We start from the raw sequence: 56,074 nt of genomic DNA, 5'->3' as shown, positions 1-56,074 counted from the left end.
CAATCGTCGGTGGCCCGGTCTTGCACAATGAGGCGAGACTCCACCTCGTCCTGGCCCGCGAGTGCAAACAAGGCGGTGCGGTCCACAGGGGGTTTGACGCCCGGCATGGCCTGGCGGATCAGCAAGGGTTTTTTCTGCCAATGGCGGCGCATGAACTGCTGGGGCGACAGGCCGCCCAGCAAAGTCGTTGGCGCGTCCAGGGGGGCGTGGTTCAGGTCGTTGGTGGTCAATGTCATGTCCGCCATTGTGCGACCACTCCAAGCAGCTGGAATGGCGGCCATGAGATGATCGAGGGATGATGATTTCCTCCCCCTGCGTCGTCAGCCTGGTCTGGCGACTTGAAGATGCGCAAGGCCAACTGATCGACGAACTGCCCGAACCCATGGAGTTCTTCGTGGGTGGCGACGACCTGCTGGCCAAGGTCGAAGAAGCCTTGGTCGGGCAAGGCCCCGGCTTCTCGGCCGACCTGAACCTGGAGCCCGAAGAAGCTTTTGGCGACTACAAGGCCGAGCTGGTTTTCTTTGAAACCCGCGACATCTTTCCGGCCGAAGTGGACGTGGGCATGCAGTTCGAAGGCCCCCCCGAAGGATCCACCACACCCGACCTGCCACCGGACGTGCTCTACACCGTGACCGAGGTGTACGACACCCACGTGGTGCTGGATGGCAACCACCCCCTGGCGGGCGTGGCGTTGCGCTTGTCCATGAAGGTGGAGGGCGTGCGGGCGGCCACCCCTGAAGAGATCGAGCAAGGCTCGGTGGCCGAATCGGTGTTCACACTGGCGCCCAATCAGGCACCGCCAGGATCAGTGCTGCACTGAACCCAAAAAGCCTCAGCCGCGCCCGGTTGAACCGAAGCCGCCCTCGCCTCGCGCGGTGGCTTCGAATGACTCCACTCGCCTGAAGCTGGCCTGCACGATCGGCACGATGATCATCTGCGCAATGCGCTCCATGGGCTCGATGGTGAACGGGGTGCTGCCCCGGTTCCAGCAGCTGACCATGAGCGGCCCCTGGTAATCAGAGTCAATGAGCCCGACCAGGTTGCCCAGCACGATGCCGTGCTTGTGGCCCAGGCCCGAGCGCGGCAGGATCATGGCCGCCAGGCCCGGATCGGCCAGGTGCATGGACAGGCCGGTGGGGATCAGTTGGGCCTGCCCCGGCTCCAGCACCACGGCCTGCTCAAGGCAAGCGCGCAAATCCAGCCCGGCGCTGCCCGGCGTGGCGTAAGCGGGCAGGTGATCGGCCATGCGTGCATCCAGCACTTTGATGTCAACGGTCGTCATGCAAATACCAATTCAATTCGCGGGATGAAGATTCAGTCGGCGCGCCAGCTCCACCATGAGTTCGCGCGCCAGAACCAGCTTGTCGGCCCGGCCGCCGTCCTCGGGCAGTTGGCGCTGATCGGTGGCATCGACCACCAGCAAGGCGTTGTCGTCGTGGCCAAACGTGGCCGGGCCCAGGTTGCCGATGATCAAGGGAATGCGCTTGCGCAGCAATTTGGCGCGCGCGTGCTCCAGCAGGTTTTCGCTCTCGGCAGCAAAGCCCACGCAGTACGGCGCTTTTGGCAGGGCGGCCACGGCGGCCAGGATGTCGGGGTTCTCGGTCAGCTCGAAAGTGGGGGCCACTTTCTTGCCCTCCTTCTTGATCTTGTGCTGGCTGAGCGAGGCGGGCCGCCAATCAGCCACCGCCGCCGTCGCGATGAACACGTCGTGTTCGCTGGCCACTGGCAGCACAGCATCTTGCATCTGCAAAGCGGACATCACATCGATGCGCCGCACACCGCGCGGCGTGGGCAGATGCACGGGTCCGGCGACCAGCGTCACCTCGGCGCCAGCCTCAACCGCGGCGCGTGCCAGGGCAAAGCCCATCTTGCCGCTGGAATGGTTGGTGATGCCGCGCACCGGGTCAATGGATTCAAAAGTAGGGCCAGCGGTGATCAGCAGGCGCTGGCCTCGCAGGATCTTGGGCTGGAAGAAGGCGGTCAAATCAGCCACCAGGTCGGCGGGCTCGTTCATGCGGCCATCGCCGGTTTCACCGCAGGCCTGATCGCCGCTGTCAGGGCCGAGCAAGATGGTGCCGTCGGCGTGCAGGGTTTGCACATTGCGCTGTGTGGCGGGGTGCGACCACATCTCGCGGTTCATGGCCGGCGCGATCAGCAAGGGGCAACGCTCGCGGGGACGGGCCAGGCACGTCAGGCTGAGCAGTTCATCAGCCCGGCCCAGCACGAGCTTGGCCATGAAATCGGCACTGGCGGGCGCCACCAGAATCGCGTCTGCCTCGCGGCTGAGGTTGATGTGGGCCATGTTGTTGGGCTCGCGCGCGTCCCACTGGCTGGTGGCCACGGCCCGGCCAGACAGCGCCTGCATCGTCACCGGCGTGATGAAAGCCTGCGCCGCCTCGGTCATGACCACTTGAACAGTAGCGCCGGCCTTGACCAGAAGGCGCACCAGTTCGGCCGATTTGTAGCAGGCGATGCCGCCTGTCAGGCCCAGCACGATGTGCTTGCCCAGGAGATCTGAACGTTCTGACATGGGCCGGACTCTAGCAGGCTTGCCCAGCCCACCCGGTCAGGGCTGCCGCAAAACAGTCACGGATGACTGGAGAACCCGTGTGCGGTAGGTGCTGGGCGAAATGCCTGACCAACGCTTGAAAGCGTAGGTGAAGGCGCGCCGGTCGGAAAACCCCAGTTCGACACTGATGCTTTCCATGCTGATGGCCTTCTTGCTCAGCATCTGGCGCGCGCGGGCGTATTTGGCCTGGGCTTGCAAATCGGCGAACTTGAACCCCTCGGCCTGCAGCCGCCTCTGCAAGGTGCGCGCGTGGATGCCCAGGGATTCGGCCACCTCGTCCAAGCCGCCTTTGAGCAGCTCGGGCTGGCCCTCGAAAGCCTGGCGCACGGCTTCGGTGGAGGCAAAGTGCGGCTTGCTGGCCTCAAGCTCCCGAACAATGGCCTGGCGCGCTTGCCCATGGACGGAAGGAAGTGCGCCTTGCAACGCCATATCCAGCATGGCTTTGGGGAACACCAAGGCATTTCGAGGGGCCCCGAACTGCACATGGCAAAGGAAGAAATCCTGAAACATGGCCGCGTTGTCAGGACGCGGCCTTTGAAACTGCACGGCATGCTGCGGCTGCGGAAACAAGGACAGGGAGCGCCCGAGCATGGCCTTGGCAAATTTGCGGCAGGCGGCCAGCACAATCTCGATCACATAAGGCGCTTCGGCGCGACGAGCCAATTCAGGGTCAAGGGTAACGACAATCGCCGCTTCGCTGTCGGTTTCCTCCAGATTGACCCACAACCAAGGCAGTTGCATGGCCCGGATCCAGGGCAAGGCTTCGATGGCCTCGCGCATGGTGGGGCTGGTGGCCAGGAATGATTCCACCTGGGGGAAACGATCGAAGACATAGGCCTCGCCCAGGGCCAGCGGAAAGTAATGGGTGGTTGAAGACCGCACACACACGTTCAGAGCCCGCAGCAAAGCGTCGGCGGTCACCATGCCGCCGGAAGGCTTGTTCACGTCCAGCTCGATGCCTGCCTCCAGGAAAGCGGCCTCGACCGGGAAACCGCAACGCGCAGCAGCACGCACCCAGCTGGGCACGCCAAACATCGGGATGGTGGCAGACAGGCTCGAAGATTCCGAGCTCCAGGAAGCAATTTCCACCGTTGATTTGAACTGGACATTGGAGGTGAGCAAAATCATTTCCAATCAATATCTGAATACGCTTGTTTTCTAATAAATGGTGAAATTCAACGAATATCGAACGATCGTATGAATCGGGCAATCCAATCTATTTGGATTCGCACCTCACCACAAGCTTTTCAGGCACTAAACCAGGAACAAATTCCGACGCCATTCGCGCCCATGCCGATAAACATGACGAGTCAGGCCTGGGCACGATAGGGTGTTCCTCCGACACAGACTCAGGCGTCAGGTCAAGACTGAGAGCGGCATTCAGCAAGTGAATACCGCCGTTGTCTAGACAAGCTTAAGTCCGGCCTTGCTGATCCCGCCAGTTGCTGGGGGTGCAACCTTCCCAGCGTTTGAACGCCGCGGTGAAGGCACGGCGATCCGAGAAGCCCAGGCGCGCACTGATGTCATCGATGGACATGTCGTCCTTGCGAAGCCACTCACAAGCCAGCCGGTGGCGCATGCGGGCCTGCAGGTGCAGGTAGCCATCGCCCTCGTCCTTCAGGCGGCGCTGCAGGGTGCGGGGGTGCAAATTAAGGCGCTCGGCCATGTCTTCCACACCCAGGGCCAACAGACCAGGTTTGAGGGCGATGATCTCTTCGATCTCGGCGGCCACGCCTTGGCGTCGAGCCTCTTTGCCCAGGCGCTGCTCGGCCAGGAAATGCGCCTGTTCATGCAAGGCGGGGAACGCGCCTTCCAGTGGCAGATCCAGGATGCGGCTCTCAAACACCAGCGCGTCCATGGGCTGGTTGAAGTTGACCGGCACCTCAAAGAACTGCTGCAGTTGCTCGGCATACGGTGGTGGCGGTCGCTTGATGGACACCGACACAAAACCATCCGATGAGCCTTGCAGAGACCGGCCGAACTTGCGGATGCAGGCCAGCAGGGCCTCGGTCACGTAGTGCAGGGGCAGGCCGAGGTTTTCAACGTCGATCACCGGCAGCTCAAAGCTGATGGCCACGTAGGCCAGGTCGCCTTCTTCGCGGATGTCGAACTGGGCCCAGGGCAGCACCATGCGCTTGGCCATTTCGGCCACGTCCAGGGCTTGGCGCAGTGTGGGACTGGTGGTAAGCAGGGTTTCAAACTCGGGCAGGGATTCAAACGCGAAGGTGTCGCCCAGCACCACGGGGAAATGCTTGTTCGGCGACATGGCCACGCATTGCTCCAACACCGAGATCAACTGCAAAGGCGACACGCGGGCGTCTTCCAGGCGGATCAGATCGATGGTGATCCCGGCTTCTTTGAACAGCGGTTGCACGTTGAAGCCGCATTTGGCGGCCGCCTTGATCCAGCTGGACAGCATGAACAGCGGAATGGGCTTGATGCCCAAGGCTTTGAGAACGATCGATGGAATCTGCATAAATGAAAACGGCCCACTCAGCGTGAGTGTGCAGCAGTCTACCGAAGATCGGGGTTTCAACAACGGCGCAAAAAAAAGCCTCCGTCACCGGAGGCTTGATGAGGCCATCAGCGATGTCACATCGCGAGGGTTTGGCGCATTTGCTCGCTGGCCTTGACGGGGTCGCCGCCGCTGCCTTTGAAGGCGGCCAGCCATTCGGTGTAGCCGCGTTGCTCGGACTCTTGCCAAGGATGGAAACCCACCCTGTAGTAAGTCCAGTAGGCCTTGGCCATGGGGGCCAGCAAACCATTGGGCTTGATCAGCCACCAGATGCCGCCCGCCATCAGCTTCATCCGTTGGGCCAGGGTGAAGCCGTCCTGGATCAACATCTTGCGCTGGATGTAGAAAATCGTGGCGGGGAACAAAATGGTGGCATCGACCAGGGCCAGCACGCGCTTGAAGTAACCCACCTTGGCCACATCCACCATCACGTCGTAAGCGACACCCTTGTGCTCGACTTCCTCGATGGCGTGCCAGGCGTACATGGCGCGCACACGGGGGTCGGCTTCCTTGAGCAGGTCGCGCTGGTCGAACATGCTGTGGGCGATGATCGAGGTGAAGTGCTCCAGCGCGGCAGTGACGGCCACGGTGTAGCTGCGGCTGTACCACTTGCGGTAGCGGTTGGTCAGGAAATTCTCGACCCAGGCGCTCAAGGCTTCGGTGTCGATGCCCTGCTTGCGGATGCGTTCGTTGTCCTGGCGGTGAACGATGCCGTGCTGGGCTTCTTGCTTGTTGAAGTCCTTGATCTCTTGCAGCATCTTCGGGTCGGTGACTTGGTCGCGGAAATCGCGCACACAGGTCATGAAGAATTTTTCACCAGGCGGGAAGATGATGGACAGAGCGTCCCAGAAGCGCGACTTGAAAGGGTCGCCGCCAAACCAGTACTTGGGGATGTCGCCGTCCAGGCCGAAGTTCAGCTTCTCGCGGGGGACGATGGGATGTTGTGCAACGGGGGTGGTCATGGCATCACCTTTCTTGTGTTGAGTCGGTCCTCGGTGATTGAACTTTAGGGAATGATGGCCCTCGCCAACAGGATGCGGGATGACAAGATGGCATTGCGGCCGACATTCGCACAAGAAAAAAGGCTCCCGAAGGAGCCTTTGAGGATTAAATCACGACATCACAGTCGCTCATTCACCCAAGCCTGCACGCCGGCCAGCGCCTGAGCCAGCTTGGAAGGGTCCGTGCCGCCCGCCATGGCCATGTCGGGTTTCCCGCCGCCCTTGCCACCCACCTGCTGAGCCACGAAGTTGACCAGATCTCCGGCCTTGACCTTGCCGATGCTGTCAGCGGTGACACCTGCGGCGATCTGCACCTTGCCGCCTTCAACCGCGGCCAACACGATGGCAGCGGTCTTGAGCTTGTCCTTGAGCTTGTCCATGGTCTCGCGCAGGGCCTTGGCATCGGCGCCGTCAAGCACCGCGGCCAGCACTTTCAGGCCCTTGATGTCGACGGCCTGGCTCAGCAGTTCGTCGCCCTGGCTGGAGGCCAGCTTGCCCTTGATGGCGGCCAGTTCCTTCTCCAGTGCACGGATCTGATCTTGCGCTGCAGCAACGCGCGCGGGCACTTCGGCGGGCGCGGCCTTGAGCAGGCTGGCGAGGCCCTGCACCGTGCCTTCCAGCGACTGCAGGTAGCTCAGCGCGCCAATGCCGGTGACGGCCTCGACGCGGCGCACGCCAGCGGCCACGCCACTTTCGGCCACGATCTTGAACACGCCGATGTCACCGGTGCGCTTGACGTGCGTACCGCCACACAGCTCCTTCGATGAGCCGATGCTGAGCACGCGGACTTCGTCACCGTACTTCTCGCCGAACAGCATCATGGCGCCGCTCTTTTGCGCATCCTCCAGGTTCATCACCTTGGCATCGGTGGCCTCGTTGGCCAGGATCTCGGCGTTGACGAGTTCTTCGACCTGGCGGATCTCGTCGGCGCTCAAAGGGGCGTTGTGCGCGAAGTCGAAGCGGGTGCGGTCGGCCGTGACCTGCGAGCCCTTTTGCTGCACATGGCCGCCCAGCACCGTGCGCAAGGCCAGGTGCATCAGGTGGGTGGCGCTGTGGTTGCGGATGGTGCGGGCGCGGATGTCAGCATCGACGCGGGTATTGAGCGTGTCGCCCACCTTGATCTCGCCTTCGACCACGCGGCCGTGGTGGCCGAACACGTCGGCCTGGATCTTCTGTGTGTCTTCGACCACGAAGCGCGACGTGCCGTTGCGCAGGTCGCCGCTGTCGCCGGCCTGGCCGCCGGACTCGGCATAGAAAGGCGTGTCGTCCAGCACGATGACGGCGTCGTCACCGGCGCGGGCCGACTGGGCGGGCGAACCGTCGACGTAGACGGCAGTGACCTTCGAGCCCTCGTGGGTCAGTTGGTCGTAGCCGTGGAAGGTGGTGGGCGCGCCCGTGTATTCCAGGCCGGCGGCCATCTTGAACTTGCCGGCGGCGCGGGCTTGTTCGCGCTGGCGGTTCATGGCGGCGTCGAAGCCGGCGCTGTCCACGGTCACGTCGCGTTCGCGGCAGACGTCGGCGGTCAGGTCGACTGGGAAGCCGAAGGTGTCATGTAGCTTGAAGGCGGTTTCGCCATCAATCACCTTGGTGCCAGATTTTTCAACAGCGGCCAGTGCGGTTTCCAGGATCTCCATGCCGTTGGCGATGGTCTGGAAGAAGCGCTCTTCTTCGGTCTTGAGCACCTCGGTGATGCGCTTTTCGTTCTGGCGCAGTTCGGGGTATGCGTCGCCCATCTGTTCGACCAGGGCTCCGACCAGCTTGTGGAAGAACGGCGTGCGAGCGCCCAGCTTGTAGCCGTGGCGGATGGCGCGGCGCGTGATGCGGCGCAGCACGTAGCCGCGGCCTTCGTTCGATGGAATCACGCCATCGGCCACAGTGAAGGAACACGCGCGGATGTGGTCGGCGATGACCTTGAGGCTGGGGCTGGCGGCGTCGACATCGCCACCGCCCGCAGCATCGACCGCCATCTTGGCCGCAGCCAGCAAGGCCACGAACAAGTCGATCTCGTAATTGCCGTGAACGCCTTGCAGCACGGCGGCAATGCGCTCCAGACCCATGCCGGTGTCGACGCTGGGCTTGGGCAACTTGTGCATGACGCCCGCTTCGTCGCGGTTGAACTGCATGAACACGTTGTTCCAGATCTCGATGAAGCGGTCGCCGTCTTCATCGGGGCTGCCGGGGGGGCCGCCGGGGATGTGGTCGCCGTGGTCGTAGAAGATCTCGGTGCAGGGGCCGCAGGGACCGGTGTCGCCCATCATCCAGAAGTTGTCGGAAGCGTAGCGGGCACCCTTGTTGTCGCCGATGCGGATGATGCGCTCGGCCGGCACGCCAATTTCTTTGTTCCAGATATCGTAGGCTTCGTCGTCTTCGGCGTAGACCGTGACGGTGAGCTTGTCCTTGGGCAGCTTGAAGACCTCGGTCAGCAGCTCCCAGGCGAAGCTGATGGCATCGCGCTTGAAGTAGTCGCCGAAGCTGAAGTTGCCCAGCATCTCGAAGAAGGTGTGGTGGCGTGCGGTGTAACCCACGTTGTCGAGGTCGTTGTGCTTGCCGCCGGCGCGGATGCACTTTTGCGACGTGGTGGCGCGTGTGTAGGGGCGCTTGTCGAAGCCCAGGAACACGTCCTTGAACTGGTTCATGCCCGCGTTGGTGAACAAAAGCGTGGGGTCGTCACCGGGCACCACGGGGCTCGAGGCCACGATGGTGTGGCCCTTCGACTCGAAGAACTTCAGAAACTTGGAACGGATCTCGGCGGCTTTCATCTGGGGGCTTCCGGTTCAGAACGTGGGCGGCATCGACCCGGGCCTGCTGGCAGCCGGGTAAAGCCAAGCCAGGGATTATAGGTTTCAGGGGGTGGCCTATGATTCTGGCCCGTGCATGCTTTCCCGAGAACCGCCATGACCGCTTTCGCCTCCCCTCTGGCCGCCCTGAAAGACCCTTCGCTGCTCAAGACCCAGGCTCTGATCGACGGGCAATGGGTGGACGCCGCCGACCGTTTCGATGTGCGCGACCCGGCCACGGGACAATTGCTGGTACAGGTGCCGAATCTGGGTGCTGCCCAGACCGAGGCGGCCATCGCCGCCGCCAACCGCGCCTGGCCCGCCTGGAAGGGCCTGACGGCCAAGGCCCGCGCCACCATCATGATGAAGTGGTTCGCCCTGCTGATTGAGAACGCGGACGACCTGGCCCGCATCATGACCGCCGAGCAAGGCAAGCCCCTGGCCGAATCGAAGGGCGAAGTGGCCTACGGCGCCAGTTTCATCGAATGGTTCGCCGAAGAGTCGCGCCGCGTTTACGGTGAAACCGTGCCCAGCACCGACGCCAGCAAACGCTTCCTCGTGATCCGCCAGCCGATCGGCGTGTGCGCGGCCATCACGCCCTGGAATTTCCCCATCGCCATGATCACCCGCAAGGTGGCGCCGGCCCTGGCCGCTGGCTGCCCGGTGGTCATCAAACCGGCGGAAGCCACGCCGCTGTCAGCCCTGGCCGTGGCGGAACTGGCCCTGCGCGCGGGCATGCCGCCCGGCGTGCTGAACATCATCACGGCCGACGCCGAGCGCTCAATCGAAGTCGGCAAGGCGCTGTGCGCCAGCGACACGGTGCGCCACTTGTCTTTCACCGGATCGACCGAAGTCGGCCGCATTTTGATGAAGCAGTGCGCGCCCACCATCAAGAAACTGTCGCTGGAACTGGGCGGCAACGCGCCCTTCATTGTGTTCAACGATGCCGACATTGACGCCGCCGTGGAAGGCGCCTTGATCGCCAAATACCGCAATGCGGGGCAGACCTGCGTGTGCGCCAATCGCCTGTACGCGCAGGCCGACGTTTACGACCAGTTCGTCGCCAAGCTGTCCGAACGCGTGGCGCAGATGAAGGTGGGCAATGGATTCGAGGCTGGCGTGACTCAAGGCCCGCTGATCGACGATCAAGCCCTGGCCAAGGTTGAAGACTTGGTGGCCGATGCGCTGGTCAAGGGCGCCAAGGTCGTCACCGGGGGCAAGCGCGCGCCTGTGGACGGCGGCAACTTCTACACGCCCACGGTGTTGTCGAACGTGTCGGGCGACATGCGCCTGGCGAAGGAAGAAATCTTTGGCCCCGTGGCCCCGGTGTTCAAATTCGACACGGAGCTTGAAGCCATCGCCATGGCCAACGACACCGAGTTCGGCCTGGCCAGCTATTTCTACAGCCGCGACGTGGGCCGCATCTTCCGCGTGGGCGAGGCGCTGGAATACGGCATGGTCGGTGTCAACACCGGCCTGATTTCAACCTGTGAAGTGCCCTTTGGTGGCGTGAAGCAATCCGGCCTGGGCCGCGAGGGCGCGCGCCAGGGCATGGACGACTACCTGGAAGCCAAGTACCTTTGCCTTGGCGGATTGGACAAGTGAGCCGAGCATGAGTAGCTTTCTGAATGAATTGTGGCCTTTGGCGCCACGCCACTGGGTGCTGCTGGCCTTCATCGCCGCCGCCCTGCACTCGCACCTGCGCGGCAAGATGCGCTTCGGTCTGGTGCGCGCCCTGACCGACTTCACTGTGTTGATCGCGCCGCTGAATTCGCTGATGGTGCTGTTCTCGAAAGTGGGCTCGCAACCCTACCTGGATCCGAAGAAGTTCCCCGACCTGAAGCTGCTGCAGGACAACTGGCAGGTGATGCGCGAAGAAGCGTTGAACCTGGATGGGCGCGGCAACATCAAGGCCGCCGACACCTACAACGACATCGGCTTCAACTCCTTTTTCCGCACGGGCTGGAAGCGCTTCTACCTGAAGTGGTATGCCGATGAACTGCCCTCGGCGCAAGAGTTGTGCCCCAAGACGGTGGCCTTGCTCAAGCAGATCCCAAGCATCAAGGCGGCCATGTTTGCTTCACTGCCGCCCGGCGCCCGCCTGGTGCGCCACCGCGACCCGTACGCGGGCTCGCTGCGCTACCACCTGGGCCTGATCACGCCCAACGACCCCGGCTGCTACATCGATGTCGATGGCGAGAAGTACCACTGGAAAGACGGCGAAGTGGTGATGTTCGACGAGACCTACATCCACTACGCCGAGAACACCACCGACCACCCTCGCATCATCCTGTTCGCCGACATCGAGCGCCCGGTCTGGACGCCAATCATGCGGTGGATCAACCACCTGTTTGGCACCCTGGTGATGACGGCTGCTGCCACCCAGAACGTGGAGGGCGAACCCGTGGGCGGCTTGAACAAGTTCTTCTTCCACTTCTACCAATTGCGCGCCAAGGCCAAGGTCTTGAAAGCGCGCAACCGCACGGCTTACTACGTGGGCAAGTGGGCCATGATCGGTGGGCTACTCTGGGCGTTGTTTTACTGAGGCGATCCCGCACCATCTGGTATCGCCGCCTGATCAATGATTTAATGGCGATACAAAAAATTAGGGAAGGGGCTCACGCCATGGAAGCCGAGACCGTCGCATTGATGACCAGCGAATCGCCCGACGCCTTGGTCTTGCTGACGGCCAAGGGCCATGTCGTGCACTGGAGCAAGGGCGCACAATCCATATTTGGGTACAGCGCGGAAGAAGTCGATGGCCAACACTGGGAGACCCTCGGTGTGCCCACCGACCACGCGACCGAGCAGGGGATTCGCATCCAGGAAACTTTGGGGCTCGGCACGGTCACCTATGAAGCCGTGCGCCGCAGGAAAGACGGCTCTCTGCTGTATGTGGATGTCACCACAAAGCTGGTGCACACGGCTGATCTGGAACCCATGGTCCTGTCCGCCGAAAAGAACGTGACCACCATCAAGGTGCTGCGAGACGCCAAGCTCATGGAAGCCAGGTTTCGCGACTTGCTGGAGTCCACCCCAGACGGCATTGTGATGGCCAACCCCACTGGGCACATCGTCATCGCCAACAGCCAGGCCGAGCGCTTGTTCGGCTATGCCGAAGGCGAATTGCGAGGACGCTCCGTCGATGAATTGCTGCCCGAGCGTTATCGCAAGGCCCATGTGGGGCACCGCTCCAACTATTTCTTGCAACCTCGCAAGCGCGCCATGGGTTCGGGCCTGGATCTGTCGGGGCTGCGCAAGGACGGCAGCGAGTTTCCGATCGAAATCAGCCTCAGCCCCTTGCGCACGGAAGAGAGCGCTTTCGTGATGAGCGCCATCCGGGACATCAGCGAACGCAAGCGTTTTGAGAAGGCCCTTCAGGAAAAGAACTTGGAGCTGGCCAACGCCAATCAAGCCAAAGACCGCTTTCTGGCCGGCATGAGCCACGAATTGCGCACGCCCCTGAACGCCATCATCGGCTTCACGGGTACGCTGCTGATGAAATTGCCTGGGCCTCTGAACGATGAACAGCAAAAGCAGCTGAAGACCGTGCAATCCAGCGCACGCCATCTGTTGGCGCTGATCAACGACCTGCTGGATGTCTCCAAGATCGAAGCCGGCAAAGTGGAGTTGAACGTCGAACCGGTGGATGCGCGGGCCTTGCTGGATGAAGTCGCCGCCACCTTGCAGCCTCAGGCCATCAGCAAGGGTTTGACACTGACCGTGCAGGGGCCTATACAGGACACCATGCTCCAGACCGACCGACGAGCGCTCAGCCAGATCGTGCTTAACCTGGCCGGCAATGCACTGAAGTTCACGGAACAGGGCCATGTGTGGATCATCCTGGAATCGGGCGTGAATGGCGCCGCCACCATCCATGTGGAGGACACCGGCATCGGCATCCCTGAGGAAGATCAAGACAAGCTCTTCGGTGCATTCAGCCGCGTGCGCAATGAACGGCCTGACGCACCCGAAGGCACCGGACTGGGCCTGCATTTGAGTCAGAAACTCGCCGAATTGCTGGGAGGCAAAATCAGCTTTCAAAGCGAAAGCGGGAAAGGCAGCACCTTCTCACTGGTCCTGCCGATGGGCTGAGCCATGACGACAAGCTTCCTCATCATCGAAGACAACGCGGCCAACATGGAGTTGGTGCGTTATTTGTTGACATTCAGCGGCTACAAGGTCTTGCTGGCGCGCGATGGTCAACAAGGGCTCGAGATCGCCTTGCACGAGCGGCCAGATCTCATCATCTGCGACCTGCAGATGCCCCGAATGGACGGCTATCAAGTGCTTGAGCAACTGCGTTCAGGCCCCCAAGGCGAGCAACCCATCGTGATCGCAGTCACGGCCTTTTCCATGCCCAATGACCGCCAGAAAGTCCTGACGGCCGGGTTCAATGGCTACATCTCCAAGCCCATCGAACCTGAAAATTTCGTCAGTCAGATCGAATCGTTTCTGCCCGAACACATGCGTTTGCCACGCCCTGTGCCGGGCCATTGAGGTCTATACGCCATGGCAAAGATACTGGTCGTCGATGACCACGCGCCCAACCGAGACCTGATCGTGGCGCTCATGGGCTACAGCGGACACCAGTCAATCGAAGCTTGGGATGGCAGCATTGCCCTGGAGCAGGTTCGCGCCGAACGACCGGACCTGGTGATCTGCGACATCCTCATGCCGACCATGGATGGCTATGAGTTCGTGAGGCAGTTGCGTGCAGACCCTGCCATCGCCCAAACAGAAGTCATCTTCTACACGGCGACATTCATGGAACGCGAAGCCCGCAACCTGGCCAATGCCTGCGGTGTGTCCAACGTGCTGATCAAACCTTGCGAACCGCAAGAGATCCTGCGTGTCGTCGAGCACGCCCTGGCCCACGCCAGCTCGCCTGAGATGCACCCGGACGACTTGCAGTTCGACCGCGAGCATTTGCGTCTGCTGACCGACAAGCTGGCCGTCAAGGTCAGCGAACTGGAACGCACCAACCAAAGGCTGTCTGCGCTGACCGATCTGAATTTGCAATTGGCCTCCGAGCGAGATCCCTACGTGCTGCTGGACAAGGTGTGCCGTGGTGCCAGGGATCTGCTGGGTGCGCGCTACAGCGTTTTGGGCGTGCGCGACAAGAATGGTGGCGGTGATGAGTGCTTCTCCACCTGGGGCCTGGCGCCGGAACAAGCGGAGCGGATCAAAAGCCTGGGTATAGACGGTCACATCTTTGGCGAAGTCATGGCGGAAGGCCGCGCTCGGCGGTTTTCCCGGTCGGACGTGCCCCCCTCCACATCGAATTTGCCTGTTTCTTACCCTGAAGCGGAATGCGGGTTGCTCGCCCCGGTCATGTCGCTGAACCGCACCTATGGGTGGATCCTGCTGGTCGACAAACTGGGCTCACAGGCCTTCACGCCTGACGACGAGCGGTTGTTGACCATCCACGCCGCACAAGCCGGCCGCATCTACGAAAACGGCAGTCTTTACAACGAGATCAAACGCACCGCCGAGCAACTGCAGATCGAGATCGTGGAGCGCAGACTGGCCGCGGAGGCATTGGTCAAAGCCAACGAGACACTGGAACACCGCGTTCAACTCCGCACGGCTGAGCTCAGCGAAACCATCGAGGGCCTGGAGACCTTCAATCGAAACGTCTCTCACGACATCCGTGGACCTCTGGGTGGCATCGCCGCCGCGGCCAAAATGGCCCAGGATCTCATTGAGGCCGATGAGAAGGCCAGGGCCATCCGCTTGCTGCAAGCCGTTGCCGAGCAGGCCACGATGACCGAGAAGGTGGTCGAATCCCTGCTCGCACTGGCGCGAACCAGCAACGTCACCCTGGAAACACGCAGCGTGGACATGAACGCGCTACTGAGTGAGGTCATCGAGTCCATCCGCTTAGCCCGGTCGGCCGGGTCGATTCCGGTGGTCCCCTCACCGCTGCCGCAAATCGAGGCCGATCTTGAGTTGGCTCGACAGGTTTTCGTGAACCTGATTGGCAACGCGCTGAAGTTCGCGGCGGAGGCGGGCAAACCCCATGTCGAAGTCGGCGTGATCCAGTCCGCCGACCCACCCGTGTTTTTCGTCCGTGACAATGGAGTCGGCTTTGACTCGGAACAGGCAAAACGGCTGTTCAAACCATTTCAAAGATTGCACGATTCCCGCTTTGAAGGCTCCGGAGTGGGCCTGTCCATCGTCAAGCGCATCATTGATCGCCACGGTGGAAAAGTCTGGGCGGAAGGCACGCCTGGTCAAGGCGCCACCTTCTACTTCTGTTTTGGCGAATCACCATTGCCTTGCTCTGCGGCTACGTGACTCATCAAGCGTCGGCGTCAACTCCTGCTTGCGCACGCGATGAAAGCGCTTCACACGGGCTACTATGTGAATAACCGGAGAGCCCCTCATGTCCCATGAATTCATCAGGCACCTTGTATTGACAGCCGTACTGACCACCAACTGCGCCATCGCCAGCGCGGCGGAACCGCCTCAGTTCGTCACCACCGCGGCCAGCAAGGTGTCGTCGGTGGCCGCCAAGGTTGAGAACTCCGTCAAGCATGGCCTGCAAAAGGGTGCCAGTGCCGTTGAGCGCGGCGCGTCTGCCACGGGCAGGGCCGTCAACAAGACTGCCAAGAAGCTGGGCTTGCCCACCACACCCGCCTCTTCCGCCAGCGAGTGAAGAAGAAGCCCGCGCCGTGGGTTTAGAATGCGCCCTGTCCGCGGGTGTCGTTCAATGGTAGGACTCTTGCTTCCCAAGCAAATAACGTGGGTTCGATTCCCATCACCCGCTCCAACAGACAAGCAAAAGGCCGCCAAGGGCATTCCCTGGCGGCCTTTTCAACGAGTAGCCCTCGCTCAGGGCTTGTAAACGAGCGGCGCGAGCGAGTTGCCCGGCGCGATGCTGGCGCAGTTCTGCGGAGCTGGCTTCCCAGCGAATCGGTCATCGACCCAGGCGGTGGCCGCAGGCAGCCAGTTGACCATGGTCAAGAAGTGGCTTGAACCATACTCTTTGTGCTCCACCGCCACACCCTTGGCGCAGTACTGGCGCGCCAGCGTGCGGACATCGCCCGCCAGCATCACACCGTCACCCTTGCCCCAGATTGGCGATGTCTTCGTGCCTTCCCAGATGCCGCCGGTGCCCTGACCGATTTGCAGCGGGATCTCGGGGGTGCCTCCGGTGCCCATGATGACCGTGTTCACGGCAGCGACGTACTCAGGAATCTTGGTGCGGTCCTGGTACTCTGGCTTGACCAGGTCCTTCCAGGTCACCTTGCCGTATTGGCCGAGCACGTAGGCGATCGAGGCATTCTGAATTCTGTCGTAGACCTCCAGACCGCGCGCGGTGAGGTACTTCTTGATGTCGATCTCGTACGAACGCGCGACACCGACGACCGCCATGGGCATCACACCACCCCAAATGGGCGCGCCTTCGACATAGGTCAGGTTGTGCTCGGGGCTCACCAGCGTGCCACCGAAGGCCGCACCGATCAGGTTGGACTTCAGGTCAGGCGCATAGCTGGGCGCCAACTCGGCGGCCCACTCGGTGGCGATGGCGCCGCCCGAGTAGCCCAACATCGCGACCTTGGCGTTCCGGTCGAGGCCGATCTCCGGCGAATTCAGCGCAGCGCGAATCGAGTCCAGCGTGTTGTAGCCGTATTCGGGGCCGGCGGCGAAATTGGCGTTCTGACCTTCTGTGTCAGAGATGACGACGGTGTAGCCGTTCTTCACATACGTGCCAAACAGGACTGTCTCGACAGCCGGCAGCAGGTCTGGCAGGCGCTTGCCGCCCGCGTAGGCGCGCGAAGGCCCATCTTCCGGATTCAGCGAGTCATAGAAAGACTGGTAAGAGATGACCTTGTTCTTGTTTGGGCAGGACGAGGTGCAATCGGGCGTGAAGATGGTTGTCACGTTCGCGGTAGGCCGCTGCTTGGCATCGGTTGAGCGATACACAATCTGCGTGGCCTTGTACGAGGTCTTGAGGCCCGCGATGTATGCCGTGATCGTGCGGCTCTTCAACACCGTGCCAGGAGCGACGCTCGCCAGCGGGGTGCCATCCGTGTACTGGTAAAACGGATCGGTGGCGGCGCTCGCCATGCTCGGTACCATGAGCGCGGCGACTGCCGCTTGGACTGCCGCTAGTAACAGGTGTTTGGTGGTGGGACGGAATGACATCAATGCCTCCTGGTGCTGTGAATCGGGGTGCAGTCACGGGGTTGGGCACCGCAACGCAGTTGTTCATCATGCACATGACGCCGTATTCTGAGGACAGCGTTTACCAGAATTGCAGTCACCGATGGCGCCTGGCCCGGTTCAATCCATGCAAGCCAATCCCCACCAGGCCCAAGGCCAGCAAGGCAAAACTGGGTGGCTCATTCGCGGCGGGCACCACGCCAGGTGCCTTGGCCTTGCCCGATGTCTCGGGGACCGCATGCGAACTCATGCAAACGAGCAGGCTGAAAGCCACACAGCGACTGGCATTCAGCAACAAAGAAACACTGCTCACGTTCAAAACTTCACTCCGGCACGAACGGGTAAATCCGCTCAGGCAATGATGCGCCCCTGCTCCTCGGAATGCGGACGGATCCCCCCCCCAGATGAATGGCTGTCCGGCACCGGCAGCGCATCGGCGTGATTTAGTGCACGTCCGGTTTAAGGGACTGCCCTAGGGCGGTTGGTGACGGACAATGGCGGCCTGTCTCAAGCCCGCATTTTTCCGATCTCACCCATGAGCACCGCCTTGCCCCCCGAAGACGACGATCAACCCGCGTCAGCCTACCCCCACCGCACCATCCGCAGCTTCGTGATGCGCGCGGGGCGGACCACCGAGGGCCAGGCCAAGGCCTTGGCGGAGTTGGGCCCCAAATTTCTGCTGCCTTTTGGCAAGACGCCCCTGGACTACGCCACCACTTTCCAGCGTCAGGCGCCTGTCGTCCTGGAAATCGGTTTTGGCATGGGCGATGCCACTGCCACAATCGCGCAGACCTTGCCCGACACGGACTTCATCGGCGTTGAGGTGCACGAGCCCGGCGTGGGCGCCTTGCTCAAACGCATTGGCGACCAAAACATCACCAACCTGCGCCTGATTCGCCATGATGCCGTCGAGGTGCTGGACCACATGATCCAACCAGGCTCACTCGCTGGCGTGCACATCTTCTTTCCCGACCCATGGCACAAGACTCGCCACAACAAGCGCCGCTTGATCCAGGCGCCATTGGTGGCCCACCTGGCCTCGCGTCTGGCGCCGGGCGCCTACCTGCACTGCGCCACCGACTGGGAGCCCTATGCCCGCCAGATCCTGCAAGTGCTGAGCGATGAGCCCACCCTGGTCAACACCGCCGAAAGCTACGCCCCCAAGCCCGCCTACCGACCGCTGACCAAGTTCGAGAACCGCGGACTGAAATTGGGTCACGGTGTTTGGGACTTGGTGTTCAAAAAGCGCTGAAAAGCCCCTCTCATGACCTAGACCCCACGCCCCCGTTGACGTTACGCTGAAGACGTTGACTGGAGTGCGCTGTGAATAAACTCTCCGACCGCCTACCACTGCCCTGGGCCGATGAAGCCGCACAAATCGACAAGCTGAGGCTGCGCCTGCAAGACAAGCTCGATTGGGGCATCGTCCGCCGGCAATGCGAGCCCTGGGTGCGTGGCATCCGCCACCGGCCACCGCCTTTCTGGGCGCTTGAGTCCCTGCTGCAAGAGTTCCCGCTGTCCAGCACCGAAGGCCTGGCCCTGATGCGCCTGGCCGAAGCCCTTCTGCGCGTGCCCGACCAGGACACCGCCCAGGCCTTGATTGGCGACCAGTTGACCCAGGCCGACTTCGCCAAGCACGCCGACCATTCGTCATCAGCGCACCCTTGGTTGTCCAGCGCCTCAGCCCGTGTGCTGGACCTGGCTCACCAGTTGCTGCCCTCACAACAAGACGGCCGCCAAGGCTCGCCCACCCTGGTTCAGCGGCTCGGCGGCCCCACCGTGGTGTCCGCCACGGCCCGCGCCCTGCAATTGCTGGGTCGCCAGTTCGTGCTCGGCCAGACCATGGACGAGGCCTTGGTCCAAGCACGCAAACAAACCCAGGCCGATGCCGACCACGGCCTGATCACCCGCCACAGCTTCGACATGCTGGGCGAAGGTGCCCGGACCTGGCATGACGCCGACCGCTATCTGTCGTCTTACCAGCGGGCCTTGTCGCAACTGGGCCAGCAAGGCGACAAGAAAGCCAGGCAGTTGCCCTTCTCGCAACGCCCCGGCTTGTCGATCAAGCTGTCGGCCCTGCACCCGCGCTTTGATCCTTCGCAGCACGAAGCCCTGGTGAGAGAACTGCTGCCGCGCCTGGAGCAGCTGGCCCGCCAGGCCGATGTCTCCGGCGTGCTGCTGACCCTGGACGCCGAGGAATCCTTCCGGCTTGAACTGCAACTGGATTTGCTCGCCCGCCTGATGCCCGCCGCTGGCGATGGGCTGGGCCTGGCCGTGCAGGCCTACCAGCACCGGGCCTTGGCCATGATCGACGAGGTGCACCGCCTGGCTACCCTCCACGACAAACGCCTGACCGTGCGCCTGGTCAAAGGCGCCTATTGGGACACCGAAATCAAGCGCGCCCAGGAGCTGGGCTTGAACGGCTACCCGGTCTACACGCACAAGGCCAACACCGACTTGTCGTACCTGGCCTGCGCCGATGCCTTGCTGGCCCGCAGCGACGTGCTCTACCCGCAGTTCGCGACCCACAACGCCGCCACCATTGCCGCGGTCATGCAACTGGCGCAGCAACACGGCGTCGGCCCCGAGCGCTACGAATGGCAGCGCCTGCACGGCATGGGCGAAGGCGTGTACCGCGAGCTTCGCCACCCGAAGGCCTCGCCCGAAACTGGCGCGGCCCTGCGCATTTACGCCCCCGTGGGTGAGCACCGTGACTTGCTGGCCTACCTGGTGCGACGCCTGCTGGAGAACGGCGCCAATGCCTCCTTCGTGCACCAGTTGGCTGATCCGCAGGTCAGCCTGGATGAACTGCTGGCCTCGCCCTGGCTCACCACCACGGGCACTGAACATGGCCCTGGCGTGGTGCCACCTGCCAGACTTTATGGCCCCGACCGGCGCAATGCGATTGGCCGTGACCTGAACTGCCAGATGCACCGGGATGCCCTGGCGGCGGCCGTGCAGGTCCGGCGCCAGCAATCAAGCGTGCCCTCGCCTTGCCATGATTTGTGCGCCGCCGAAGCCCAGGCATTGATGGATTCGCTCAACCAAGGCTGGCAGGACTGGGAAGAAACGCCAGCGAGCGCACGCTGCGCGGTGCTCGACAAGGCGGCCAACCTGCTGGAAGCCGAGTTCGACAGCTGGGCCGCCGACCTGGTCGTTGAAGCGCGCAAGACCATGAGCGATGCCGTGGCCGAAGTGCGCGAAACCATTGACCTGGCCCGCTACTACGCGCAGCAAGGACGCCATCACCTGAAAGTGCAAGTGCTGCCCGGCCCCACGGGCGAAAGCAATGAATGGCAGTTGCGTGGTCGGGGCGTGTTCGTGTGCATCGCACCCTGGAACTTCCCCCTGGCCATCTTTGGTGGGCAAGTGATGGCCGCGCTGGTGGCCGGCAACGCTGTGGCCGCCAAACCGGCCGACCAGACGCCGGACATCGCGCGCCGCTTCGTGGCCCTGCTGCACCAGGCCGGCGTGCCCGCCGACGTGCTGGGCTGCGCTTGCGGGCCCGGCGCCGTGGTGGGTGCCGCCCTGGTGGCCAGCAAGCACTGCGCAGGCGTGGCCTTCACCGGCTCGGTGGCCACGGGCAAGCGCATCCAGCGCATGCTGGCGCAAGGCGACCGCCCCATCGTGCCTTTGATCGCCGAGACAGGCGGCCTGAACGCCATGGTGGTGGACAGCACCGCCTTGCCTGAACAAGTGATGGATGCCGTGGTGGCCAGCGCATTCTTGAGTGCGGGCCAACGCTGCTCGGCCTTGCGCCTGCTGTGCCTGCACAGCGCCACGGCCGACACGCTGGAAGCGATGCTGGCCGGCGCCCTGCAAACACTGGTGATGGGCGACAGCGCCGATTGGGCCACCGACGTGGGCCCGGTGATCGACGCGCACGCACACGATCTGCTCCACGCCCACCTGTCCGAGCTGGACCACCAGGCGCAGCAACCGCGCTCAGGCGTGCGCCTGATCGGGCAAACCACCTTGGCGGCATCGGCCACCGCGCCGCACATCGTTCCGCCCACGGCCTACACCCTGCCCCGCGTCAACGCGCTGACCGCCGAGCACTTTGGCCCGATCCTGCACGTGGTGCGGTGGGGCCCAGGCACACACGCCCCCGACATCGACGCCCTGATTGAGCAGATCAACGCGACGGGCTATGGTTTGACTTTGGGGGTGCAAACGCGCATCGACTCGCGTGCGCAGCACATCGCTCGGCGCTCACGTGTGGGCAATGTGTATGTGAACCGGGGAATGACTGGCGCCGTGGTCGGGTCGCAACCCTTTGGCGGTCAGGGGTGGAGCGGCACCGGCCCGAAAGCCGGCGGCCCCCATTACCTGCTGCGGTTTTGCACCGAGCAGGTGGTCAGCATCAACACGGCAGCGGCAGGCGGCAATGCCGCGCTGCTGACGCAAGGCCACTGACCCATTTGACGATCAGTTGGCAGCAGGGGCGCTGAACTTGAAGTCGGTCTTGGCCTTGGCCTTCAGATCGTCGCGGTACTTGGCCAGCTTGGCTTGCGCATTGCGTTGTTGCAGTTGCACCTTGACTTCGTCATAGGGTGGGAACTGCGTGGCACGCGTGTCTTCCAGCTTGATGATGTGGTAGCCGAACTGCGACTTCACCGGGGTTTCGGTGAACTTGCCTTTTTCCAGCTTGGCCATGGCTTCAGAGAACTCAGGCACGTAGTTGCCAGGCGCGGCCCAATCCAGATCGCCACCGTTTTCGGCGGAGCCAGGGTCCTTGGAGTTCTTCTTGGCCAGGTCTTCGAACTTGGCACCGGCCTTGAGTTGGGCGATCAGGGCCTTGGCGTCTTCTTCCTTCTCGACCAGGATGTGGCGAGCGCGGTATTCCTTGTCGCCGTTCTGGGCTTTGATCTTGTCGTATTCAGCGCGCAGGTCGGCTTCGCTGTCCTTGGACTTGGCCTGGAAGTCAGCGAACAAGCCCTGGATCAGGATCGACTGACGCGCGAATTCCATCTGCGTCTTGTAGTCGGCGGTTTGGGCAATGCCCTTCTTCTCGGCCTCTTGCACGAAGATCTCGCGCAGCACCAGCTCTTCCTTGACCTTGGCCTCCAGATCAGGCGTCTTGGCCTGTTGGCCTTGCTTGAGGATCTGGGTCATCATGGCGTCGAAACGAGCCTTTGGCACGGGCTTGCCATTGACCACGGCGATGTTCTGGGCCATCACCAGCGGAGCGGCCAGAGACAAGGTCGCGGCCAGCACGGCGGACTTGATGACATGGGTGCGGAAAGTCTTCATGAGCGAATTTTGTTAGGTTGTTTCGTTGTCAGACAGGCTCGGCCTTGATGGCCAGCGCATGGATGCCCTGCGGTATCAAATCGCGAAGGGCATCATACACAAGGCGATGCCGTTGAACGTGTGACAGTCCGTTAAAGCACTGGGCACGCACATGCACGCTGAAATGCCGTCCTGATTTCGCGCCTTCGTGCCCGGCATGGAGGTGACTGTCATCGGTCACATCAATGCTGAGCGGCTGCAGCGCCAACGTCAGGGCGGATTGGATCTGTTCGGCGGTCACGCCTTGGTGTGGAGTCATGGTCAGGCCTGAAAGTTCACTCACTTGGCCTTGGCCGCTTCGTCGGGCAATGGGGGCATGTGGCGACTCAGGTACAAACCCTGAGCCAACATGAACAACAGCATCAGTCCCGATGCACCCCACACTTTGAAGGTGACCCACTGCTCTTCGGTGTAGTTGTAAACCACGAAGAGGTTGAGCACGCCCATGAAGGCGAAAAAGCCGACCCAGGCCCAGCCCAGCTTGATCCAGACGGCGTCGGGCGCGTCGATCTGGCCGCCCATCATTTTGTGCAGCACGCGGCGCTTCATGATGATCTCGGCCACCAGGAAGCCAGCGCTCATCAGCCAGTACAGCACCGTGGGCTTCCACTGGAAGAAGATGGCGCTGTGCAGCCACATCGACACGCCGCCCAGAACGGTGCCCACGATCAGCGTGCCCCACAGCATCATGTCCACCTTGTGTCGCAATATCTTGAGCACGGCGATCTGGACCACACCGCACACCACCATCACCACGGTGGACAACAGCATGGGCGCTTCTTTGGCCGCGACCACGCCGCCCGACACCAGGAAGCCCAAATAGTGCGTCATCCACTCGGCCGCCAGCTCCTTGTGGCCGCCGGCCCAGGTATAGGCGCCGAAGAACAGCAGGAGTGGCAGCAGGTCAAAAAATATCTTCATGGGGAACCGGGTTGTGGGCCAAAAGCGCGGATCAGCGCGGCTCGAAGTCTATCGCGGCCGAGTTGATACAGAAACGCTCGCCGGTGGGGGCCGGCCCGTCGTCGAACACGTGGCCCAGGTGCGCACCGCAGTTGTTGCAACGCACCTCGACGCGCACCATGCCGTGGCTTTTGTCCACCACGCGCTCGATGCTGCTGTCGTCTACCGCTTGCGAGTAGCTCGGCCAGCCGCAGCCCGCGTCAAACTTGGTGCTGGATTCGAACAGCTTGGCACCGCAGCAGATGCAGCGGTAAGCACCGTCCACAAAGTGGTCCCAATACTGGCCGGTGAAAGCCCGTTCGGTGGCCGCGTGGCGGGTGACTTCGAATTGCATCGGGTCCAACTGGGCACGCCATTCCGCGTCGGACTTCTTGACTTTGTAATCACTCATGATGAACAGGACACCTCGATGGATTGAGCCCAGTCGGGCGGGAAATCGGCATCGGCCTCGCAACCAGGTTGCTCCTCATACGGCGTTTGCAACAGCTGATGCAAACGCCGCACCTCGGAATCATCACCGGCCTGAGACAGACGGATCGCTGTTTCGGCCAAATGGTTCCGCAAAACATAGAGCGGGTTGACACGGCGCATGCGGACACGGCGCTCGGCATCCTCACTGTTTTCCAGCTTCAGGCGATCGGCATAACGGCGCGCCCAGGCGTCGAAAGCCTCGCGGTTGATGAACAAATCGCGCACCGAGGCATTGGCGGGGTCCTCAGGCGGCAGGCTGCTTTGGTAATCGCACAGGCGGCGGAAGGCGATGGTGAAGTCGGTGCGGTGCTCGGCCATCACGGTGAGCAGGTCCACAGCCAGGGCGCCGTCACTCTCTTGCTCGGTGGCCAAGCCCAGCTTGGCGCGCCAGCGCTCGGTCATGGCTTGCGGAAAACGCTGTTCGTAGGACTTGAGCACGTCGATGATGACGTTCTCGTCGCCCTCGAACTCGGGGATCACCGGCACCAGCGCCTGGGCCAGGGCGCGCAAATTCCAGTAACCGATTTGCGGCTGGTTCTGCCAGGCGTAGCGCCCCCGGTCGTCCGAATGGTTGCAGATGTGCTGGGGATCAAAGCCATCCAGGAAACCAAAGGGGCCGTAGTCAATGGTCAAGCCAAGGATCGACATGTTGTCGGTGTTCATCACGCCATGGCAAAAGCCCACCGACTGCCAAGCGGCCATCAGGCGCGCGGTGCTGTCCACTGCGTATTGCAACAAGGCCACGGCCCGCTGGGGCGCATCGCGCAGGTGAGGCACATGGTGCTCCACCACATGGTCCACCAGAACCTGCAGGACTTCGTGGTGGCCGGCTTCGCCGCTGTGCGCAAAATGCTCGAAGTGGCCAAAGCGGATGAAGGTGGGCGCCACGCGGGTGACCACGGCGGCGGTCTCCATGGTTTCGCGCCGCACGCCTTGCGGCGACGCTGTCAGCGCCAGGGCGCGGGTGGTGGGAATGCCCAGGGCGTGCATGGCCTCGCTGCACAGAAACTCCCGGATGGACGAACGCAGCACCGCCCGGCCATCGGCGCGGCGCGAATACGGGGTCGAGCCCGCCCCCTTGAGCTGGAACTCGCGTGTGCCCACCGCTGTCTGCAATTCACCCAGCAAGAGCGCGCGGCCATCGCCCAACTGGCCGGCCCACACGCCAAACTGGTGGCCGCTGTAGACCGTGGCCACGGGCTGCATGCCGGGCCACAAGGTGTTGCCGCTGAAAACACGCAATGGCAACTCACCCTCGCGCCAATCGGCGGGCCAACCCAGCTCATGGGCAAGCGGGTCGCTCCAGGCCACCCAACGCGGCGCCGGCAAGGCCTGGGCGTTCACGGTCGTGGCCATGGGCGCCTGCAGTCGCGCGCGCCAAGACTCGCTCAGCTGGGCATAGCGGTTGACCCAGTCATGGGCGGGCGGGGCGAAAACTGCATCGAGGTCGGAGGACATGTGGCGAAGTGTAGACAAGACCCCCCCAACCAAGGGTGCCAGAGGTCAATTTCTACAGATGCGCTTGGGGGCTTGGGCCGTCTGCCCTGCCCTAAGATGCCGCTTTGCTTGCAACACAGGACTTGCCGACGTGGATACCTTGCTGTTTTTCAAAGCCGTGTTGATGGGCATCGTCGAGGGGCTGACCGAGTTCCTGCCCATCTCCAGCACCGGGCACCTGATCCTGGCGGGATCGCTGCTCGACTTCCAGTCCAACGTGGGTGCCGACAAGGCCAAGGTATTCGACATCGCCATCCAGTCGGGCGCCATTTTCGCCATCGTGCTGGTGTACTGGCAGCGTTTGCGCGACACCGTCACCGGCCTTGGATCGGAGCCCCGCGCTCAAAGGTTTGCGCTCAACGTCATCATCGGCTTCTTGCCGGCAGCCATCCTGGGTCTGGCTTTCGGCAAAGTCATCAAGGCGCATTTGTTCAACGCCCCGGTGGTGGCCAGCGCCTTCATCGTCGGCGGCCTGATCATCTTGTGGGCCGAGCGTCGGGCCTCCAAAACCGGCACCAGCCACTACCGTGTTGAAACCGTGGATGACATGAGCCTGCTCGATGCCTTCAAAGTGGGTTGCATCCAGTGCCTGGGCATGATTCCCGGCACCAGCCGTTCGGGCGCCACCATCATCGGCGGCATGTTCCTGGGCTTGTCGCGTAAAGCCTCCACCGAATTCAGCTTCTTCCTGGGCATCCCGACGCTGGTCGGTGCGGGCCTGTACAGCCTCTACAAAGAACGCGCCCTGCTGTCGATGGACGACCTGCCGCTGTTCGGCGTCGGCCTGGCGTTCTCCTTCCTGTCGGCCTGGGTCTGTGTGCGCTGGTTGCTGCGCTATGTGGCCACCCACAATTTCGTGCCCTTTGCCTGGTATCGGATCGCGTTCGGCGTGCTGGTGCTGGTGTCAGCACACCAGGGCTGGATCACGTGGGCTGAATGAACACCCTGCGGAGCCAGGCCCTCGGGCTGTTGCTGACCCGGGACCCTGAAGCCAAAGCCAGGGGCACCATGGGGCTCGACTTGAGTGGCGATCCTGGTTCGGCCGACATTTTGGCGGAGCCCGCAGGCATCCCTGGCCGCCCCTCTCGCCCTGAGCTGGTGCCACACACGCAACTCAAAACGCGTTCAGTGCGCAATCCGGAGGGCCACGCCGCGCTCATCCACGCGCTCGCCCACATCGAGCTCAACGCGATCGATCTGGCGCTGGACCTGGCCTGGCGTTTTTCGGGCATGCCCGATGAGTTCTACATGGACTGGCTGGGCGTGGCCCGGGAAGAGGCGCTGCACTTCACCCTGCTTCGTGATCACCTGGTGAGCCTGGGCTTTGACTATGGCCACTTCCCGGCGCACAACTCGCTTTGGGAGATGGCAGAAAAAACAAAGGGCGACATGCTCGCCCGCATCGCTCTGGTGCCACGAACCATGGAAGCGCGCGGGCTCGATGCATCGCCGCCCATCAAGGCCAAGCTCTTGACGATTGACGATCAGCGCGGCGCCGACATCCTGGACATCATCTTGAGGGATGAAATCGGGCACGTGGCCGTGGGCAACAAGTGGTACCGGGTTCTCTGTGCCGACCGAGGCCTCGATCCGCTGTCGACTTATGCGGAGCTTGCAACGGCGTTCAGTGCGCCCCGGCTCAAAGGCCCCTTCAACTTGGAAGCCCGCCGCGCCGCCGGTTTCGAAGAAGAAGAGCTGTACGCGCTGGAACAGTTCTGGACTTCAAAAAACGAGCCTGTGCCACCCAAGCCAAGCTGAATGAATCAACCGCGCGGATGGTGCTGCGCGTGCAACAGGCGCAGCCGCTCGCGCGCCACATGGGTGTACACCTGCGTGGTTGAAATATCGGCATGGCCCAGGAGCATCTGCACCACGCGCAGATCTGCGCCATGGTTCAGCAAATGCGTGGCAAAGGCATGGCGCAAAGTGTGGGGGGACAAGGCCTGGCTGATGCCCGACAGCACCGCGTACTTCTTGACCAGCTTCCAGAACATCTGCCGCGTCATCGGTCCGCCGCGCGCCGTGACAAACAAGGCATCGCTGCTTTGCCCATTCAGGATGAAGGCGCGTGAATCGATCAGGTAGCGCTGCAGCCAGACGCCCGCCTCCGCGCCAAAGGGCACCAGCCGCTCCTTGCTGCCCTTGCCGGTGATGCGCAGCACGCCTTCGTTCAGGCCCACATGCACGGTCTTGAGCTCGACCAGTTCACTCACGCGCAGGCCACTGGCGTACATCAGCTCCAGCATGGCGCGGTCGCGCAGGCCCAGTGTCTCGTCGGCATCGGGGGCAGCCAGCAAGGCTTCCACCTGCTGCTCGGTCAAGGTGCCAGGCGTGCGCAAGCGCTGGCGGGGTGCGTCCATGCGTAGCGTCGGGTCTTGCGTGGTCAGCCCTTCACGCAGAGCCCAACGGTAAAACCGCCGGAACACGCTCAAACGCCGGCCGACCGAGGTGGGCTTGGACTCAGCATGGCGATGCGCGGCGTAAGCTTGCAGGTCAGTTTCACGGGCCTGGATCAGGGTGGGCGCGTGTGGCTGACTGGCCAGCCAGACCGCCAGGCCCGCCAAATCACGCCGGTACGCGGCCAGGCTGTTGGCGCTCAGGCCATCTTCCAGCCACAGGGCATCGATGAAGCGGTGCAGGTGCGGGTCGTCGGACGCCCGCGTTTCGTCAGACAGCGGATCCACGCAACAACCCCGCCTTCATGCGTTTGTCCACCGGCCGCTCGCCAATGAAGATCTTCAAGATGGCGCGGTAGAAATCGTCGCCAGCGATGGGCTTGGCCACGGCCTTGCCATTGAGCACCAACTGCGTGCCCTGGCCTGGCGCGAAATCCAGGTCAAGCACATCGCCCGGGCGGAACATGCCGATGCTGTCCAGACCCGCGGCCAGCACCTCGACGCGGTCACGCAACTGGGCATGCATCTCGGCCGGCTCGTTGCGCTGCACGCCCCGGCGCATGGATTTGGTCATCTCGATGCTGGGCGCCTCCAGCATGACCTTCAAACGCAGGCGCTTGGGGCCTTGCATGGCCAGAATCTGCGAAGCCTCTTTGGAGGGGGCGGAAAGGTAAAGCCCCGCCACAAAGGCCTTGACCCAGGCGACGCCCCTCAAACCCAGGCCGTTGAGACGCAGGGTGCGGTCAGACAGCACCAGGGTGTCGTCAAAGCCCTGCCCTTCCAGCCTGGCGGCCTGGGCCATGCCAGGCTGAACCGGCACCGGCAGGCCGAATGCCCCTGACAGCAGCATCAAGGCAGCGGCTACCATCAGTTGCCTCAAGGCCAGCGTGACAATGCTTGTGGAGTTCATGGGTATTCAACGTGGGGACGCGCCATCATGCCGACAAGGGCGGGTCAACCCGGTGTAAAGCTGGGTAAACCGTTACCCTTGCGCCGTTACCCTCGCGGCTGAGCTTGATCGTGACAGATTTGCCCAGCGCCGTCATTCCGCCCTGAAACAACCATGCCCTTGACACCTTACCTGCGGTCCAGCGAATTCATCGACCACGAGCACCCGGCCATCATCGCCAAGGCGAACGAGTTGGCCCAGGGTTGCCTGACCGACACGGACATCGCCCAACGTTGTTTCGAGTTCGTGCGCGACCACATCCAGCACAGCGGTGATTTCAAACTGAACCCCGTCACCGTGCGGGCGTCCGACGTGCTGGCCCACCGCACCGGCTACTGCTACGCCAAAAGCCACCTGCTGGCCGCCCTTTTGCGGTGCAAAGGCATTCCCACCGGGCTGTGCTACCAACGCCTGGCCGTGAACCCTGGCGGCGGGCCGTTTTGCCTGCACGGCCTGAACGCGGTGCACCTGCGCGAGCACTGCTGGTACCGCGTCGATGCTCGGGGCAACAAGCCCGGGGTATCGGCTCAGTTCCATCCACCGGCGGAGCAGCTCGCTTTTGCCATTGAATTGCCTCAGGAGTGTGATTTCCCGGAGATCTGGCCCGAGCCTTTGCCCGTTGTCATCGAGTCGCTGAGCTCAGCCAAATCCACCGAGGAGTTCTTCAAGCACTACCCTGACATCGAAATCCTGCCATGAAAAAAGCCGCCGGGTTACCCAGGCGGCTTTGGATTCAAGCGCTGATCGTTGATCAGTTCTTCGATTGGTCAACCAGCTTGTTCTTGGAGATCCAAGGCATCATCGCGCGCAGTTCGCCACCGACGGTTTCGATGGGGTGCACGGCGTTCAGGCGACGGCGAGCGGTCATGCTCGGGTAGTTCGTCTTGCCTTCCTGGATGAACATCTTGGCGTATTCGCCGGTCTGGATGCGCTTGAGGGCATTGCGCATGGCAGCGCGCGATTGCTCGTTGATCACTTCGGTGCCGGTCACGTACTCGCCGTATTCGGCGTTGTTCGAGATCGAGTAGTTCATGTTGGCGATGCCGCCTTCGTACATGAGGTCAACGATCAGCTTCAGTTCGTGCAGGCACTCGAAGTAGGCCATTTCAGGCGCGTAACCGGCTTCGGTCAGCGTCTCGAAGCCCATCTTCACCAGTTCAACAGCGCCACCGCACAGCACGGCTTGTTCGCCGAACAGGTCGGTTTCGGTTTCTTCGCGGAAGTTGGTCTCGATCACACCACCCTTGGTGCCGCCGTTGGCCGCCGCGTACGATAGGGCGATGTCCTTGGCCTTGCCGGACTTGTCCTGGTAGATGGCGATCAGGGAAGGCACGCCGCCGCCCTTCTTGTACTCGGAGCGCACGGTGTGGCCAGGGCCCTTGGGGGCGACCATGATCACGTCCAGGTCAGCGCGGGGGATGACCTGGTTGTAGTGCACGTTGAAGCCGTGAGCGAAGGCCAGCACGGCACCTTGCTTGATGTTGGGCTCGACGTTGTTTTTGTAAACCTCGGGGATGTTCTCGTCAGGCAACAAGATCATGACGACATCGGCGCCCTTGACGGCTTCGTCGACTTCAGCGACCTTGATGCCAGCGGCTTCAACCTTGCTCCAGGACGCGCCGCCCTTGCGCAGGCCGACCGTGACCTTCACGCCCGAATCCGTCAGGTTTTGCGCGTGGGCATGGCCTTGCGAGCCGTAGCCGATGATGGCGACATTCTTGCCCTTGATCAGGCTCAGATCCGCGTCCTTGTCGTAATAGACCTTCATGTGTGTAGCTCCGTCGAAAAATCAGTTGAATGGGGGGTGCTGAAAACAGCTGAGGAAAAGCGGGAAAGATCAGACGCGCAAGATGCGCTCGCCACGCCCGATCCCGCTGGTCCCGGTGCGCACGGTTTCTAGGATGGCAGCGCGGTCGATGGCTTCGATGAAGGCATCGAGCTTCGAGGCGTCGCCCGTCAATTCAATGGTGTAGGTCTTGTCGGTCACGTCGATGATGCGGCCGCGGAAGATGTCGGCCATGCGCTTCATCTCTTCGCGTTCCTTGCCCACGGCGCGCACCTTGATGAGCATCAGCTCACGCTCGGTGTAAGGACCTTCGGACAGGTCGACGACCTTGACGACTTCGATCAAACGGTTGAGGTGCTTGGTGATCTGTTCGATCACGTCATCCGAGCCGCTGGTGACGATGGTCATGCGCGACAGGGAGGCGTCCTCGGTGGTGGCCACGGTCAGGCTCTCGATGTTGTAGCCCCGGGCGGAAAACAAGCCGACCACGCGCGACAGCGCGCCGGGTTCGTTTTCAAGCAGCAATGCAATGATGTGTTTCATGTCGTTATCGTCCTTCGCGCTCTTGAGCCAGCGGGCGGTAACCCGATGGCCGTGGCCACGTTGTTCGATGAATCAGGAGTGTTGAAACCCCGGCATCGCTTGAGAAACCGCCCGCGCAGGCACCGGCAAGCACCTGGCTGCGACCCTCTTGCAAAGGCCGGGAAGATAAAGCCTTACAGGTCTTCGGAACCCAGCAGCATCTCGGAAATGCCCTGGCCAGCCTTCACCATGGGCCAGACGTTTTCCGTCGGGTCGGTGCGGATGTCCAGGAACACCGTGCGGTCCTTCAGCTTGATGGCTTCGCGCAATGCACCCTCCACGTCACCCGGGCGCTCGATCAGCATGCCGACGTGGCCATAGGCCTCGGCCAGCTTCACGAAATCGGGCAGCGCGTCCATGTAGCTGTGCGAGTAGCGGCTGCCGTAGTCCAGCTGCTGCCACTGGCGCACCATGCCCAGGTAGCGGTTGTTCAGCGACAGCACCTTGACCGGGGTCTGGTACTGCAGGCAGGTCGACAGCTCCTGGATGCACATCTGGATCGAGCCTTCGCCGGTCACGCAGAACACGTCGGCGTCGGGCTTGGCCAGCTTGATGCCCATGGCGTAAGGCAGACCCACGCCCATCGTGCCCAGGCCACCGGAATTGATCCAGCGGCGGGGTTCGTCAAACGGGTAGAACTGCGCCGCGAACATCTGGTGCTGGCCCACGTCCGACGTCACGTAGCAGTCGGTGCCACGGGTCAGCCTGGCCAGTGTTTCGACCACGAACTGGGGCTTGATGACCTCATCAGACGTTTTGTACTTCAGGCACTCGCGCTTCTTCCACTCATTGACCTGGTTCCACCACGCGGCCAGGGCGTTCGGGTCGGCGCGTTGGGTCGAGTCCTTGATCTGGGCAATCAGCTCTTGCAACACGTCCTTGACGTCGCCCACGATCGGGATGTCGACCTTGACGCGCTTGGAGATGCTGGAGGGATCGATGTCGATGTGGATGATCTTGCGTTCGACCTGGGCAAAGTGCTTGGGATTGCCGATCACGCGGTCGTCGAAGCGGGCACCCACGGCCAGCACCACATCGGCGCTTTGCATGGTCATGTTGGCCTCGTACGTGCCATGCATGCCCAGCATGCCCAGGAAGGTCTTGTCAGAAGCGGCGATGGCACCCAGACCCATCAGGGTGCTGGTGGTGGGGTAGCCCAGCAGGTTGACCAGCTCGCGCAGTTCAGCCGCCGCATTGGCCAGGATGACGCCGCCACCGGTGTAGATGTAGGGGCGCTTGGCCGCCAGCAGCAGCTGCACGGCCTTGCGGATTTGCCCGCCATGGCCCTTGCGCACCGGGTTGTACGAACGCATTTCAACCGTTTCAGGGTAGCTGAACGCGGTCTTGTTGAGGGAGACGTCTTTCGGCACATCGACCACCACGGGGCCGGGACGGCCGGTGCGGGCAATGTGGAAGGCCTTCTTCAAGGTGATGGCCAGGTCGGCAACATCCTTGACCAGGAAGTTGTGCTTGACGATGGGGCGCGTGATGCCGACGGTGTCACATTCCTGGAAAGCGTCCAGGCCAATCGCGGGCGTGGGCACCTGGCCGGTGATGATCACCATGGGGATCGAGTCCATGTAGGCCGTGGCGATGCCGGTGATGGCATTGGTCACGCCGGGACCGGAGGTGACGAGGGCAACGCCGACGTCGCCAGTGGCGCGCGCATAGCCGTCAGCAGCGTGGACGGCGGCCTGTTCGTGGCGCACCAGCACGTGCTGGATGGTGTCTTGTTTGTAGAGGGCGTCGTAAATGTACAGAACGGCGCCGCCGGGGTAGCCCCACATGTACTTGACACCTTCGGCCTGCAGGCAGCGGACCAGGATGTCGGAGCCATTGAGGACTTCGGGCGTGGTGGGAGTAGACATGTCCATGATGTAAAAAGACCTTTCGGATTTTCTCTAACGAAAAACGATCGGTGCCCCTCCTCAAACAGCATCTGCGGTGACGGATCACCAGCGTGCTCGCCCTTGTGAGGCGGATTTGGAGCCTGCGCGGCCTGCCACCGAAACCGGTTGGGGTGACGATTCAGGCCAGATCGGGATGACGCAAAGACCAACATTATCGCACCGAAAAGTCTGCACGCCAGTGCCATAATCCGCGCTCGCCGATCTGGCGCCCAAGTCTTCGCGTCTTGACCCCTTTGCCCAGTCCCTCCACCGCCGATGAACTCAACAGCTTCCTGATAAGTGTTGAGCGCCGCGCGTTCAAACGCACCGCTTTTGCCGTGCGCGATGAGGACTCGGCACTGGACATTGTTCAAGACGCCATGATCCGGCTGACCCAGAGTTATGCCGACCGGCCACCCAACGAATGGCCCATGCTGTTCGCCCGGATTTTGTCCAACGCCACACTGGATTGGTTTCGCCGCCAAAAAGTGCGCAATGCCGTTTTCCAGAACCTGGGAGACTTCGAATCATCCTCCGATGACGGCGATGGCGATTTCAACCTGCTGGACTCCCTGCGGATCGACGATCCGGGCACGGAAGGTGCTGAGGACACCGCCAGCCGGGGCGAGACGCTCAAGATCATCGAGGCCGAAGTCGGAAACTTGCCGGCGCGTCAACGGGAAGCCTTCCTGCTGCGTTACTGGGAGGAACTGGACGTCGCTGAAACGGCGGCCGCCATGGGTTGTTCCGAGGGCAGCGTGAAAACACACTGCTCGCGGGCGGTTCAGGCGCTGTCCAAAGCCCTGCGTGGACGCGGAATTTCCTTGTAAATCAACACAGTCGCATCGTGAAAACTCCAAACACCCCATTGTCGAGCGCGCAAATCGAGGCCATTGAAGCCCGTTTTGCCCTGCGCGTCAGTGCGCGTCTGGATGATTCCGCCAAGGCGCTGCCCCACGACATCACCGAGCGTTTGCGCGTGGCACGCGAGCAGGCCGTCCGTGCCGCCGTGCTGGCCCGCCCGCAGGTGGCTGTGGCCCCCGAATACGTGCCGTCCAGCCAGTTGGCCGGAGTGAGCATGGCCGGATCCGGCTCGTCCGGGCAGGCCTCGCTGTCGGGCTGGAGCACTGGCATGCAGCACCGCGACAGGCAACATGGCCGGGGCATGGACGACGGCCCGCTGCCCTGGGGCTGGCGCCTAGCGTCCGCGCTGCCAGCCCTGGCGCTGGTGGTGGGCCTGTGGGGCATCCACATCTGGTACCAATCTGAAAAGGTGCAAGCGGCCTCCGATGTGGACATGGCGCTGCTGACCGATGACCTGCCGCCCGCGGCCTATGCCGACCCTGGTTTCGAAGAGTACCTGCAGACCGAACCACCCGTCAGCGCCGAACCTGCCGTGGCAGCAGGCGAAGAGGCCACCCTGACCGAATCAGACGCCGCAGCCGGCGATGACAGCGAGAGCACCGACGGCGGGGCCGAGGCGCAGCCATGAAACGGACCGCCTTGGCCTGGGCACTGGCGGTGTTGGGTTTGAACCTGGCTTGCGGGCAGATGAGCGTGGCGGCGCCGCCGGCCAAGCATGCCTCGGTGGCCGTGGCGCCCGGCGCCTCATCCAGCGGCTCCAATTCCTGGGGTGCGCTCACAGCGTCTCAGCGCCGGGCCCTGCAGCCTTTGGCGGGCCTGTGGCCCACGATGGAAATATCCAACAAGGAACGTTGGGTGAACGTGGCCAACCGCTTTGGAAGCCTGTCGCCCCAGGAGCAACAGCGCATGCAAGAGCGCATGACGCAATGGTCCAAACTACCCCCGCAAGAGCGTGGCGAGGCGCGCCTGCGCTTCCAGCAGACCCGACAGCTGTCGCCTGAAGAGCGCCAGAAAAAATGGGCGTCGTACCAGGCCCTGAGCCCGCAAGAACGCGATGAACTGGCCCAGCAAGCGCGCCGCAAACAACAGCCGGTGCTGCTGGGCGACAATGTGGCTGGCCCCCGCGAACGGGCACAACAGGCATCCAGGCGCCTGCGCGACAACCAGTCCACCAGCAAATCGAACTGGGTGCCCGGCGTCACGCCCAACGCCCCGGCACAAATCGCCGTGGCCCCTTCTTTGGTCAAGGCGGGGCGCGGTGCCACCACCACGCTGGTCAGCCAGCGGCCTACCCCGCCCTTGCACCAGCAAACGGGCTTGCCGAAGATCGCCGCCACGAAGGGATTCGTGGACCCGGTCACCTTGCTGCCCAAAAAGGGCGCGCAAGGCGCAGCCATGACGGCCGTGCCCGCCTCTCGATCGCGCTGAATTTCTTGGTGCCCTGAGTGCATGGCAGCGTGGTGTATTGTTCGCGCCTTGCCTTGCTGCCCTTGCCGATGAAATCCCGTCCCGCCGTTCCTTTTGTGCCTTTATCCGCCGACGAATGCGCCGTGCGCGCCAAGGCGCATGCGCCGGCCTTGCGCCGCCGGCTGGCCGCTTTCATGTACGAAGGCGTGCTGCTGTTCGGCGTGGTGATGGTGGTTGGCTTGATTTTTGGCATGGTGGTCGGCCAGCGCCATGCTTTGCAGCACCGCCAGGGCCTGCAAGCCACGGTGTTCCTGGTGCTGTCGCTGTATTTCATGTGGTTCTGGACGCACGGCGGGCAGACGCTGGCCATGAAGACCTGGCAACTGCGCATCGTGTCCCTTGAAGGCAGGGGCTTGAGCCCCAGGCAGGCCCTGATGCGCTATGTCAGCGCCTGGTTGTGGTTCGTGCCGGCCCTGGTGGGCGCCTGGTTGGCCGGCTGGCACCAATCCAAATGGCTGTACGGTGCGCTGTTCGGCTGGATGGCCATCTACGCGCTGTTCAGTTGGCTGCACCCTCAACGGCAGTTTCTGCACGACGCCTTGTGCAAGACCCGAATCATCGACACCCGAACCTGAACCTCCCTCTTCTTCATCCATGGCTGCTTTTTCAGTGTGCGTTTACTGCGGCTCCCGCATGGGCAACGATCCGGCGTTTGAAGCCGCCGCCCGCGAAGTGGGCCGCCAGATCGGTCTGCGGGGCTGGCAGTTGGTCTACGGTGGTGGCAGCACGGGCCTGATGGGCGCGGTGGCCGATGCCGCCTTGGCGCACGGCGCCTCGGTGATCGGCGTGATCCCGCACCGCCTGGTGCAACGTGAACTGGGCCACCCGGGCCTGACCGAGCTGCAGGTTGTGGACACCATGCACGAGCGCAAGCACCGCATGGCCATGCAATCGGATGCCTTCTTGGCCTTGCCTGGCGGCATTGGCACCATGGAAGAAATCTTCGAGATCTGGACATGGCGGCAGCTGGGCTATCACCAAAAGCCCCTGGGCTTGCTGAACGCGGAGGGCTACTACGATGACCTGCTGAGCTTCATCAACCGCAGCCGCGACGGCGGCTTCCTGTGGCCCGATGTTCAAGAGTTGCTGTTGCTGGACACACAGGCTGACCGTTTGCTGGACCAGCTGCAGGCGGACGCGTTGAGGCTGCTTGCCCTGACCGCCCGAGAGAACCAAGAGGCCAAGGAGGCCCAAACGCAAACGCCGCCGGGCACGAACAAATTCGGCCCAGGCGGCGTCTCACCTGACATTTGAAAGAGGCCACCACCTGAAGGCGGTATCCCCCTGCGTCACACAGCGGCTTCGTCGGTCTCGCCAGTGCGGATGCGCACCACTTGCTCAACCGCGGTCACGAAGATCTTGCCGTCGCCGATCTTGCCGGTCTTGGCGGCCTTGACGATGGCCTCGATGCAGCGATCAACGTCACCAGTCTTGACGACCACTTCGATCTTGACCTTGGGCAGGAAGTCGACCACGTATTCGGCGCCACGGTACAGCTCAGTGTGCCCTTTCTGGCGGCCAAAGCCCTTGACTTCGGTGACAGTCAAACCGGTGACCCCCACTTCAGCCAGCGCTTCGCGGACTTCTTCGAGCTTGAAAGGTTTGATGACTGCGGTGATTTGTTTCATGGAAGGCTCCGGGAAGTTCTGCGAAAGAATAGCGAATATTTAAGCACGATCGCTGGATTATCGTCAGGCGCGGAACTTGAAGGTGATGGGATAACGCCAATCCCGGCCAAAACGCATTGATTGAAACGGAACTCATGATCACCTTCGACGACCTGTCGGTGCAATGGCACGATCACCCTAGCTCCATTGACGCTGAGCGGTGGGACCGGCTGGTGGCCGGCATGCCCGGCGGCACACCTTTCATGAGGCACGGGTTCTTGCTGGCCATGGTGGACAGCGGCAGTGCTTGCGCCAAAACGGGTTGGCAACCGCTGTTCGTCACATTGCACGATCGCGCCGGCGCATTGGTGGCCGCCTGCGCCACCTTCGCCAAATCCCACTCTTATGGCGAGTACGTGTTTGACTGGGCCTGGGCCGATGCCCACGACCGGGCTTTCGGTGCGGCGGGCGCCAGCTACTTTCCCAAGCTGCTGGGCGCGGTGCCTTTCTCACCGGTGCCCGGGCCGCGCCTGCTGGTCGACCCCACGGCCGCTCCGCCAGTGCGGCAAGCTTTGCGCGAGAGCCTGTTGCGGGCCATCGGCCAGCAGGTGCAGCAGCAAGGTTGGTCGTCCGCACACATCCTGTTTGTGTCAGAGCAAGAGGCACAGGCGGCCAAGGCGCAAGGCTGGCTGGAACGCCACGGCGTGCAGTTCCACTGGCAAAACCGCCAAGGCGAGCCTTACTTTGACTACGAAGATTTTTTGGCCAGCCTGCACCGCGACAAGCGCAAGAAGATCCACCAGGAACGGCGCAAGGTGCGCGATGCCGGGGTGAGCTTCGAGGTGCTGGAGGGCGCGCAAATCCAGCAAGCCGATTGGGATTTCTTCCACCAGTGCTACACCCAGACCTATTGGCAGCACGGCCAACAGCCCTACCTGAGCCGCGATTTCTGGCGCCTGGCCAGCCAGTCACGTCCCCAGGACTGGGTGCTGTTCGTGGCCAGCCGGGAGGGCGAACGCATGGCCTGCGCCCTGCTGGCGGTGGACACGGAGCTGGGCCTGGCGTACGGTCGTTACTGGGGCGCGCTCAGCACCGTGTCCTGCCTGCACTTCGAGGCTTGTTATTACCAACCCATGGCCTGGTGCATCGCCAAGGGTTACCAGCGTTTTGAAGGCGGCGCACAGGGTGAGCACAAGCTGGCACGGGGTCTGCTGGCAACCCCGACGCAGTCGGTGCATTGGTTGGCCCATCCAGGCTTCAAACAGGCCGTGGCTGATTTTTTGCATCGTGAAGGTCGCCAAATTCAGCACTACATCGATGAATTGGATGACCGAAAACCGTTCAAACCCTTGGATGCACCCGATTAAACGAGTGAGAGACTAGGGTCTGAATAACCCAACAAAGACCAGGGTCCAGATGTCGTCGTTCATGCCCACCTACGCTTCCGTTGATTACCCACCTCCGATCCTCGACATCGAGGCGTCCGGGTTCGGTCTGGGCAGCTACCCGATTGAAGTGGGCATCGTGATGCCCGATGGCCGCTCCTGGTGCAGCCTGGTCAAGCCCGAGCCCGAGTGGCAGCATTGGGACCCCAGTGCCGCGGCCGTTCACCACATCACCCGGGATCAGTTGGATCGCCATGGCCGCTCGGCACTGGAAGTGGCCGATGCCTTGAACGACTGGCTGGAAGGCATGGTGGTGTACTCCGATGCCTGGGCCCACGACTACACCTGGTTGAACCGCCTGTACGACGCGGCCAACCGCACACCCCATTTCAAGCTGGAGAACCTGCGCGCGCTGCTGTCGGAAAGCGAGGCCGCCTCCTGGCATGAACTCAAACGCCAAGTGGCGCTGGGCATGATCCTTCAGCGGCACCGTGCAAGTTCGGACGCGCGCCTGCTGCAGTCGACCTTGAAGGCCCTGAAGCAGCAACCCGCCGTGGCCTGAGCCTGGCTCAGGGAAAAGCAGAGCGCTGCCCCTGCTCTTGTTCGGTCATGCGCTTGCACTCCGCATGGCCGGCGTAGGCAGGGCGCGAGCAGTGCCGCTTCATGCAGATGGCCAGCGAGATGAAGGTCCTTGATCCGCAGGCCAGCCTGGGGTTGAGCGGCTCAGGGGATTCGTTGCCGCCAGCGCGTTTGCGCGTCTTCGAGGCTTGCTCGTCGTCAAGCTCGGCCTCGGTTTTCGCGCTGGCCTTGGCAGGCACCGGCTTGCCGGATCCCGTGGACCTGGTGGAGACGGCGCTGGCCGTGGCCGCGCTCACCGGCAACTCTTCTTGGGCTGGCGAACGGTTTGATTGGCGCTGCGCCCAGAGCCCGGACGTCGCCACCACCACCACGAAAGCCATGCCCATGATCCAACGCCGCTTCAGGATGGACTCGGCCTGGGCAGGCTCGGGTGCCAAGGGCGGGGGGATGGTCTTCTTGCGTTTGGGAATGGTGATCGGCCACTTGGGCGGTGCGCGCAAGGTGCCCGCCGCGGGAATCGTCGTCAGGTAAGCGCGCGCCTCGACGGCTTCGTGCCCCGCCGGCTTGTGGCCGTGGGCCGGCCGAACCAGCACGGTCTGCGGCACCCACCCATCGCCCTGGGTCAGGCCCTGTTGGCCCACATTGACGATGCCCGACAACTCCTGCCGCCAGGCAGCGACTGAATCCGGCCGGTCTTGCGGGCGAACGGCCAGCGCATGGTCAATCGCGTTGACAAAACTGCTGCTGTAGTGACGGTCAAAACCACTGGCCAGGCCTTCGCTCATCTGGGTGAGGCTGGGCAAGTCGTCGTGCACCGCACGCGCGCTGGCGGGCGTGGGTGGGCGGCCGGTGATGCAAAAGTGCACCACGGCGGCCAGCGCGTACAGGTCGGTCCAGGCGCCTTGCCGCAACTGCACGGTCTCGGCGTATTGCTCGATGGGCGCGAAGCTGGGCTTGAGGATCGCGGTCAGCGATTGGGTGTGGTCGCCAATCACGTGGCGGGCCGCGCCCAGGTCCAGGAGCACGGGGCGAGGTCCTCCGTCCTCATCGCTCTCGTCCAACAGCAGGATGTTGTCGGGGGCGATGTCGCGGTGGAAAACCTGCTCGCGGTGCAGGCAGTCCAGCGCGCCCAGCACCGGCTCGATCACCTGGCGCAACCAGGTTTCATCCGGAGGCTCCGTCATCTCGCGGCGCGCGTTCTGCACGGTCTTCCCGCGGTAGTACGGCATCACCATGTAGGCAGTGCCATGCTCTTCCCAGAACCGGTAAACCTTGACCAGCGCCGGGTGGTCAAAGCGTGCCAGCAAGCGGGCTTCGTTGATGAACGAGCGCAATCCCAGGGCGAAGGTCTCGGCATGGCTGGCGGCGCGCAGGCTCACGCCCAGGCCCTGGCCACGGGCGGCCAAGGCCACGGGCATGTATTCCTTGATGGCGACCTGGCGCTGCAGCGCATGGTCAAAAGCGAGGTACACGATGCCAAAACCGCCCACGCCCAGCACGCGTTCAATCTCGAACTCGCCAAGGCGGGTGCCGGTGGGCAGGGCGTCGTGCTCAGCTACAGGGGGCATGGCAAATGGGCATCTCCAGTCGAACCGTGCAGCTTACTCCACATGTATGCACGGCTTTCCGGGTGGTCATCAATGCTTAAGCCGGTCAATATTCGTCCGAAAATCCTTGTGCTGTCTTTGCAGTCGGGGTGTCCATGAATTCGTTCCTTACGATGATCGTGGGGACGCCCATCCGCTTGCGCCATCCTTCCATCCGGGTCATTGCCTTGCCCATGCTGGCTTCCCTGGGTGTCGGATACGAGCTGTCGTCCTCTTCCAATCTGGTGACTCACGCCGGATCGTTGCTGCTATTGGGCCTGCTAGGCTTTCAATGCTGGCGAATGCAGGGCCAACGATGGCCAAGACCGCAAGCTGCTGCCCACACACCGCCCGAGGTGGTCGAGCCCACTTCCAGGGCGCAAATATTGTCATCCCAGGTGTTGCAAGCCTGTGGCGACGCCGTGGTGGTGAGCGACGGCCTGGACCGCATCGTCATGGTCAACCCCGCTTTCCTGACGATGACCGGGTTGAGTCCTTCCGAGGTCGTGGGCCACAGCGCCGAGTTGCTGGGCATGGCACCCTTGCGGGATTCCCACCTGAGTGGCGTGCGTGCCTCGCTGCAAGCGGCCTTGCGCTGGTCGGGCGAAAGCACCCAGACGTGCGCCGATGGCCAGCAGATCGACACCTGCCTGACCGTGACCGCGCTGCGCAACGAGGCGGGCCAGATCACCCAGCACATCCGCACCTTCAACGACATCACGGCCCTGAAGCAACAGCAGCGCATGCTGGCCGAACAGGCTCGCCACGACAGTTTGACGGGCCTGCCCAACCGCCGCGCCTTCACCGAGCGCCTGCAGCAGGCCATGTCGCGGGCCCGCCGCCAACCCCAGACCCTGGCAGTGCTGTATGTGGACCTGGACGGCTTCAAGTCGGTGAACGACCGCCACGGACACGCGGTGGGCGACCAGCTGCTGGTGGAAGTCAGCCGCCGCCTGGACGCCTGCGTGCGCCTGACCGATTGCGTGTGCCGCCTGTCGGGCGATGAATTCACCGTGATCCTGGAAGGCGCGGGCCACCCGGACGAGGTGCAGCGCATCGGCAACCGCATCCTTGAACGCCTGAGCTCGCCCCATCTGCTGGACGGACAACGTGTGGTGGTCACGCCCAGCATTGGCGGCACCCTCTTCATCCTGGGCGACAACGCCAACACCCTGTGCCAACGGGCCGACGCGACGATGTACGAGGCCAAACGCGCAGGCAAGGCCAGGTTCGTCCTCAATCTTCACCAAACGGAGAAGCGGCAGGCCCAGGTCACTTGATTTGGGGGGAAAGCGCGAGTCGTCCCCGTGATCAAGGGATGCACCATGACTGGGCGATGCGACAAGAGCCGATGGGCGGCTGGTATAAACACCGATCCCGATCAAACGCCCTTTTCCATACCGGCCCTGCATGAATCGACCCACCAACGCCCTCTCCGCCCCTGACGCCGCCAAGACCTCTGCCGTGCCCCGCGTCGTCATCGTCGGTTGCGGCTTTGGCGGTCTGGAAGCGGCCCGGGTGCTGTCCAAGGCGGCGGTCGAGATCATCGTCATTGACCGGACCAACCACCACCTGTTCCAGCCCCTGCTTTACCAAGTGGCCACGGCGGGTCTGCCCGCCCCCGCCATCGCCGGCCCGATTCGGCACATCCTTCGCAGCGAGATCGCGCGGGGCAATTTGACGGTGCTGTTGGGCGAGGTGATGTCGATCGACACCGCGTCGAATTGCGTGGTGCTGGACGGCGGCGAACACCTGCACTTTGACCACCTGATTTTGGCCTCGGGCGCCACGCACAGTTACTTTGGCCGTGACGACTGGGCCAAGTACGCCCCGGGCTTGAAGACCTTGGGCGATGCCTTCACCATCCGCCGTCGGGTCCTGACCGCTTTTGAGCAGGCCGAGCGCGAAACCGACGTGGTCAAACGCGAGCCCTGGCTCACCTTTGCCATCGTGGGCGCGGGGCCCACGGGCGTCGAAATGGCCGGCACGCTTTCGGAGATCGCCCAACACACCCTGAATGCCGAGTTCCGCCGCATTGATACGCGGCGCGCCCGCGTGATCCTGCTGGAAGGGGCGCCCAAGGTGCTGGGCACCTTCCCGGAAGACCTGTCGCAACGCGCCAAAGAGCAATTGGTCGATCTGGGGGTGGAAGTGATGGTGGGCGCCAAGGTGACCAACATCACCGCGTTTGGCATTCACTACGACACCGTGACCCCGGCCGCCGATGGCACCAACCAGACGGTCTCGCACTTCCTGCCTTCGCGCACCGTGATCTGGGCGGCCGGTGTGGCCGCCTCGCCACTGGGCCGCTCATTGGCCAAGAGCACGGGCTGCGAAGTGGACCGCGCCGGACGGGTGATTGTTCAGCCCGAATTGAACCTGCCCAACCACCCCAACATCTACGTGGTGGGCGACCTGGCCAGCGCCAAAAGCTACCTGGACCCGAAGAACCCCACCATCGTTCCCGGTGTCAGCCCGGGCGCCAAGCAGATGGGCCGGAAAGCCGCCAAGAACATCATCCGCCGCCTGCAAGGCAAGGATGCCGGGGCCTTCCGTTACCTGGATTACGGTGCACTGGCCACGATCGGACGGCGCGCCGCCATCGCCTCGGTCGACGTGCCCTTCACCTCCATCAAGGTCAAGTTCAGCGGTTTCTCGGCCTGGCTGTTCTGGCTGTTCGTGCACGTCTACTTCCTGATCGGTTTCCGCAACCGGCTGGTCGTGTTCATGGACTGGGCCTGGGCGTATTTCACTTCGCAGCGGCACGCGCGCATCTTCATCGCGCCCTATTTGCGAGACACCCACCAACAAGCCGCTGCCCGCAGCGACCCACCGGCGCCACCGGCCTGAGGCAGATCATGGCAACATAGGGCCATGACTTCCTCGACCATTCCCCAGCGCCTTTCGGCCTTGCGCCAACACATGAGCCAGCAAGGCTGGCACGCCTGCCTGGTGCCCAGCAGCGACCCGCATTTGTCTGAGTACCTGCCCGACCGTTGGCAGACGCGCGAATGGCTGAGCGGCTTCACCGGTTCGTCCGGCACCCTGATCGTGGGCGAGCAGCAAGCGGCCTTGTTCACCGACAGCCGCTATTGGGAGCAGGCCGAGGCCGAGCTGGCCGGCAGCGGCATCGCCCTGTTCAAGCTGGAGGGCGCGGCCGTGCCGGCCTATGTGTCCTGGCTGAAGGCCCTGAACGTGACGGCACCACAAGCCCAGTTGGCGGTGGACGGCGCGGTGTTGGGTTTGGCCCTGACCCAGTCTTTGAACGAAGCGCTGGCCCGCGAGAACTGGATGCTGGTCACGTCCACCGACCCGGTCGAGGCCATCTGGGTCAACCGGCCTGCGCCGCCTTTGGTCCCGGTGTTTGAACACACCCTGCCGCATGCCTCAACGCCCCGCGCCAACAAGCTGGCTGCCTTGCGACAGGCTTTGGTCGCCAAAGACGCCACCCACCACTGGATCGCCACGCTGGACGACCTGGCCTGGGTGCTGAACCTGCGCGGGGCCGATGTCGACTACAACCCCGTCTTCGTGGGCCATGCCCTGGTCTCGTTGGACAGTGCGACCTTGTTCGTGGCCGAAGGCAAAGTCTCTGCCGACATCCAGGCACGCCTGGCTCAGGATGGCGTGCAGTGCCAGCCTTACGACCAGGCCCTGGCCGCCTTGCGCGCCCTGCCTCCCAACGCCCGCCTGCTGATCGATCCCAAGCGCATCACCTGGGGATTGCGCGAAGCGGTGCCGGCCAGCGTCACCGTGATCGAATCGATCAACCCGACCACCTTGGCCAAATCGCGCAAGACCGACGCCGAGGCGACCTTCGTGCGTGAGGCCATGGAGCGCGACGGCGCCGCCATGTGCGCCTTTTATGCCTGGTTTGAATCGGCCTTGGGCTCAGCGCATGTCAGCGAACTGACCGTTGACGAGCGCCTGACCGCCGAGCGGGCCAAGCAACCCGGCTTCGTATCGCTGAGCTTCCCGACCATCGCGGGCTTCAACGCCAATGGTGCCCTGCCGCACTACCGCGCCACACCCGACAGCTTTGCCGTGCTGAGCACCCCGCAAGGTTTGACGGCGCCAGGTTTGCTGTTGATCGACTCTGGCGCGCAATACCTGGGCGGCACCACCGACATCACTCGCGTGTGGGCCATCGGCACGCCGACCAAAGCGCAGCAGCGCGACTTCACCCTGGTGCTCAAGGGCACGATGGCCTTGTCGCGCGCACGCTACCCGCGCGGCACCTTGTCGCCCATGCTGGACGCGATCGCCCGCGGGCCGCTGTGGGCCGAGGGCATCGATTTTGGACATGGCACCGGGCATGGCGTGGGCTATTTTTTGAACGTGCACGAGGGCCCGCAATCGATCTCGAAAGCCGTGCCCGAGGCCACCATGGCCATGCACCCGGGCATGATCACCTCGATCGAGCCGGGCCTTTACCGCCCCAAGCAATGGGGCATCCGCATCGAGAACCTGGTGATCAACGTGCCGGTGGCGCCCAGCGTGCCCAACACGGCGCCAGGCGACCCGGAGCATGGCGAGTACCTGGCCTTCGAGACGCTGAGCCTGTGCCCCATCGACACGCGTTGCATTGATTTGTCGCTACTTCGCGCCGACGAGATCGACTGGCTGAATGGCTACCACGCACAGGTGTTGAAGCGCCTGAAGCCCTTGGTCAGCGGTGCTGCCCTGGACTGGCTGGAAAAACGCACCCAGCCGGTCTGAACAGACGGGCTCAGGACATCACGACAGGGCCGCCCTTGGCCAACGCGCGCTGGTAAGCCGGGCGGGCCACCATGCGGGCCTTGTACGCCGCGAGTCGCGGGTAGCGGGCCTGGTCGGCACCGCGCGACATGGCGGCTTCCACCGCGAAGCTCATCTGGAAATCGGCCACCGTGAGGTGATCACCCGAGAACCAGGTGTGCGTGGCCAGGTGCTGCTCCATGAACGCAAATGCCGCGCTGAGGTTGGGGTCGACCAGCTTGGCGCGCACCTGCTCGCACATCTTGCGGGCAATGGGCCGCACGAAGAAAGGCATGGGCTGGGTGGGGATGGCCAGGAACACCAGCTTCATCACCAACCAGGGCATCAGCGAGCCCTCGGCATAGTGCATCCAGAAACGCGACTGGGCGTATTCAGGCGTGCCTTTGGCCGGCTGCAAATGGGCCAGATCACCTTGGGCCTGGGCGCCGTACTGGTCCACCAGGTGCTCCAGGATCACGGCCGACTCGGCAATGGTTTGCCCGCCATCGGTGATGACCGGTGACTTGCCCAGCGGGTGCACGGCCTTCAATTCAGGTGGGGCCAGGCGGGTGACGCGGTTGCGCTTGTAGATCTTGAGCTCGTAGGGCACGCCCAACTCTTCAAGCAGCCACAGCACGCGCTGCGAACGGGAGGTTTCCAGATGGTGCACGGTGATCATGGTGTCAAGCATAAACGGCGCCAAAAAGTTTGCCCACGCCGGCCGTCAGGCCCATGGCCAGGGCGCCCCAAAAGGCCACGCGCACTGAGGCCTGCAGCACACCAGCCCCGCCCGCCTTGGCGGACAAAGCGCCCAAGCCGGTCAGGCACAGCAAGGAGATGCCCGCCACCAGTGGCGTGAGGTGAGCCGGCGGCGCCAGCCAGGCTGTGAGCAGTGGCAAGGCTGCCCCGGCCGCAAAGGTGGCGGCCGAAGTGAATGCTGCCTGCACAGGGCGCGACACCACCGTGCTGGAGAGCCCCAACTCGTCCCGCGCATGGGCGCCCAATGCATCGTGCGACATCAACTGCGTGGCCACTTGGTGGGCCAGTTCGGGGGTGAGGCCTCGCGCCACGTAGATCGACGCCAGTTCAAGGTGCTCGGATTCAGGCTGGGCATGCAGCTCGGCTCGCTCGCGGGCCAGGTCTGCACGCTCGGTGTCGGATTGGGAGGCGACCGAGACATACTCGCCCGCTGCCATGGACATGGCCCCCGCCACCAGCGCCGCTGCTCCGGCGATCAACAGCTCGTTCTGGCCTGTGCTGGCCGCCGCCACACCCAGCATCAGGCTGGCGGTGGACACGATGCCGTCATTGGCGCCCAGCACGGCGGCGCGCAGCCATCCTATGCGTTCGGTGCGGTGCAGCTCGGGGTGGGTGGTGCGAGGCATGAGGCTCCTGCTTGGTCGGGTGAAGACCCATCGCCATCGATCACCATCACGGGGGCAAAGCCACCGCCCGGGGTGCGAAAGTTCGTGGTCTGGCCAGAATACATGCGCGCCGCCAGCAACTGCACCTCGCTGTTGTAGGCGTAGGCGCGCACGTCAAATTTCAGGTCTTTCAAATCGCCATCCACTTGCGCCACGCGTTGCCCTGGTGGCACCAGCGCCTGGGCCACGAAATCGCCCGCCAGGATGTCGGACCAGACGCCCCGGGTGAGTTTTTCACCCCGGTAGGCGGCCTTGCCCGCGTAACCGCCCACAGGCTTGAAGAACAGCTGGCGGCGTTGCGCCCACAGGTCATCCGCCTTGTCCTCGGTCACCAACTGGGTGTGGGGCACGCCCGCGCTCAGCAGCGCACGATCACTCTCTGAAACGCCCCAGGCTTGCAAGGCGGCGGCGTCACTGAGGGCGATCAGGTTTCGTTTATCAGCAAACAAGGCGTGGGCGCGTGGGTGCGGGGTCAACACCACGCCATCGGCTTCGAAAGCCGCACGCAGGGCTTGGTGCGGGGCCTCGCTCAGGTAGAAATCAGTCAGGCGGTTGTAGACCATGTCCACCGCCTTGCCCTGGTGCCACAACTGGCCATCACGCCACTCAAGGGCCGCCGGATCCGCAATGCTGGCGGCCACGCCATGCCGCTCGAACAGTTGTTGAAACAGCGTGAATTCGGGCGCCAGATACTGTGCTTCGGGCTGATCGTCCACGATCACGACCGACCGCCACGGTGCGCCGCCCCGTTGCAGCCGCCACTCGGCAGCGAACATGTCAAAGAACACTTGCTCTTGCGAGTCCCGGCTGATCTGTTTCAGGGGGAAGGCCCAGTCCATTGCCTCACAACAGGCGTGCTGGGCGTGGGCCAATGCCGCGTTCAGCAAGGCGCCGCCCGCGTTGGTGTTGATCTCGATCAGTTGCGGCCCTCGGGCCCCAAGGTGGAAGTCATAGCCCATGAAAACGCCCAAAGGCGCCACGGCGCGCTGGGCAATGGATGGCGCTCGGGCCAGGGCCCGCGCCTGGTACTGCGGCAAAGCGATGACCCGCTCGATGGCTTTCACCATGTCCACAATGCGCCGCTGAACGGTGCTGGACAAGAACACCATGGTGGAGGAGAACAGGTGCGGCCGCGTCTGCACCAGGCGTTGCGCCAGTCCCGCCAGGCTGGGGTCCCGCTCAAGCTGTTCGCGCAGCAGGTCCGGGCTCAAGGTCCGGCAATGGCATGCCTGATTCAAGGCCTCGGCGACGTCGGAGTTGACTGGCAAAGAGGCTGTCATGCTCAGGCCTGGCAAGGACGGGTGAACGGCACCTTGACCACCTGCACGGTGACGTGGTCGATGTCGAACTGCTCATGCAAATGTTGCGTCATGTCCTTCAAGAACACATCATCAGGTTGGCCGGCGGGCATCACCAGGTGCGCGGTCAAGGCCACCTCGGAACTGCCCATGGCCCACACATGCAGATCGTGCACACGGTCGATGCCCGGCAGCGATTGCAAATACCCTTTGACAGCGCCCAGGTCGATCTGCTCGGGCACGCCATCGAACAACAGGTGCATGGATTGTCGGAAAAGGCCCCAGGTGCCTGCCACGATGACCGCGGCAATGACCAGGCTGACGGCGGGATCCAGCCAGTTCCAGCCAAACCGCAAGGTCAAGCCGCCCGCGATGACCACACCCAGTGAGACCAGCGCATCGCCAGCCATGTGCAAGAAGGCCCCGCGGATGTTCAGATCATGTGCACTGCCGCGCATGAACAGCAAGGCCGTGGCCGTGTTGACCACGATGCCAATGCCGGCCACCACCATCACGGTGGTACCTTGGGTGGGCACGGGCGAGCTGAACCGGCCCAAGGCCTCCCAGGCCAGCGAGCCCATGGCCACCAACAGCAACACGGCGTTGGCGAACGCCGCCAAGATGGACGCCCGCTTGAACCCATAGGTGTTGCGCGAACTGGGTTGCACCTTGCCCGCCAGAGCACCGCCCCAAGCCAAAACCAGGCCGGCGACGTCACTGAGGTTGTGCCCGGCATCGGCCAGCAGGGCCAGCGAGTTGATCTTCCAGCCGTAGAACGCTTCGATGCCCACGAATACCGCGTTCAACCCAATGCCGATGGCGAAGGCCTGGTTGAAATTGGCGGGCGCGTGGACGTGCGCATGGCCATGATCATGCTTGTGGTGGGCGTGGTCGTGTCCGGCGCTCATGAACGGAACTCCTGGTGTCTCATCGGATGAATGGTCTCACAGAGGATCATGATGCTTGAAAGTGCAGGATTTGCAGCAACACATTGATCTACCATCGTTCCGTTTCCCATGCTACCAACCTTGATCGACCAACGTGAGCGCCCGACACCCTGCCCTCTCAGTCACCATCCCGGCCCACAACGAAGAACGCTTCATTGGCAAGTGCATTGAAAGCGTCTTCCAGTCGGCCCAGAAGGCCGGCCAGCACGTGGAAGTGGTGGTGGCGCTGAACCGTTGCACCGACCAGACCGGCCTGATCGCCGAGTCATTGGGCGCCCGTTGCGTGGTCGAAGACAAGAAATGCATCTCGGCCGTTCGCAACGCGGCGATCCGCGCCAGCAGCGCGCCCGCCATTGCCACCATCGATGCCGACAGCTGGATGTCAGAGAACACGGTGGCGGCCGTGTTGGACCATGTGCATGACCCCCGCTATGTGGGTGGTGGCTCGATGATCACGCCAGAACGCATGTCCGTGGGCCTGTTCTTCAGCGCCATGACCGTGCTGCCTTACGTGATCAAGCACCGCTTGTCGTACGGCATGTTCTGGTTCAAGAAAGACGCGTTTGAGCAACTGAACGGCTTTGATGAAAACATGGTCAGCGTTGAAGATGTGGACTTCGCCTTGCGCCTGAGGGCCCTGGGCCGCCAGCGGGGCCAGCAATACGGCACCATCTGGCGCCATGGCATCACCACCTCGTGCCGCAAGTTCGACACCTTTGGCGATTGGTATTTTTTCAAGAACCCGGGGCTGGTGCGCCGCATCTTCGAAGGCGACCGCGCGGCCGCAGATCATTTCTTCTATGACGTGGACCGTTGACCGCCGCTAACCGCCCAGCACCTGGTACAGGGTCACCAGGTTGGTGAGACGATTCAAGCGGTTTTGCGCCAGGTTGTTGGTCGCCACGCGCCGGGTTTCCTGCGCATCCAGCCAGGTCTTCAACGACACGGCGCCTGCACGGTACTGGATCTCGCTCAAACGTTCTGATTGCAAGGCGGCCGTCAATGAAAGCTGCAGTTGCCGGGCCTGCACTTCCAATTGCGTGCGCGCCGACAAGGCGTTCTCGACATCGGCCAAGGCCTGGTACCAGGTTTGCCTGAAACCCAGCACGGCCTGCTCGTAATCCGCCTGCGACACGGCCACATTGCGCTGCATGTCGCGCCACTGGATGAAGGGCAAGGCCAGGCCTGCGCCCAAGGTGGCCAAGGGGTTGTTCAAGACGTTGCTCAAGGCATTGCTGGTGCTGCCCAGGCTGCCGGTCAGGCTCAAGGTTGGGTAATAGCTGGTGCGCGTGGCATCCACCTTGGCCAGGCTGCTGCGCAGGCGCAGTTCGGCCGCGCGCAGGTCTGGCCGGCGTGCCAGCACCGACGCCGGCAAGCCGGCTTCAACCGCTGGCAACGCGATGTCCGGCAGGCGCTGGACTTCACCCAGCGTCTGGCTGGGTGGTTTATCAAACAAGATGGCCAAAGCATTGCGCGCTTCCACGCGTTGCTGCACCAGTTGGGATTGGCTGGCTTCCTGGCTGGCCAGTGTCTGCTGGGCTTGCGCCTCTTCCAGGCCGGTCACGCTGCCGGCCACGTGCTGCACCTTGACCAGCTCCAGCGTCTTTCGAGCGTAGTCAATGCTTTGCTGGCCTGACTCGATGCGCTGGTTCAGATAAGCCACCTGCCAGTACAAATTGGCCGTGGTGCCGACCAGCGACAAGGCCGCCGCAGCACGGTCTTCCTCGGTGGCTTGGGCTTCCCAGTCGGCCATGTTGCGCTGAGCCGCCAGGCGGCCCCACAAGTCGGCCTCCCAGCTCACGCCTGCAGTCACGCCCGTGCTGCGCGTGGTAGGCCCACGTTCCAGCAACCGGCTCGCCGACGTGTTGGCGCCCAGGCTGATGGAGGGCAGCTGCGCACTGGCGGCCAGCCCCGCCTGCAATTGGGCGCGGCGCACCTTGAGGGCGGCCACGGCCAGGTTGTTGTTGCGCTGCAGGGCCTCGTCCACCAACTGCGTGAGCTGGGTGTCGCCAAAGCGCTCCCACCAACGCTCGGCCACCACGGCTTGGGTGCTGGTGGGCGCGGACGCCGAGCTGGCCTGCTGTTGCTGCCATTGCACTGGCACCGCCACATTGGGCGTGCGGTAGGCGCTGGGGCTGGCGCACGCGGCCAGCATGGCCACCACCGCGAGCGCCACGGCGCGTCGGACCCAGGAAGAATCATTGGTCATGAACAAAGGCTCCATCTGATTTCAGCAGCATCAGCGCGACAGCGCATCCACAGGGTCCAGCCTGGCCGCGTTGCGCGCTGGCAGGAAGCCGAACAGCACACCGATCAACGACGACACTGCGAAGGCCAGCACGATGGTGGACACCGAATACACCAGCTTGAAATTGCCGCCGCTCACCGCGTCAAAGATGAGGCCAATGGCCAGCGCCAGCGCAATGCCCAGCAGACCGCCAATCAGGCAGACCAGCACGGCCTCGATCAGGAACTGCCTCAGGATGTCGCTCTGGCGCGCGCCCACCGCCATGCGCACACCGATCTCTTGTGTCCGCTCGGTCACCGACACCAGCATGATGTTCATCACGCCGATGCCGCCCACGATCAGCGAGATCACGGCGATCGACGAGATCAGCAAGGTCAAGGTGGCGGTGGTGGTTTCGATGGTCTGCCGGATGCTGTCGCTGTTGCGCACAAAAAAATCTTCGCTGCCATGGCGTTGCTTGATCAGCTTGACGATGCCCTGCTCGGCGGCTGATGACGACACCGTGTCGCTGACCCGCACCGTGATGTTGCGCAGGTTGGACTGCCCCAGCAAACGGCGCAAGGCGGTGGTGTAAGGCACCCACACGTTCAGGCTGTCGCTGGCCATGAAAGCGCTTTCTTGCGGCGCAGTCACGCCCACCACGCGCACCGGCACATTGCCCAGGAAGATCACCTGCCCCACCGGGTCCTCATTGGGACCGAACATGGTCTTGGCGGTGGTGGGATCAATGACCGCCTCCTGGGTTTGGCGGCGGATGCTGTCGGCGTCGAAGGTCTGCCCTTGCGCCAGCGTGTAGCCCTTGACCCGGAAGAACTGGTCGCCCACCCCCGTGATGCTGGCCGTGGCCTCCACATTGCCGCGCCGCAAAGTCACGCTGGTGGCGACGGTCGGGGTCACGCTGTCCACATAGCCGAGCTGGGCCAGCGCATCGGCATCGCTGGGCACCAAGGTGCGGATGCGCCCCGCTTGTCGATCGCCAAAATTCTTGCCCGGAAAGATGTCGATGGTGTTGGTGCCCATCGCGCTGATGTCCTTGAGCACCCGCTCGCGCGTGCCCTGCCCCAGCGCCACCATGGACACCACCGAAGCGATGCCGATGATGATGCCCAGCATGGTGAGCAAGGTGCGCAGACGGTGGCCAGCCATGGCGCGCAAAGCCATGGTGAAAGCTTCGGTGAAGCGGTCCCAATGGGCGCGCCAGGGGTGTGGGCTGTCAGGCGTGTTGTTGCTCAGAATGGCCGTGGTCACGGCATCGCCGTCCTTGAGGCGGTCTGCCACGATCTCGCCATCGGCGATCTCGATGATGCGCTGTGCGTGGTCGGCCACCTTGGGATCGTGCGTGACGATGATGACCGTGTGGCCCTCGGCGTGCAGCTCGCGCAAGATGTTCATCACCTCCGCGCCGCTGACGCTGTCCAGCGCGCCCGTGGGTTCGTCGGCCAGGATGACGTCGCCGCCATTCATCAGCGCCCGCGCGATGCTCACGCGTTGCTGCTGGCCGCCCGACAACTGGCCGGGTCGGTGCATGGTGCGCTCGCCCAGGCCCAAGCGGGTCAGCAAGGCCTGCGCACGCTGGTGGCGCTCTTCCGCGCCGTGGCCTGCGTAGATGGCCGGGATCTCGGTGTTGCCCAGCGCGGTCAGGTCGCCCAGCAGGTGGTAGCGCTGGAAGATGAAGCCGAAGTACTCGCGGCGCAAGCGCGCCAGACCATCGGGCGCCAGTTCGCTGGTCTCGTGGCCCGCCACGAAATACGAACCGCGGCTGGGCCGGTCCAGGCAGCCTAGGATGTTCATCAAGGTGGACTTGCCCGAGCCCGAGGCGCCCATGATGGCCACCATCTCGCCCGCGCGGATCGACAGGTTGAGCCCCTTCAGAACGGCCACCTTGCCTTCACCAGACGGAAACTCGCGCCAGAGGTCTTTCACCTCCAACAAGGCTTGTGTCATGTCAGGCCCCGTGCTCAGAACATCGGGCCGCCGCGGCGGGCCCCGCTGCCACTGCCTGCCGCGCCAGCCTCGCCCACCACCACCTTGTCACCGGCCTTCAGACCTGAGAGCACCTGGGCTTGCACGCGGTTGTTCAGGCCGATCCTGACCTTGCGGGGCACCACTTTCTGCTCGTCGCCCTCGCCTTCCAGCACGCGCACCGTGTATTCGCCCTTCACCGCCTTGTCCGACAAGGCCGTGGCGGGGATCAACAAAGCATCCTTGGCCTTGGCCAGCACGATGAACACCTGCGCCGTCATGGCCACGCGCAGCTTGCCATCCGGATTCGGCACTTCAAACAGCCCGTTGTAGTAGATGGCGGTCGCCGTGGTGGAGGTGCTGGTCGACGACGTGGTGGTGTCGGTCTGCGACGAATCAGGCACCGGTTCGATGGACTTGAGCTGCGCCTCATAGCGCTTGTTCGGCTCGCCCAGGATGGTGAAGTACACCGGCAAACCAGGCTTGACACGCACCACGTCGGCCTCCGAGATCTGCGCCTTGATCTGCACGGTGTCCAGCTTTGACAACTTGATGATGGTGGGCGCCGACTGGTTGGCATTCACCGTGCGGCCCTCTTCGGCCAGCACAGCCACCACCACGCCATCGATGGGCGCGGTGATGCGCGTGTAGTCCAGGTTGACGCGCGCCGTGTCCAGTGATGTCTTGGCTTGCTGGATCTGGGCGTTGTACACCGAGATATCGGCCTTGGCGGTGGCCAGCGCGGCTTGCGCGTCTTCAAAGTCAACGGCTGATCCGGCGTCCTGCGCCAGCAGGCTTTTCTTGCGCTTGAACGACAACTCGGCCTGCGTCAGGGTGGCCTGCTTGGCCAGCAACTGCGCCTGCAGCAAGGCAATCTGAGCCTGGGCATTTTGGTAAGCGTTTTGCTGCGTGGTGGAGTCGATCTCCGCCACCAACTGGCCCTTGGTCACTTTGTTGCCCAAGGCCACGTGCAGCTTCTTGATCTGCCCTGACACCTGCGCCCCCACGCTCACGTCCTTGAAGGACTTGATGGTGCCGCTGGCCAGCACGGTGTCCTCCATGTCGCTCACCGCCGCGGTGGCGGTGATCACGTCCGGCTTGGCCGGCGCGGTGAAGAAAGCTTTTTTGACGCCCCACGCAGCGGCGGCCACCACCAGGGCACCCAGCACCACGCGCGTCGGCGTGAACCAGGTGGATTTGATTTTTTTCATGAAGACCAGTCTCGCCCACTCAGGTTTACAAACGATGTCCCGTTCGTGAACCGAATGTAAAGGAGAAAAACTGGTCGCTCAGGTGCCCGCTTAAAACGTCACTTGCCCGGACAGGTACAGGCCCTGCTGGTCAGGCTTGCTGACGATGTTGCCCAGGTTCAACCAAGCGGCGGTCAAGCTGATCAGGCGGGTGGGAAACCAGGCCACGAAGACATCCCAGGCCGCCTCTTCCTTCAGGATGGCGGCCGTGTCTTCCAGGTTGTTGGGCTTTTGGCGGTACTCGGTGCCCAGCACCAGGTCATCGCGCAGCATCACGCCCACGCTGCCTTCAGCCATCAACTTGCGCTTGTCGTGGCCGGCACCGCCAAAGCCCACCAGGCCAAACTGGTTGGCCCGCGTGAGCCGCAAGGTCAAGTTGGCCAGCACGTTGTAGCCACCCGCCGCGCCCAGCCACAACTTGGTGGCCGAGGCATACACGTCCACATCGCTGTTGTCGGCGCCGAATGAATTCACCAGCCCTTTGTCGTCGTTCGACTTGTATTGCGCCCCCACGCTGATCTGTGGCAACCAGCTGTCCTGGTCGTAAACGGCGTCACCGATCACTTTGACTTTCACTCCCAGGGAGCTCATCTCGATGGATTTGTCGGGCACCACATCACTGAGCTTGAAGCTCCAGCGGGCCATGCTCAACTCCACCCGGTCACGGATGCCCACCGCAGCGCCAGCCACCTTCAGGTCATAGCCATCGTTGGTTCTGCTGTGCGTGACAAATGCCGAGCCACCCGTTTGATTGCTGCTGCCACTGCCGGCGATGGTGGCCCAGGGCGTGAGCCCACCGCCGCCTGCGCCCTCAACCTGGGTGACGCCCCAGGTGGCCAGCAGCCGGTCGCCAGCGCGTGCCGAATTGGGCACAAGCACCGCGCAGGCTGCGGCCACGGCCAACGTGAGCCACGCATTTTTTTGGGTTTGAGTTGCCAGGAATCGCCGCATGTTTGAACTGCCTTTTCATGGCCGCGTTGGCCAAAACACCTTTGTTTGACAGATCGGTATCGACCAAAACGCCTCAATATTGAGCAGCTCATGCCGAAACAAGGCTCACAAAAGGTGGCATCCATGAAGTATTCAGACCTGCGCATTCAACTCACGCCCGAGCGCAAACGCAATCTCATCACCCTGGTGGTCGGCCTGGCCATCAGTTGGACCCTGGCCAGCTTGATGGCTTGCGCGTCCTCCACCAAAACTGGCGGTGCCACCCCGCTGTACCAGCGACTGGGTGGCGTCCAGGGCATCACGGCGATCACGGACCGCACACTGGACCGGGTGGCCACCGACCCGCGCACGCAACGCTCGTTCGCCAACGTCAAGATGAAGGCGCTCAAGGAAAGCGTGGCCACGTATGTGTGCAAGCTGGCCGATGGCCCTTGCGTCTACGAGGGCGAAACCATGCGCAACTCACACGCCGACCTGGGCATCACTGGGGCCGAGTTCGACCTGATGGTTGACGTCCTGCGCGATGAAATCAACCGCGCCAATGCCCCCACGGGTGCCAAGAACGATCTGCTCAAACGCCTGGCGCCCACCCGCCGCGACATTGTCAAGAACTCCTGAGCCCCATGCGCTCAGCCACCCCACTTGCCCTCCTGCTCGCCCTGAGCGCAGCCAGCCTGAGCACGCACGCGGCGCCTCAAGCCATCCTGGTCACCAACGAAGCCGGCCAGCCCATGGCGCAAGCGGCGGTGTCCGTGCAGGTGAAAGGCACCCGTGCCCCGGCCCCAAGTGGCGCCACTGCCAACATGGCCCAGAAGGGCCGCGCCTTTCAGCCCACTTTACTGGTCGTGCAAACCGGCACGCCGGTGCTGTTTCCCAATTTCGACACGGTTCGCCATCACGTCTACTCTTTCTC

Annotated in this window: 54 protein-coding genes and 1 tRNA gene (2 of these 55 cut by a window edge); 26 read left to right on the top strand and 29 right to left on the bottom strand. The window is 63.1% G+C overall.

Annotated elements, in window-relative coordinates; all coding sequences use genetic code 11:
• Positions 1-236, bottom strand: the 5' portion of a protein-coding gene (locus tag LQ232_RS07150) for a cupin domain-containing protein (RefSeq protein ID WP_230179568.1). 922 nt of this gene lie to the left of the window's left edge; the window shows 236 of its 1,158 coding nt (coding positions 1-236); its start codon is at positions 234-236; the stop codon falls past the left edge of the window.
• Between the two features lie 59 nt (positions 237-295).
• On the opposite strand from LQ232_RS07150, the gene LQ232_RS07145 reads away from it, so the two are divergent.
• On the top strand, positions 296-820 hold the full coding sequence (locus tag LQ232_RS07145; RefSeq protein ID WP_230179567.1) for a peptidylprolyl isomerase: 525 nt from the start codon (positions 296-298) through the stop codon (positions 818-820).
• 12 nt (positions 821-832) lie between these two features.
• Here LQ232_RS07145 and dut read toward each other — a convergent pair whose 3' ends face one another.
• The 6 genes from dut to alaS all read right to left on the bottom strand — a co-directional run bounded on the left by dut (position 833) and on the right by alaS (position 8,844).
• Entirely contained in the window at positions 833-1,282 is a 450-nt protein-coding gene (dut, locus tag LQ232_RS07140; RefSeq protein ID WP_230179566.1) for a dUTP diphosphatase, read from the bottom strand.
• A gap of 12 nt (positions 1,283-1,294) precedes the next feature.
• On the bottom strand, positions 1,295-2,530 hold the full coding sequence (gene coaBC / locus LQ232_RS07135; protein WP_230179565.1) for a bifunctional phosphopantothenoylcysteine decarboxylase/phosphopantothenate--cysteine ligase CoaBC: 1,236 nt from the start codon (positions 2,528-2,530) through the stop codon (positions 1,295-1,297).
• A gap of 36 nt (positions 2,531-2,566) precedes the next feature.
• Positions 2,567-3,697, bottom strand: coding sequence for an AraC family transcriptional regulator (locus LQ232_RS07130; RefSeq protein ID WP_230179564.1), 1,131 nt, complete (start codon positions 3,695-3,697; stop codon positions 2,567-2,569).
• A 286-nt stretch (positions 3,698-3,983) separates the two neighbouring features.
• On the bottom strand, positions 3,984-5,045 hold the full coding sequence (locus LQ232_RS07125) for an AraC family transcriptional regulator (protein ID WP_230179563.1): 1,062 nt from the start codon (positions 5,043-5,045) through the stop codon (positions 3,984-3,986).
• A gap of 116 nt (positions 5,046-5,161) precedes the next feature.
• The gene (locus tag LQ232_RS07120; RefSeq protein WP_230179562.1) at positions 5,162-6,046 is read right to left on the bottom strand and encodes a metal-dependent hydrolase; all 885 of its coding nucleotides are present in this window, start codon (positions 6,044-6,046) and stop codon (positions 5,162-5,164) included.
• Between the two features lie 158 nt (positions 6,047-6,204).
• On the bottom strand, positions 6,205-8,844 hold the full coding sequence (gene alaS / locus LQ232_RS07115) for an alanine--tRNA ligase (RefSeq protein WP_230179561.1): 2,640 nt from the start codon (positions 8,842-8,844) through the stop codon (positions 6,205-6,207).
• Positions 8,845-8,979: 135 nt separating this feature from the next.
• Between alaS and LQ232_RS07110 the strand changes: the two genes are divergently transcribed.
• From LQ232_RS07110 to LQ232_RS07080, 7 genes are all read left to right on the top strand, one after another.
• Entirely contained in the window at positions 8,980-10,467 is a 1,488-nt protein-coding gene (locus LQ232_RS07110) for an NAD-dependent succinate-semialdehyde dehydrogenase (RefSeq protein WP_230179560.1), read from the top strand.
• A 7-nt stretch (positions 10,468-10,474) separates the two neighbouring features.
• Complete coding sequence (locus tag LQ232_RS07105) at positions 10,475-11,407, top strand: aspartyl/asparaginyl beta-hydroxylase domain-containing protein (RefSeq protein WP_230179559.1); 933 nt, start codon at positions 10,475-10,477, stop codon at positions 11,405-11,407.
• 80 nt (positions 11,408-11,487) lie between these two features.
• Entirely contained in the window at positions 11,488-12,957 is a 1,470-nt protein-coding gene (locus LQ232_RS07100) for a PAS domain-containing sensor histidine kinase (protein ID WP_230179558.1), read from the top strand.
• 3 nt (positions 12,958-12,960) lie between these two features.
• Positions 12,961-13,362: a response regulator gene (locus LQ232_RS07095; RefSeq protein ID WP_230179557.1), complete on the top strand. Its 402-nt coding sequence runs from the start codon at positions 12,961-12,963 to the stop codon at positions 13,360-13,362.
• A 12-nt stretch (positions 13,363-13,374) separates the two neighbouring features.
• Entirely contained in the window at positions 13,375-15,162 is a 1,788-nt protein-coding gene (locus LQ232_RS07090; protein ID WP_230179556.1) for an ATP-binding protein, read from the top strand.
• Between the two features lie 88 nt (positions 15,163-15,250).
• Positions 15,251-15,523, top strand: coding sequence for a hypothetical protein (locus LQ232_RS07085; RefSeq protein WP_230179555.1), 273 nt, complete (start codon positions 15,251-15,253; stop codon positions 15,521-15,523).
• Between the two features lie 40 nt (positions 15,524-15,563).
• Positions 15,564-15,637: transfer RNA gene (locus tag LQ232_RS07080), tRNA-Gly, on the top strand.
• Between the two features lie 62 nt (positions 15,638-15,699).
• Here LQ232_RS07080 and LQ232_RS07075 read toward each other — a convergent pair.
• The gene (locus tag LQ232_RS07075; RefSeq protein WP_230179554.1) at positions 15,700-16,938 is read right to left on the bottom strand and encodes a lipase family protein; all 1,239 of its coding nucleotides are present in this window, start codon (positions 16,936-16,938) and stop codon (positions 15,700-15,702) included.
• 193 nt (positions 16,939-17,131) lie between these two features.
• Complete coding sequence (locus LQ232_RS07070; RefSeq protein WP_230179553.1) at positions 17,132-17,284, bottom strand: hypothetical protein; 153 nt, start codon at positions 17,282-17,284, stop codon at positions 17,132-17,134.
• A 285-nt stretch (positions 17,285-17,569) separates the two neighbouring features.
• On the opposite strand from LQ232_RS07070, the gene trmB reads away from it, so the two are divergent.
• Positions 17,570-18,286, top strand: coding sequence for a tRNA (guanosine(46)-N7)-methyltransferase TrmB (trmB, locus tag LQ232_RS07065; RefSeq protein WP_230179552.1), 717 nt, complete (start codon positions 17,570-17,572; stop codon positions 18,284-18,286).
• A gap of 71 nt (positions 18,287-18,357) precedes the next feature.
• A complete protein-coding gene (gene putA / locus LQ232_RS07060; RefSeq protein ID WP_230179551.1) occupies positions 18,358-21,450 on the top strand; it encodes a bifunctional proline dehydrogenase/L-glutamate gamma-semialdehyde dehydrogenase PutA in 3,093 nt (1,030 codons plus the stop codon).
• A 12-nt stretch (positions 21,451-21,462) separates the two neighbouring features.
• Here putA and LQ232_RS07055 read toward each other — a convergent pair whose 3' ends face one another.
• Genes LQ232_RS07055 through LQ232_RS07035 form a run of 5 tightly spaced genes read right to left on the bottom strand, consistent with a single transcriptional unit; the run spans position 21,463 to position 25,215 of the window.
• Entirely contained in the window at positions 21,463-22,287 is an 825-nt protein-coding gene (locus tag LQ232_RS07055; protein ID WP_230179550.1) for a peptidylprolyl isomerase, read from the bottom strand.
• 28 nt (positions 22,288-22,315) lie between these two features.
• A complete protein-coding gene (locus LQ232_RS07050) occupies positions 22,316-22,585 on the bottom strand; it encodes a BolA family transcriptional regulator (RefSeq protein ID WP_230179549.1) in 270 nt (89 codons plus the stop codon).
• A gap of 20 nt (positions 22,586-22,605) precedes the next feature.
• Positions 22,606-23,247 carry a septation protein A gene (locus LQ232_RS07045; RefSeq protein WP_230179548.1) on the bottom strand — a complete coding sequence of 214 codons (642 nt, stop codon included), beginning with the start codon at positions 23,245-23,247 and terminating at the stop codon, positions 22,606-22,608.
• A gap of 31 nt (positions 23,248-23,278) precedes the next feature.
• On the bottom strand, positions 23,279-23,677 hold the full coding sequence (gene msrB, locus LQ232_RS07040) for a peptide-methionine (R)-S-oxide reductase MsrB (RefSeq protein ID WP_230179547.1): 399 nt from the start codon (positions 23,675-23,677) through the stop codon (positions 23,279-23,281).
• Positions 23,674-25,215 (bottom strand): YdiU family protein, encoded by a 1,542-nt coding sequence (locus tag LQ232_RS07035; protein WP_230179546.1) that lies wholly within the window; start codon positions 25,213-25,215, stop codon positions 23,674-23,676. The genes msrB and LQ232_RS07035 overlap by 4 nt, the downstream gene beginning before the upstream one ends.
• Positions 25,216-25,345: 130 nt before the next feature.
• Here LQ232_RS07035 and LQ232_RS07030 point away from each other — a divergent pair, with 130 nt between their 5' ends.
• Positions 25,346-26,194, top strand: a complete 849-nt coding sequence (locus LQ232_RS07030) for an undecaprenyl-diphosphate phosphatase (protein WP_230179545.1) — start codon at positions 25,346-25,348, stop codon at positions 26,192-26,194.
• Complete coding sequence (locus LQ232_RS07025) at positions 26,191-27,012, top strand: ferritin-like domain-containing protein (protein ID WP_230179544.1); 822 nt, start codon at positions 26,191-26,193, stop codon at positions 27,010-27,012. The genes LQ232_RS07030 and LQ232_RS07025 overlap by 4 nt, the downstream gene beginning before the upstream one ends.
• Before the next feature lie 5 nt (positions 27,013-27,017).
• Here the strand turns inward: LQ232_RS07025 and xerD are convergent, their stop codons facing one another.
• Positions 27,018-27,938, bottom strand: a complete 921-nt coding sequence (gene xerD, locus LQ232_RS07020) for a site-specific tyrosine recombinase XerD (RefSeq protein WP_230179543.1) — start codon at positions 27,936-27,938, stop codon at positions 27,018-27,020.
• Entirely contained in the window at positions 27,922-28,560 is a 639-nt protein-coding gene (locus LQ232_RS07015) for a chalcone isomerase family protein (RefSeq protein ID WP_230179542.1), read from the bottom strand. The genes xerD and LQ232_RS07015 overlap by 17 nt, the downstream gene beginning before the upstream one ends.
• Positions 28,561-28,713: 153 nt before the next feature.
• Here LQ232_RS07015 and LQ232_RS07010 point away from each other — a divergent pair, with 153 nt between their 5' ends.
• On the top strand, positions 28,714-29,298 hold the full coding sequence (locus LQ232_RS07010) for a transglutaminase family protein (RefSeq protein WP_230179541.1): 585 nt from the start codon (positions 28,714-28,716) through the stop codon (positions 29,296-29,298).
• A gap of 52 nt (positions 29,299-29,350) precedes the next feature.
• Here LQ232_RS07010 and ilvC read toward each other — a convergent pair whose 3' ends face one another.
• The 3 genes from ilvC to LQ232_RS06995 all read right to left on the bottom strand — a co-directional run bounded on the left by ilvC (position 29,351) and on the right by LQ232_RS06995 (position 32,835).
• Entirely contained in the window at positions 29,351-30,367 is a 1,017-nt protein-coding gene (gene ilvC / locus LQ232_RS07005; protein ID WP_230179540.1) for a ketol-acid reductoisomerase, read from the bottom strand.
• A 69-nt stretch (positions 30,368-30,436) separates the two neighbouring features.
• Positions 30,437-30,928, bottom strand: coding sequence for an acetolactate synthase small subunit (ilvN, locus tag LQ232_RS07000; RefSeq protein WP_230179539.1), 492 nt, complete (start codon positions 30,926-30,928; stop codon positions 30,437-30,439).
• 173 nt (positions 30,929-31,101) lie between these two features.
• On the bottom strand, positions 31,102-32,835 hold the full coding sequence (locus tag LQ232_RS06995) for an acetolactate synthase 3 catalytic subunit (RefSeq protein ID WP_230179538.1): 1,734 nt from the start codon (positions 32,833-32,835) through the stop codon (positions 31,102-31,104).
• A 266-nt stretch (positions 32,836-33,101) separates the two neighbouring features.
• Between LQ232_RS06995 and LQ232_RS06990 the strand changes: the two genes are divergently transcribed.
• From LQ232_RS06990 to LQ232_RS06970, 5 genes are all read left to right on the top strand, one after another.
• On the top strand, positions 33,102-33,686 hold the full coding sequence (locus tag LQ232_RS06990; protein WP_230179537.1) for an RNA polymerase sigma factor: 585 nt from the start codon (positions 33,102-33,104) through the stop codon (positions 33,684-33,686).
• 17 nt (positions 33,687-33,703) lie between these two features.
• Positions 33,704-34,348, top strand: coding sequence for a DUF3619 family protein (locus tag LQ232_RS06985; protein WP_371820122.1), 645 nt, complete (start codon positions 33,704-33,706; stop codon positions 34,346-34,348).
• Positions 34,345-35,148 (top strand): DUF3106 domain-containing protein, encoded by an 804-nt coding sequence (locus LQ232_RS06980; RefSeq protein ID WP_230179536.1) that lies wholly within the window; start codon positions 34,345-34,347, stop codon positions 35,146-35,148. Before LQ232_RS06985 ends, LQ232_RS06980 begins: the two co-directional genes overlap by 4 nt.
• 68 nt (positions 35,149-35,216) lie before the next feature.
• Entirely contained in the window at positions 35,217-35,762 is a 546-nt protein-coding gene (locus LQ232_RS06975; protein WP_230179535.1) for an RDD family protein, read from the top strand.
• Between the two features lie 19 nt (positions 35,763-35,781).
• Positions 35,782-36,441 (top strand): TIGR00730 family Rossman fold protein, encoded by a 660-nt coding sequence (locus LQ232_RS06970; protein ID WP_230179534.1) that lies wholly within the window; start codon positions 35,782-35,784, stop codon positions 36,439-36,441.
• 35 nt (positions 36,442-36,476) lie between these two features.
• Here the strand turns inward: LQ232_RS06970 and LQ232_RS06965 are convergent, their stop codons facing one another.
• Complete coding sequence (locus LQ232_RS06965; protein ID WP_230179533.1) at positions 36,477-36,815, bottom strand: P-II family nitrogen regulator; 339 nt, start codon at positions 36,813-36,815, stop codon at positions 36,477-36,479.
• A 134-nt stretch (positions 36,816-36,949) separates the two neighbouring features.
• Here LQ232_RS06965 and LQ232_RS06960 point away from each other — a divergent pair, with 134 nt between their 5' ends.
• Positions 36,950-38,161, top strand: a complete 1,212-nt coding sequence (locus LQ232_RS06960) for a GNAT family N-acetyltransferase (RefSeq protein WP_230179532.1) — start codon at positions 36,950-36,952, stop codon at positions 38,159-38,161.
• Positions 38,162-38,222: 61 nt separating this feature from the next.
• Positions 38,223-38,741 (top strand): exonuclease domain-containing protein, encoded by a 519-nt coding sequence (locus LQ232_RS06955; protein ID WP_230179531.1) that lies wholly within the window; start codon positions 38,223-38,225, stop codon positions 38,739-38,741.
• A gap of 7 nt (positions 38,742-38,748) precedes the next feature.
• Here LQ232_RS06955 and LQ232_RS06950 read toward each other — a convergent pair whose 3' ends face one another.
• Positions 38,749-40,326, bottom strand: coding sequence for a serine/threonine-protein kinase (locus LQ232_RS06950; protein WP_230179530.1), 1,578 nt, complete (start codon positions 40,324-40,326; stop codon positions 38,749-38,751).
• 134 nt (positions 40,327-40,460) lie between these two features.
• On the opposite strand from LQ232_RS06950, the gene LQ232_RS06945 reads away from it, so the two are divergent.
• The 3 genes from LQ232_RS06945 (at position 40,461) to LQ232_RS06935 (ending at position 45,063) form a co-directional block, all read left to right on the top strand.
• Positions 40,461-41,624, top strand: a complete 1,164-nt coding sequence (locus LQ232_RS06945) for a sensor domain-containing diguanylate cyclase (protein WP_230179529.1) — start codon at positions 40,461-40,463, stop codon at positions 41,622-41,624.
• A 130-nt stretch (positions 41,625-41,754) separates the two neighbouring features.
• Positions 41,755-43,194 carry an NAD(P)/FAD-dependent oxidoreductase gene (locus LQ232_RS06940; RefSeq protein WP_230179528.1) on the top strand — a complete coding sequence of 480 codons (1,440 nt, stop codon included), beginning with the start codon at positions 41,755-41,757 and terminating at the stop codon, positions 43,192-43,194.
• Between the two features lie 24 nt (positions 43,195-43,218).
• Positions 43,219-45,063, top strand: coding sequence for an aminopeptidase P family protein (locus LQ232_RS06935; protein WP_230179527.1), 1,845 nt, complete (start codon positions 43,219-43,221; stop codon positions 45,061-45,063).
• 10 nt (positions 45,064-45,073) lie between these two features.
• Here LQ232_RS06935 and LQ232_RS06930 read toward each other — a convergent pair whose 3' ends face one another.
• From LQ232_RS06930 to LQ232_RS06915, 4 genes are read right to left on the bottom strand one after another with little or no spacing between them, the layout of a single operon-like run.
• A complete protein-coding gene (locus LQ232_RS06930) occupies positions 45,074-45,760 on the bottom strand; it encodes a glutathione S-transferase family protein (RefSeq protein WP_230179753.1) in 687 nt (228 codons plus the stop codon).
• 4 nt (positions 45,761-45,764) lie between these two features.
• Entirely contained in the window at positions 45,765-46,466 is a 702-nt protein-coding gene (locus LQ232_RS06925; protein WP_230179526.1) for a VIT family protein, read from the bottom strand.
• Positions 46,421-47,785, bottom strand: coding sequence for a hypothetical protein (locus tag LQ232_RS06920; protein WP_230179525.1), 1,365 nt, complete (start codon positions 47,783-47,785; stop codon positions 46,421-46,423). The genes LQ232_RS06925 and LQ232_RS06920 overlap by 46 nt, the downstream gene beginning before the upstream one ends.
• A 2-nt stretch (positions 47,786-47,787) precedes the next feature.
• Positions 47,788-48,711, bottom strand: coding sequence for a cation diffusion facilitator family transporter (locus LQ232_RS06915; protein ID WP_230179524.1), 924 nt, complete (start codon positions 48,709-48,711; stop codon positions 47,788-47,790).
• A gap of 133 nt (positions 48,712-48,844) precedes the next feature.
• On the opposite strand from LQ232_RS06915, the gene LQ232_RS06910 reads away from it, so the two are divergent.
• Positions 48,845-49,567 (top strand): glycosyltransferase family 2 protein, encoded by a 723-nt coding sequence (locus LQ232_RS06910; protein WP_230179523.1) that lies wholly within the window; start codon positions 48,845-48,847, stop codon positions 49,565-49,567.
• 6 nt (positions 49,568-49,573) lie between these two features.
• Here the strand turns inward: LQ232_RS06910 and LQ232_RS06905 are convergent, their stop codons facing one another.
• From LQ232_RS06905 to LQ232_RS06890, 4 genes are all read right to left on the bottom strand, one after another.
• On the bottom strand, positions 49,574-50,959 hold the full coding sequence (locus LQ232_RS06905; protein ID WP_230179522.1) for an efflux transporter outer membrane subunit: 1,386 nt from the start codon (positions 50,957-50,959) through the stop codon (positions 49,574-49,576).
• A 30-nt stretch (positions 50,960-50,989) separates the two neighbouring features.
• Complete coding sequence (locus tag LQ232_RS06900) at positions 50,990-52,942, bottom strand: MacB family efflux pump subunit (protein ID WP_230179521.1); 1,953 nt, start codon at positions 52,940-52,942, stop codon at positions 50,990-50,992.
• 14 nt (positions 52,943-52,956) lie between these two features.
• Positions 52,957-54,171: an efflux RND transporter periplasmic adaptor subunit gene (locus LQ232_RS06895; protein ID WP_230179520.1), complete on the bottom strand. Its 1,215-nt coding sequence runs from the start codon at positions 54,169-54,171 to the stop codon at positions 52,957-52,959.
• A 90-nt stretch (positions 54,172-54,261) separates the two neighbouring features.
• A complete protein-coding gene (locus tag LQ232_RS06890; RefSeq protein ID WP_230179519.1) occupies positions 54,262-55,161 on the bottom strand; it encodes a DUF3034 family protein in 900 nt (299 codons plus the stop codon).
• Positions 55,162-55,284: 123 nt separating this feature from the next.
• Between LQ232_RS06890 and LQ232_RS06885 the strand changes: the two genes are divergently transcribed.
• Together LQ232_RS06885 and LQ232_RS06880 are read left to right on the top strand one after the other, a co-directional pair.
• The gene (locus LQ232_RS06885; RefSeq protein ID WP_230179518.1) at positions 55,285-55,779 is read left to right on the top strand and encodes a group 1 truncated hemoglobin; all 495 of its coding nucleotides are present in this window, start codon (positions 55,285-55,287) and stop codon (positions 55,777-55,779) included.
• 5 nt (positions 55,780-55,784) lie between these two features.
• A protein-coding gene (locus LQ232_RS06880) for a methylamine utilization protein (protein WP_230179517.1) crosses the window boundary here: on the top strand, positions 55,785-56,074 show its 5' end (the start). The gene runs 304 nt beyond the window's last position; 290 of the gene's 594 nt are visible here — the first part of the coding sequence; the start codon lies at positions 55,785-55,787; its stop codon lies beyond the right edge, outside the window.

This window comes from Aquabacterium sp. CECT 9606 (assembly GCF_918741295.1).
In the GTDB taxonomy this organism is placed as follows: domain Bacteria; phylum Pseudomonadota; class Gammaproteobacteria; order Burkholderiales; family Burkholderiaceae_C; genus Aquabacterium.
Note: the sequence above shows the minus strand (reverse complement) of the source record. Positions and strands in the feature narration are given on the sequence as shown.

Excerpts from the sequence above, each read along its gene's own strand:
- LQ232_RS07145 (WP_230179567.1), top strand. The coding sequence starts at position 296 with ATGATGATTTCCTCCCCCTGCGTCGTCAGCCTGGTCTGGCGACTTGAA.
- dut (WP_230179566.1), bottom strand. The coding sequence starts at position 1,282 with ATGACGACCGTTGACATCAAAGTGCTGGATGCACGCATGGCCGATCAC.
- coaBC (WP_230179565.1), bottom strand. The coding sequence starts at position 2,530 with ATGTCAGAACGTTCAGATCTCCTGGGCAAGCACATCGTGCTGGGCCTG.
- LQ232_RS07130 (WP_230179564.1), bottom strand. The coding sequence starts at position 3,697 with ATGATTTTGCTCACCTCCAATGTCCAGTTCAAATCAACGGTGGAAATT.
- LQ232_RS07125 (WP_230179563.1), bottom strand. The coding sequence starts at position 5,045 with ATGCAGATTCCATCGATCGTTCTCAAAGCCTTGGGCATCAAGCCCATT.
- LQ232_RS07120 (WP_230179562.1), bottom strand. The coding sequence starts at position 6,046 with ATGACCACCCCCGTTGCACAACATCCCATCGTCCCCCGCGAGAAGCTG.
- alaS (WP_230179561.1), bottom strand. The coding sequence starts at position 8,844 with ATGAAAGCCGCCGAGATCCGTTCCAAGTTTCTGAAGTTCTTCGAGTCG.
- LQ232_RS07110 (WP_230179560.1), top strand. The coding sequence starts at position 8,980 with ATGACCGCTTTCGCCTCCCCTCTGGCCGCCCTGAAAGACCCTTCGCTG.
- LQ232_RS07105 (WP_230179559.1), top strand. The coding sequence starts at position 10,475 with ATGAGTAGCTTTCTGAATGAATTGTGGCCTTTGGCGCCACGCCACTGG.
- LQ232_RS07100 (WP_230179558.1), top strand. The coding sequence starts at position 11,488 with ATGGAAGCCGAGACCGTCGCATTGATGACCAGCGAATCGCCCGACGCC.
- LQ232_RS07095 (WP_230179557.1), top strand. The coding sequence starts at position 12,961 with ATGACGACAAGCTTCCTCATCATCGAAGACAACGCGGCCAACATGGAG.
- LQ232_RS07090 (WP_230179556.1), top strand. The coding sequence starts at position 13,375 with ATGGCAAAGATACTGGTCGTCGATGACCACGCGCCCAACCGAGACCTG.
- LQ232_RS07085 (WP_230179555.1), top strand. The coding sequence starts at position 15,251 with ATGTCCCATGAATTCATCAGGCACCTTGTATTGACAGCCGTACTGACC.
- LQ232_RS07075 (WP_230179554.1), bottom strand. The coding sequence starts at position 16,938 with ATGGCGAGCGCCGCCACCGATCCGTTTTACCAGTACACGGATGGCACC.
- LQ232_RS07070 (WP_230179553.1), bottom strand. The coding sequence starts at position 17,284 with ATGAGTTCGCATGCGGTCCCCGAGACATCGGGCAAGGCCAAGGCACCT.
- trmB (WP_230179552.1), top strand. The coding sequence starts at position 17,570 with ATGAGCACCGCCTTGCCCCCCGAAGACGACGATCAACCCGCGTCAGCC.
- LQ232_RS07055 (WP_230179550.1), bottom strand. The coding sequence starts at position 22,287 with ATGAAGACTTTCCGCACCCATGTCATCAAGTCCGCCGTGCTGGCCGCG.
- LQ232_RS07050 (WP_230179549.1), bottom strand. The coding sequence starts at position 22,585 with ATGACTCCACACCAAGGCGTGACCGCCGAACAGATCCAATCCGCCCTG.
- LQ232_RS07045 (WP_230179548.1), bottom strand. The coding sequence starts at position 23,247 with ATGAAGATATTTTTTGACCTGCTGCCACTCCTGCTGTTCTTCGGCGCC.
- msrB (WP_230179547.1), bottom strand. The coding sequence starts at position 23,677 with ATGAGTGATTACAAAGTCAAGAAGTCCGACGCGGAATGGCGTGCCCAG.
- LQ232_RS07035 (WP_230179546.1), bottom strand. The coding sequence starts at position 25,215 with ATGTCCTCCGACCTCGATGCAGTTTTCGCCCCGCCCGCCCATGACTGG.
- LQ232_RS07025 (WP_230179544.1), top strand. The coding sequence starts at position 26,191 with ATGAACACCCTGCGGAGCCAGGCCCTCGGGCTGTTGCTGACCCGGGAC.
- LQ232_RS07015 (WP_230179542.1), bottom strand. The coding sequence starts at position 28,560 with ATGAACTCCACAAGCATTGTCACGCTGGCCTTGAGGCAACTGATGGTA.
- LQ232_RS07010 (WP_230179541.1), top strand. The coding sequence starts at position 28,714 with ATGCCCTTGACACCTTACCTGCGGTCCAGCGAATTCATCGACCACGAG.
- ilvC (WP_230179540.1), bottom strand. The coding sequence starts at position 30,367 with ATGAAGGTCTATTACGACAAGGACGCGGATCTGAGCCTGATCAAGGGC.
- ilvN (WP_230179539.1), bottom strand. The coding sequence starts at position 30,928 with ATGAAACACATCATTGCATTGCTGCTTGAAAACGAACCCGGCGCGCTG.
- LQ232_RS06995 (WP_230179538.1), bottom strand. The coding sequence starts at position 32,835 with ATGTCTACTCCCACCACGCCCGAAGTCCTCAATGGCTCCGACATCCTG.
- LQ232_RS06980 (WP_230179536.1), top strand. The coding sequence starts at position 34,345 with ATGAAACGGACCGCCTTGGCCTGGGCACTGGCGGTGTTGGGTTTGAAC.
- LQ232_RS06975 (WP_230179535.1), top strand. The coding sequence starts at position 35,217 with ATGAAATCCCGTCCCGCCGTTCCTTTTGTGCCTTTATCCGCCGACGAA.
- LQ232_RS06970 (WP_230179534.1), top strand. The coding sequence starts at position 35,782 with ATGGCTGCTTTTTCAGTGTGCGTTTACTGCGGCTCCCGCATGGGCAAC.
- LQ232_RS06965 (WP_230179533.1), bottom strand. The coding sequence starts at position 36,815 with ATGAAACAAATCACCGCAGTCATCAAACCTTTCAAGCTCGAAGAAGTC.
- LQ232_RS06960 (WP_230179532.1), top strand. The coding sequence starts at position 36,950 with ATGATCACCTTCGACGACCTGTCGGTGCAATGGCACGATCACCCTAGC.
- LQ232_RS06955 (WP_230179531.1), top strand. The coding sequence starts at position 38,223 with ATGCCCACCTACGCTTCCGTTGATTACCCACCTCCGATCCTCGACATC.
- LQ232_RS06950 (WP_230179530.1), bottom strand. The coding sequence starts at position 40,326 with ATGCCCCCTGTAGCTGAGCACGACGCCCTGCCCACCGGCACCCGCCTT.
- LQ232_RS06945 (WP_230179529.1), top strand. The coding sequence starts at position 40,461 with ATGAATTCGTTCCTTACGATGATCGTGGGGACGCCCATCCGCTTGCGC.
- LQ232_RS06940 (WP_230179528.1), top strand. The coding sequence starts at position 41,755 with ATGAATCGACCCACCAACGCCCTCTCCGCCCCTGACGCCGCCAAGACC.
- LQ232_RS06935 (WP_230179527.1), top strand. The coding sequence starts at position 43,219 with ATGACTTCCTCGACCATTCCCCAGCGCCTTTCGGCCTTGCGCCAACAC.
- LQ232_RS06930 (WP_230179753.1), bottom strand. The coding sequence starts at position 45,760 with ATGATCACCGTGCACCATCTGGAAACCTCCCGTTCGCAGCGCGTGCTG.
- LQ232_RS06925 (WP_230179526.1), bottom strand. The coding sequence starts at position 46,466 with ATGCCTCGCACCACCCACCCCGAGCTGCACCGCACCGAACGCATAGGA.
- LQ232_RS06920 (WP_230179525.1), bottom strand. The coding sequence starts at position 47,785 with ATGACAGCCTCTTTGCCAGTCAACTCCGACGTCGCCGAGGCCTTGAAT.
- LQ232_RS06915 (WP_230179524.1), bottom strand. The coding sequence starts at position 48,711 with ATGAGCGCCGGACACGACCACGCCCACCACAAGCATGATCATGGCCAT.
- LQ232_RS06905 (WP_230179522.1), bottom strand. The coding sequence starts at position 50,959 with ATGACCAATGATTCTTCCTGGGTCCGACGCGCCGTGGCGCTCGCGGTG.
- LQ232_RS06900 (WP_230179521.1), bottom strand. The coding sequence starts at position 52,942 with ATGACACAAGCCTTGTTGGAGGTGAAAGACCTCTGGCGCGAGTTTCCG.
- LQ232_RS06895 (WP_230179520.1), bottom strand. The coding sequence starts at position 54,171 with ATGAAAAAAATCAAATCCACCTGGTTCACGCCGACGCGCGTGGTGCTG.
- LQ232_RS06890 (WP_230179519.1), bottom strand. The coding sequence starts at position 55,161 with ATGCGGCGATTCCTGGCAACTCAAACCCAAAAAAATGCGTGGCTCACG.
- LQ232_RS06885 (WP_230179518.1), top strand. The coding sequence starts at position 55,285 with ATGAAGTATTCAGACCTGCGCATTCAACTCACGCCCGAGCGCAAACGC.